Annotated in this window: 63 protein-coding genes (1 of these 63 running past the window's edge); 36 read left to right on the top strand and 27 right to left on the bottom strand. The window is 74.9% G+C overall.

What is annotated here, in order from left to right:
• The 10 genes from UXQ13_RS20050 to UXQ13_RS20005 form a co-directional block, all read left to right on the top strand.
• Positions 1-204, top strand: partial view of a glutathione S-transferase family protein gene (locus UXQ13_RS20050; protein ID WP_225235122.1) — the 3' portion only. 828 nt of this gene lie to the left of the window's left edge; the window shows 204 of its 1032 coding nt (coding positions 829-1032); its start codon lies off the left edge, out of view; the stop codon is at positions 202-204.
• 23 nt (positions 205-227) lie between these two features.
• Entirely contained in the window at positions 228-1334 is a 1107-nt protein-coding gene (locus UXQ13_RS20045) for a WD40 repeat domain-containing protein (protein WP_336392838.1), read from the top strand.
• Between the two features lie 13 nt (positions 1335-1347).
• Positions 1348-2130 carry an SDR family NAD(P)-dependent oxidoreductase gene (locus UXQ13_RS20040; protein ID WP_225235120.1) on the top strand — a complete coding sequence of 261 codons (783 nt, stop codon included), beginning with the start codon at positions 1348-1350 and terminating at the stop codon, positions 2128-2130.
• 61 nt (positions 2131-2191) lie between these two features.
• Positions 2192-2530 carry an EthD family reductase gene (locus tag UXQ13_RS20035; RefSeq protein ID WP_225235119.1) on the top strand — a complete coding sequence of 113 codons (339 nt, stop codon included), beginning with the start codon at positions 2192-2194 and terminating at the stop codon, positions 2528-2530.
• Positions 2527-3261, top strand: coding sequence for an SDR family oxidoreductase (locus UXQ13_RS20030; protein WP_225235118.1), 735 nt, complete (start codon positions 2527-2529; stop codon positions 3259-3261). The genes UXQ13_RS20035 and UXQ13_RS20030 overlap by 4 nt, the downstream gene beginning before the upstream one ends.
• Positions 3262-3328: 67 nt before the next feature.
• Positions 3329-3706, top strand: coding sequence for a Zn-ribbon domain-containing OB-fold protein (locus UXQ13_RS20025; RefSeq protein ID WP_225235117.1), 378 nt, complete (start codon positions 3329-3331; stop codon positions 3704-3706).
• A complete protein-coding gene (locus UXQ13_RS20020; RefSeq protein ID WP_225235116.1) occupies positions 3703-4824 on the top strand; it encodes a thiolase family protein in 1122 nt (373 codons plus the stop codon). Before UXQ13_RS20025 ends, UXQ13_RS20020 begins: the two co-directional genes overlap by 4 nt.
• The gene (locus UXQ13_RS20015; protein WP_225235115.1) at positions 4821-6044 is read left to right on the top strand and encodes a cytochrome P450; all 1224 of its coding nucleotides are present in this window, start codon (positions 4821-4823) and stop codon (positions 6042-6044) included. Before UXQ13_RS20020 ends, UXQ13_RS20015 begins: the two co-directional genes overlap by 4 nt.
• Positions 6041-6256 carry a ferredoxin gene (locus UXQ13_RS20010; RefSeq protein WP_225235114.1) on the top strand — a complete coding sequence of 72 codons (216 nt, stop codon included), beginning with the start codon at positions 6041-6043 and terminating at the stop codon, positions 6254-6256. The genes UXQ13_RS20015 and UXQ13_RS20010 overlap by 4 nt, the downstream gene beginning before the upstream one ends.
• Positions 6253-7659, top strand: a complete 1407-nt coding sequence (locus tag UXQ13_RS20005) for a phenylacetate--CoA ligase family protein (protein ID WP_225235113.1) — start codon at positions 6253-6255, stop codon at positions 7657-7659. The genes UXQ13_RS20010 and UXQ13_RS20005 overlap by 4 nt, the downstream gene beginning before the upstream one ends.
• 6 nt (positions 7660-7665) lie before the next feature.
• Here the strand turns inward: UXQ13_RS20005 and UXQ13_RS20000 are convergent, their stop codons facing one another.
• Complete coding sequence (locus UXQ13_RS20000) at positions 7666-8247, bottom strand: TetR/AcrR family transcriptional regulator (RefSeq protein ID WP_225235112.1); 582 nt, start codon at positions 8245-8247, stop codon at positions 7666-7668.
• An 82-nt stretch (positions 8248-8329) separates the two neighbouring features.
• The gene (locus tag UXQ13_RS19995; RefSeq protein ID WP_225235111.1) at positions 8330-9439 is read right to left on the bottom strand and encodes an LLM class flavin-dependent oxidoreductase; all 1110 of its coding nucleotides are present in this window, start codon (positions 9437-9439) and stop codon (positions 8330-8332) included.
• 279 nt (positions 9440-9718) lie between these two features.
• On the opposite strand from UXQ13_RS19995, the gene UXQ13_RS19990 reads away from it, so the two are divergent.
• Positions 9719-10015, top strand: coding sequence for a hypothetical protein (locus tag UXQ13_RS19990; RefSeq protein ID WP_225235110.1), 297 nt, complete (start codon positions 9719-9721; stop codon positions 10013-10015).
• A 5-nt stretch (positions 10016-10020) separates the two neighbouring features.
• Here the strand turns inward: UXQ13_RS19990 and UXQ13_RS19985 are convergent, their stop codons facing one another.
• Both UXQ13_RS19985 and UXQ13_RS19980 read right to left on the bottom strand, forming a co-directional pair.
• Complete coding sequence (locus UXQ13_RS19985; RefSeq protein WP_225235109.1) at positions 10021-10473, bottom strand: hypothetical protein; 453 nt, start codon at positions 10471-10473, stop codon at positions 10021-10023.
• A 310-nt stretch (positions 10474-10783) separates the two neighbouring features.
• On the bottom strand, positions 10784-11431 hold the full coding sequence (locus tag UXQ13_RS19980) for a hypothetical protein (protein WP_225235108.1): 648 nt from the start codon (positions 11429-11431) through the stop codon (positions 10784-10786).
• 94 nt (positions 11432-11525) lie between these two features.
• Here UXQ13_RS19980 and UXQ13_RS19975 point away from each other — a divergent pair, with 94 nt between their 5' ends.
• The 4 genes from UXQ13_RS19975 to UXQ13_RS19960 all read left to right on the top strand — a co-directional run bounded on the left by UXQ13_RS19975 (position 11526) and on the right by UXQ13_RS19960 (position 14871).
• Positions 11526-12353, top strand: coding sequence for a DUF1206 domain-containing protein (locus UXQ13_RS19975; RefSeq protein ID WP_225235107.1), 828 nt, complete (start codon positions 11526-11528; stop codon positions 12351-12353).
• A 38-nt stretch (positions 12354-12391) separates the two neighbouring features.
• Positions 12392-13279 (top strand): DUF1206 domain-containing protein, encoded by an 888-nt coding sequence (locus UXQ13_RS19970; protein ID WP_225235106.1) that lies wholly within the window; start codon positions 12392-12394, stop codon positions 13277-13279.
• Between the two features lie 39 nt (positions 13280-13318).
• Positions 13319-14362 (top strand): Y-family DNA polymerase, encoded by a 1044-nt coding sequence (locus UXQ13_RS19965; protein WP_225235105.1) that lies wholly within the window; start codon positions 13319-13321, stop codon positions 14360-14362.
• A gap of 185 nt (positions 14363-14547) precedes the next feature.
• Positions 14548-14871 carry a hypothetical protein gene (locus UXQ13_RS19960; protein ID WP_225235104.1) on the top strand — a complete coding sequence of 108 codons (324 nt, stop codon included), beginning with the start codon at positions 14548-14550 and terminating at the stop codon, positions 14869-14871.
• A gap of 64 nt (positions 14872-14935) precedes the next feature.
• On the opposite strand, the gene UXQ13_RS19955 is transcribed toward UXQ13_RS19960, so the two are convergent.
• The 9 genes from UXQ13_RS19955 to UXQ13_RS19915 all read right to left on the bottom strand — a co-directional run bounded on the left by UXQ13_RS19955 (position 14936) and on the right by UXQ13_RS19915 (position 24573).
• Positions 14936-16264 (bottom strand): ABC transporter substrate-binding protein, encoded by a 1329-nt coding sequence (locus UXQ13_RS19955; RefSeq protein ID WP_225235103.1) that lies wholly within the window; start codon positions 16262-16264, stop codon positions 14936-14938.
• Positions 16265-16360: 96 nt separating this feature from the next.
• On the bottom strand, positions 16361-17530 hold the full coding sequence (locus UXQ13_RS19950) for a branched-chain amino acid ABC transporter permease (RefSeq protein WP_225235102.1): 1170 nt from the start codon (positions 17528-17530) through the stop codon (positions 16361-16363).
• Positions 17527-18414 (bottom strand): branched-chain amino acid ABC transporter permease, encoded by an 888-nt coding sequence (locus UXQ13_RS19945; protein ID WP_225235101.1) that lies wholly within the window; start codon positions 18412-18414, stop codon positions 17527-17529. Before UXQ13_RS19945 ends, UXQ13_RS19950 begins: the two co-directional genes overlap by 4 nt.
• Positions 18411-20282, bottom strand: coding sequence for an AMP-dependent synthetase/ligase (locus tag UXQ13_RS19940; protein WP_225235100.1), 1872 nt, complete (start codon positions 20280-20282; stop codon positions 18411-18413). The genes UXQ13_RS19945 and UXQ13_RS19940 overlap by 4 nt, the downstream gene beginning before the upstream one ends.
• Entirely contained in the window at positions 20279-21112 is an 834-nt protein-coding gene (locus tag UXQ13_RS19935; protein ID WP_225235099.1) for an ABC transporter ATP-binding protein, read from the bottom strand. The genes UXQ13_RS19940 and UXQ13_RS19935 overlap by 4 nt, the downstream gene beginning before the upstream one ends.
• A complete protein-coding gene (locus UXQ13_RS19930) occupies positions 21109-21891 on the bottom strand; it encodes an ABC transporter ATP-binding protein (protein ID WP_225235098.1) in 783 nt (260 codons plus the stop codon). The genes UXQ13_RS19935 and UXQ13_RS19930 overlap by 4 nt, the downstream gene beginning before the upstream one ends.
• A 179-nt stretch (positions 21892-22070) precedes the next feature.
• Positions 22071-22988, bottom strand: coding sequence for an alpha/beta hydrolase (locus UXQ13_RS19925; protein WP_225235097.1), 918 nt, complete (start codon positions 22986-22988; stop codon positions 22071-22073).
• Positions 22989-22998: 10 nt separating this feature from the next.
• Positions 22999-23352, bottom strand: a complete 354-nt coding sequence (locus UXQ13_RS19920; RefSeq protein WP_225235096.1) for an STAS domain-containing protein — start codon at positions 23350-23352, stop codon at positions 22999-23001.
• Between the two features lie 108 nt (positions 23353-23460).
• Positions 23461-24573, bottom strand: a complete 1113-nt coding sequence (locus UXQ13_RS19915; RefSeq protein WP_225235095.1) for a 5-methyltetrahydropteroyltriglutamate--homocysteine S-methyltransferase — start codon at positions 24571-24573, stop codon at positions 23461-23463.
• A 60-nt stretch (positions 24574-24633) separates the two neighbouring features.
• Between UXQ13_RS19915 and UXQ13_RS19910 the strand changes: the two genes are divergently transcribed.
• The 4 genes from UXQ13_RS19910 to UXQ13_RS19895 all read left to right on the top strand — a co-directional run bounded on the left by UXQ13_RS19910 (position 24634) and on the right by UXQ13_RS19895 (position 28620).
• Positions 24634-24930, top strand: coding sequence for a hypothetical protein (locus tag UXQ13_RS19910; RefSeq protein ID WP_225235094.1), 297 nt, complete (start codon positions 24634-24636; stop codon positions 24928-24930).
• A gap of 145 nt (positions 24931-25075) precedes the next feature.
• Entirely contained in the window at positions 25076-25438 is a 363-nt protein-coding gene (locus tag UXQ13_RS19905; protein WP_225235093.1) for a hypothetical protein, read from the top strand.
• Between the two features lie 75 nt (positions 25439-25513).
• Positions 25514-27025, top strand: coding sequence for an aldehyde dehydrogenase family protein (locus tag UXQ13_RS19900; protein ID WP_225235092.1), 1512 nt, complete (start codon positions 25514-25516; stop codon positions 27023-27025).
• Positions 27022-28620, top strand: a complete 1599-nt coding sequence (locus UXQ13_RS19895; RefSeq protein WP_225235091.1) for a GMC family oxidoreductase — start codon at positions 27022-27024, stop codon at positions 28618-28620. Before UXQ13_RS19900 ends, UXQ13_RS19895 begins: the two co-directional genes overlap by 4 nt.
• A 108-nt stretch (positions 28621-28728) precedes the next feature.
• Here the strand turns inward: UXQ13_RS19895 and UXQ13_RS19890 are convergent, their stop codons facing one another.
• Positions 28729-29556 carry a LysR family transcriptional regulator gene (locus tag UXQ13_RS19890; protein ID WP_225235090.1) on the bottom strand — a complete coding sequence of 276 codons (828 nt, stop codon included), beginning with the start codon at positions 29554-29556 and terminating at the stop codon, positions 28729-28731.
• A gap of 95 nt (positions 29557-29651) precedes the next feature.
• Here UXQ13_RS19890 and UXQ13_RS19885 point away from each other — a divergent pair, with 95 nt between their 5' ends.
• The 3 genes from UXQ13_RS19885 to UXQ13_RS19875 all read left to right on the top strand — a co-directional run bounded on the left by UXQ13_RS19885 (position 29652) and on the right by UXQ13_RS19875 (position 31060).
• Complete coding sequence (locus UXQ13_RS19885) at positions 29652-30368, top strand: SDR family oxidoreductase (RefSeq protein ID WP_336392837.1); 717 nt, start codon at positions 29652-29654, stop codon at positions 30366-30368.
• Between the two features lie 30 nt (positions 30369-30398).
• Complete coding sequence (locus tag UXQ13_RS19880) at positions 30399-30788, top strand: nuclear transport factor 2 family protein (RefSeq protein WP_336392836.1); 390 nt, start codon at positions 30399-30401, stop codon at positions 30786-30788.
• 68 nt (positions 30789-30856) lie between these two features.
• Complete coding sequence (locus UXQ13_RS19875; protein WP_225235087.1) at positions 30857-31060, top strand: hypothetical protein; 204 nt, start codon at positions 30857-30859, stop codon at positions 31058-31060.
• A gap of 4 nt (positions 31061-31064) precedes the next feature.
• Here UXQ13_RS19875 and UXQ13_RS19870 read toward each other — a convergent pair whose 3' ends face one another.
• Positions 31065-31262: a hypothetical protein gene (locus tag UXQ13_RS19870; RefSeq protein WP_336392835.1), complete on the bottom strand. Its 198-nt coding sequence runs from the start codon at positions 31260-31262 to the stop codon at positions 31065-31067.
• A gap of 3 nt (positions 31263-31265) precedes the next feature.
• Here UXQ13_RS19870 and UXQ13_RS19865 point away from each other — a divergent pair, with 3 nt between their 5' ends.
• Positions 31266-32042, top strand: coding sequence for a GlxA family transcriptional regulator (locus UXQ13_RS19865; protein WP_336392834.1), 777 nt, complete (start codon positions 31266-31268; stop codon positions 32040-32042).
• 12 nt (positions 32043-32054) lie between these two features.
• Here UXQ13_RS19865 and UXQ13_RS19860 read toward each other — a convergent pair whose 3' ends face one another.
• Complete coding sequence (locus UXQ13_RS19860) at positions 32055-33548, bottom strand: MFS transporter (RefSeq protein WP_336392833.1); 1494 nt, start codon at positions 33546-33548, stop codon at positions 32055-32057.
• A gap of 307 nt (positions 33549-33855) precedes the next feature.
• On the opposite strand from UXQ13_RS19860, the gene UXQ13_RS19855 reads away from it, so the two are divergent.
• The 7 genes from UXQ13_RS19855 to UXQ13_RS19825 all read left to right on the top strand — a co-directional run bounded on the left by UXQ13_RS19855 (position 33856) and on the right by UXQ13_RS19825 (position 40873).
• Positions 33856-35643, top strand: coding sequence for a DEAD/DEAH box helicase (locus UXQ13_RS19855; protein ID WP_336392832.1), 1788 nt, complete (start codon positions 33856-33858; stop codon positions 35641-35643).
• Between the two features lie 61 nt (positions 35644-35704).
• A complete protein-coding gene (locus UXQ13_RS19850) occupies positions 35705-36139 on the top strand; it encodes a hypothetical protein (RefSeq protein ID WP_225235083.1) in 435 nt (144 codons plus the stop codon).
• 158 nt (positions 36140-36297) lie between these two features.
• The gene (locus tag UXQ13_RS19845; RefSeq protein WP_225235082.1) at positions 36298-37734 is read left to right on the top strand and encodes an NAD(P)/FAD-dependent oxidoreductase; all 1437 of its coding nucleotides are present in this window, start codon (positions 36298-36300) and stop codon (positions 37732-37734) included.
• Positions 37735-37765: 31 nt separating this feature from the next.
• Complete coding sequence (locus tag UXQ13_RS19840; protein WP_336392831.1) at positions 37766-38230, top strand: SRPBCC family protein; 465 nt, start codon at positions 37766-37768, stop codon at positions 38228-38230.
• Positions 38227-39216, top strand: coding sequence for a Gfo/Idh/MocA family protein (locus UXQ13_RS19835; protein WP_336392830.1), 990 nt, complete (start codon positions 38227-38229; stop codon positions 39214-39216). The genes UXQ13_RS19840 and UXQ13_RS19835 overlap by 4 nt, the downstream gene beginning before the upstream one ends.
• A 23-nt stretch (positions 39217-39239) precedes the next feature.
• The gene (locus UXQ13_RS19830; RefSeq protein ID WP_336392829.1) at positions 39240-39998 is read left to right on the top strand and encodes an SDR family NAD(P)-dependent oxidoreductase; all 759 of its coding nucleotides are present in this window, start codon (positions 39240-39242) and stop codon (positions 39996-39998) included.
• 86 nt (positions 39999-40084) lie between these two features.
• Positions 40085-40873 carry an SDR family NAD(P)-dependent oxidoreductase gene (locus UXQ13_RS19825; RefSeq protein WP_225235078.1) on the top strand — a complete coding sequence of 263 codons (789 nt, stop codon included), beginning with the start codon at positions 40085-40087 and terminating at the stop codon, positions 40871-40873.
• Positions 40874-40880: 7 nt separating this feature from the next.
• Here the strand turns inward: UXQ13_RS19825 and UXQ13_RS19820 are convergent, their stop codons facing one another.
• The 4 genes from UXQ13_RS19820 to UXQ13_RS19805 are packed head-to-tail and all read right to left on the bottom strand — an operon-like array spanning position 40881 to position 44959.
• Entirely contained in the window at positions 40881-41600 is a 720-nt protein-coding gene (locus UXQ13_RS19820) for a mycothiol-dependent nitroreductase Rv2466c family protein (RefSeq protein WP_336392828.1), read from the bottom strand.
• Positions 41601-41616: 16 nt separating this feature from the next.
• On the bottom strand, positions 41617-42318 hold the full coding sequence (locus UXQ13_RS19815) for a hypothetical protein (RefSeq protein WP_225235076.1): 702 nt from the start codon (positions 42316-42318) through the stop codon (positions 41617-41619).
• Between the two features lie 38 nt (positions 42319-42356).
• Positions 42357-43715 (bottom strand): NAD(P)/FAD-dependent oxidoreductase, encoded by a 1359-nt coding sequence (locus tag UXQ13_RS19810; RefSeq protein WP_225235075.1) that lies wholly within the window; start codon positions 43713-43715, stop codon positions 42357-42359.
• Positions 43716-43774: 59 nt separating this feature from the next.
• Positions 43775-44959 carry an MFS transporter gene (locus UXQ13_RS19805; RefSeq protein WP_263639392.1) on the bottom strand — a complete coding sequence of 395 codons (1185 nt, stop codon included), beginning with the start codon at positions 44957-44959 and terminating at the stop codon, positions 43775-43777.
• Positions 44960-45090: 131 nt separating this feature from the next.
• Between UXQ13_RS19805 and UXQ13_RS19800 the strand changes: the two genes are divergently transcribed.
• On the top strand, positions 45091-45804 hold the full coding sequence (locus UXQ13_RS19800; RefSeq protein ID WP_225235073.1) for an IclR family transcriptional regulator: 714 nt from the start codon (positions 45091-45093) through the stop codon (positions 45802-45804).
• A gap of 35 nt (positions 45805-45839) precedes the next feature.
• Here UXQ13_RS19800 and UXQ13_RS19795 read toward each other — a convergent pair whose 3' ends face one another.
• Positions 45840-47108 (bottom strand): MFS transporter, encoded by a 1269-nt coding sequence (locus UXQ13_RS19795; protein WP_225235072.1) that lies wholly within the window; start codon positions 47106-47108, stop codon positions 45840-45842.
• A 172-nt stretch (positions 47109-47280) separates the two neighbouring features.
• Here UXQ13_RS19795 and UXQ13_RS19790 point away from each other — a divergent pair, with 172 nt between their 5' ends.
• Positions 47281-47970: a DAPG hydrolase family protein gene (locus UXQ13_RS19790; RefSeq protein WP_336392827.1), complete on the top strand. Its 690-nt coding sequence runs from the start codon at positions 47281-47283 to the stop codon at positions 47968-47970.
• Positions 47967-49514, top strand: coding sequence for a bifunctional 3-(3-hydroxy-phenyl)propionate/3-hydroxycinnamic acid hydroxylase MhpA (gene mhpA / locus UXQ13_RS19785; RefSeq protein WP_336392826.1), 1548 nt, complete (start codon positions 47967-47969; stop codon positions 49512-49514). The genes UXQ13_RS19790 and mhpA overlap by 4 nt, the downstream gene beginning before the upstream one ends.
• 91 nt (positions 49515-49605) lie before the next feature.
• Here mhpA and UXQ13_RS19780 read toward each other — a convergent pair whose 3' ends face one another.
• Both UXQ13_RS19780 and UXQ13_RS19775 read right to left on the bottom strand, forming a co-directional pair.
• Positions 49606-50088, bottom strand: coding sequence for a GNAT family N-acetyltransferase (locus UXQ13_RS19780; protein ID WP_336392825.1), 483 nt, complete (start codon positions 50086-50088; stop codon positions 49606-49608).
• Entirely contained in the window at positions 50085-51302 is a 1218-nt protein-coding gene (locus UXQ13_RS19775) for a saccharopine dehydrogenase family protein (RefSeq protein WP_336392824.1), read from the bottom strand. The genes UXQ13_RS19780 and UXQ13_RS19775 overlap by 4 nt, the downstream gene beginning before the upstream one ends.
• A gap of 33 nt (positions 51303-51335) precedes the next feature.
• On the opposite strand from UXQ13_RS19775, the gene UXQ13_RS19770 reads away from it, so the two are divergent.
• Positions 51336-51896 carry an adenylyltransferase/cytidyltransferase family protein gene (locus UXQ13_RS19770; protein WP_336392823.1) on the top strand — a complete coding sequence of 187 codons (561 nt, stop codon included), beginning with the start codon at positions 51336-51338 and terminating at the stop codon, positions 51894-51896.
• A complete protein-coding gene (locus UXQ13_RS19765) occupies positions 51893-52735 on the top strand; it encodes a deoxycytidylate deaminase (protein ID WP_336392822.1) in 843 nt (280 codons plus the stop codon). Before UXQ13_RS19770 ends, UXQ13_RS19765 begins: the two co-directional genes overlap by 4 nt.
• On the opposite strand, the gene UXQ13_RS19760 is transcribed toward UXQ13_RS19765, so the two are convergent.
• From UXQ13_RS19760 to UXQ13_RS19745, 4 genes are read right to left on the bottom strand one after another with little or no spacing between them, the layout of a single operon-like run.
• Positions 52719-53150 (bottom strand): HIT family protein, encoded by a 432-nt coding sequence (locus tag UXQ13_RS19760; RefSeq protein WP_225235067.1) that lies wholly within the window; start codon positions 53148-53150, stop codon positions 52719-52721. The two genes, UXQ13_RS19765 and UXQ13_RS19760, sit on opposite strands and share 17 nt — an antisense overlap.
• Positions 53143-53676, bottom strand: coding sequence for a dihydrofolate reductase (locus UXQ13_RS19755; RefSeq protein WP_336392821.1), 534 nt, complete (start codon positions 53674-53676; stop codon positions 53143-53145). The genes UXQ13_RS19760 and UXQ13_RS19755 overlap by 8 nt, the downstream gene beginning before the upstream one ends.
• On the bottom strand, positions 53673-54581 hold the full coding sequence (gene thyA / locus UXQ13_RS19750) for a thymidylate synthase (RefSeq protein ID WP_225235065.1): 909 nt from the start codon (positions 54579-54581) through the stop codon (positions 53673-53675). Before thyA ends, UXQ13_RS19755 begins: the two co-directional genes overlap by 4 nt.
• 32 nt (positions 54582-54613) lie before the next feature.
• Positions 54614-54820, bottom strand: coding sequence for a helix-turn-helix domain-containing protein (locus tag UXQ13_RS19745; RefSeq protein WP_336392820.1), 207 nt, complete (start codon positions 54818-54820; stop codon positions 54614-54616).
• On the opposite strand from UXQ13_RS19745, the gene UXQ13_RS19740 reads away from it, so the two are divergent.
• On the top strand, positions 54810-54965 hold the full coding sequence (locus UXQ13_RS19740; protein ID WP_336392819.1) for a hypothetical protein: 156 nt from the start codon (positions 54810-54812) through the stop codon (positions 54963-54965). The two genes, UXQ13_RS19745 and UXQ13_RS19740, sit on opposite strands and share 11 nt — an antisense overlap.
• The last annotated feature ends 270 nt before the right edge of the window (positions 54966-55235 follow it).

Genomic DNA, 55235 nt, shown 5'->3' with positions numbered 1-55235 from the left:
AAGCGGCACTACTACATCGTCCACGCCGACATCAACCCGACGCAGATCGTGCCGGTCGGCCCGGACACCTCGGTCTGGCTGACCCCGCACCACCGCGAGGAGCTGGGCGGTTCGCCGTTCGGCGACGGCACCCCGCCCGGCCCGGTGGCCGCCGGCGAGGAGGTGCCGGAGTCCGAGGGCCCCGGCGGCTCCACGTCGTACTGAGGCCGGCCACGGTGGCCACCCGGGTGCGGCTCCTCCTGCCCGTCGCGGCGCTGACCCTGGTGGCCGGCTGCACCTCCTTCGCCGACGCACCCACCGGCACGAGCAGCTCGTCGGCCACGGCCACGACGACCCCCACGGCGACGAGCGCCGCCGCCGACGGCCCGCTCGCGGTCACCGACGAGGTCGACCTCGGGCGGTCGGCCGCCGACGTCACCGGTGCCCGGGTGGCCGCCGACCGGGACGGGTACGCCGTCCTGCTGCAGGGCGGGGCGGGCGGCACCGTCCTCACCCCGGACGGCGCCACGGGCGTCACCGGCACGGTGCTCACCGACGTGGCCCTGGTCGACGGCGACCCCGTGGCCGCCGCGCTGACCGCCGGCGCCGTCGACCCCGACCCGGCGGTCGGCGTGCTGCTGGCCGCGGGCTCCACGGCCCTGCCGACGGACCTGGCGCCCGCGGTCGCCGCACCCCGGGGTCTGCCGGTGCTCGCCGCGACCGGCGGCGACCAGCTGTTCCTGCTCGCCGAGACCCCGGACGGCGTGGGCGCGCAGGTGCTCGCGGTGGACCCGGCGACCGCCGAGGTGCTCGCCACGACCGACCTGGACCTGGAGGTCGACGGCGCCACCGCGGTCGAGCTGGTCGGCCTGGTCCCGGCCGGGGACGGCGGCGTGGTGGCCGGTCTGGGCGTCACGACCCCGGACGAGGAGGTCGTCGCCCGGCTGGTCGAGCTCGACGCCGACCTGGAGCCCGTCGGCCGGGCCACCGGACCGGAGGGACGGCTGGTCGGGCTGACCGGCGACGCCGGCACGGCCCGCGCGCTGGTCGAGGCACCCGACGGCACCCTGCGGCTGTTCGGGCCGCAGGGCGGGCGCGAGCAGGGCGACCTCGGTGCCGGCAGCCGGGTGGCCGGGGTCGCGGCGTACTCCTCGAGCGCGGGGACCGTCGTGGTCACCGCGTTCCTGGACCAGCCGCGGCCGACCGTCGTGGTCACCGCGCCCGACGGTGACCCGACCACGCTCGAGCTGTGCGACGGGGACGGCGACGCGCTGGCCGTCGCCGCGGCGGGCGACGGCACCTTCCTGGTGGCCGGCACCTGCGACGGGGAGAGCCGGCTCTGGACCCTGGGCTGACACCATCCCGGGCATGACCGCCTCCCTGCCTGCGCTGTTCGACCTGACCGGCCGGACGGCGGTCGTCACGGGGGCGTCCTCCGGGCTCGGCACGACGTTCGCGGCCGCCCTGGCCGGGGCCGGGGCATCGGTCGTGGTGACCGGACGGCGGGCCGACCTGCTCGCGGACGTGGCCGACGGGCTCCGCGCGGCCGGCGCCGTCTGCGTCCCGGTGGTGGCCGACGTGCGGCTGCCGGCCGACTGCGCCCGCGTGGTGCAGGCCGCGCTCGACGAGACCGGCCGGGTCGACGTGCTGGTCAACAACGCCGGCACCGGCCACGGCGCCCGGGCGCTCACCGAGGACCCCGCCGCCTTCGAGGCGGTCCTGGCCACCAACCTGGCCGGTGCGCACCACATGGCCCAGGCCGTGGCCCGCGCGATGGTCGCCGCCGGGCACGGCGGGTCGGTCGTCAACGTGTCCTCCGCGCTCGCGCTGGCCGTCGGCGACGTGCCGCAGGCCGCCTACACGGCGTCCAAGGCGGGCCTGCTGGGCCTGACCCGTGACCTCGCGATGCAGTGGACCGCCCGGTACGGGATCCGGGTCAACGCGCTGGCCCCGGGCTTCTTCCCGTCCGGGATGACCGCGCCGCTGCTCGGGTCGGAGAAGGGCGCGGCCGGGGTGCTGGCCCGCACCCCCGTCGGCCGGGTTGGCCGGCCCGAGGAGCTCGTCGGCCCGCTGCTGCTGCTCGCCTCGGACGCCGGGTCGTACATGACCGGCGCGACGGTGGCCGTCGACGGCGGCTGGTCCATGCACTGACCCTTGCCCGACCGTCCGTTTGTTCATAGCCTCCTGTGATCCACCTCACCCAGGAGTGCCCGTGTACAAGCTCATCGCGATCTGGTCCGCCCCCCGCCCCGAGGACGCCGAGGCGTTCGAGGAGCACTACCGCACGGTGCACCTGCCCGCGGCCGCCCGGACCCCCGGGATGACCCGGCTGGTCGCCGTCCGCACCGACAGCGGGCTGGAGGGCGGGGAGTCCGCGTTCTGGCGCGTGGCCGAGCTGCACTTCGACACCAAGGCCGAGCTCGAGGCCGCCGAGCACTCCGACGCCTGGGGGGCGATGCGGGCCGACGCCGGCGGGATGATCGAGCGCTTCGGAGTCACGCTCACCGTGGGCATGGGCCAGGAGCAGGACGCCGAGCTGACGCCGGCATGACCGTCCTGGTGACCGGCGGGTCCTCCGGCATCGGTCGCGCGGTCGCCGAGCACTGGGGCTCGCTCGGGCACGACGTCGTCGTCAACTTCCACTCCGACGACGCCGCGGCCGCCGAGACCGCCCGGCTGGTGACCGCCGCCGGCGGCACCCCGCACCTGGTCAAGGCCGACGTCGGCACCGCCGACGGGGTGGCCTCGATCGCCGACGCCGTCCGCGGCCTGACCGACTCCCTCGACCTCTACGTGCACTGCGCCGCCCTGGCGGTCACCGGCAGGGCGCTGGAGATCGACCCGGTCCAGCTCGCCCGGGCCATCGCGGTGAACGGCACGTCGCTGGTCCCGCTGACCCAGAGCCTGCTGCCGGTCCTGCAGCGCGGGTCGAGCCTGGTCTACGTCAGCAGCCGGGGAGCCCGGTCCTATGTGCCGAGCTACGTCGCCCTGGGCCCGACCAAGTCCCTCGGCGAGGCCCTCGTCCGCTACCTGGCCGTCGAGCTCGCCCCGCGCGGGGTCCGCGCCAACACCGTCGCCGCCGGCCCGCTGGACACCCCCGCGTTCCGCACGATGTTCGGCGACCTGGCGCAGACCCGGCTGGACGCGGCGGCCGCCGCCAACCCCAGCGGGCGGGGCCTGACGGTGGCCGACGTGGTCGGCGCGGTCGCGTGGGTGGCCTCGCCGGCGGCGTCGATGGTGCAGGGCCAGACCGTGATGGTGGACGGCGGCCTGTCGCTCTGATGCCGCCCTGGACAGCAAACGGCCGTTTGCCTACGGTGTGGGGCATGCCACACGGGACGCAGCCCTCGTGACCGCCCCGACCACCGGCCCCGGGACCGACCCGCGCCCGCAGGTCGTCGGCACCGACGACGGCCCCGCCGTGGCGGGCGTCCGCTGCACCGCCTGCGGGCACCCGTCGGCCTTCCCCCGGCCGCGCTGCCCGGCCTGCCGCGGCCCCGTCGTCCCCGCGCTGTTCGGGCCCACCGGGCGGGTCTGGAGCTCCACCGTCGTGCGCATCCCGGTGCCCGGCCGCACCCCGCCGTACGCCCTGGCCTACGTGGACCTGGACGACGGGCCGCGGGTGCTGGCCGGCGCCGAGGGCGACGCGGCGCTGGCGATGGACACCCCGGTGCGGCTGCTGCCCGCCGACCCGGCCGGCGACGTCCGCGTGGCGGTGGTCCGGTGACCGTCGCCGTCCACGGGGTGGGCACCTCGCACTTCGGCCGCCAGCCGGGCCGGACCCTCACCGACCTGGCCTGGGACGCCGTCCGGGAGGCCCTGGCCGACGCCGGGACCGAGGACGTCGACGCGGTCTGGGTGGGCACCGTGTTCGGCGCCCCCGGCGTCGCGCAGCGCGTGCTGCATGCCCTGGGCATCACCGACGTGCCCGTGGTGACGGTGGAGAACGCCTGCGCCAGCGGGACGACGGCGTTCCTCGAGGCGCACGAGTCGGTGCGCACCGGGCGGTACCGGCGGGTGCTGGCGCTGGGCCTGGAGCAGATGAGCACCGCCTTCGACGGCGCCATCACCCCGGAGCCCACCGACGCCGAGGGCCTGTCCGGCCTGGCCATGCCGGCGCTCTACGCGATGGCCGCCCACCGCTACCTGGAGACCGGTGCCGCCACGCTCGAGCAGCTCGCCGCGGTGTCGGTGAAGAACCACGCGGTCGCCGAGCACAACGACCGCGCCCAGTACGCCGGTCGGTACACCGTGGAGCAGGTGCTGGCCTCGCGGATGATCGCCGACCCGCTGACCCTGCTGCAGTGCTGCCCCACCTCCGACGGGGCCGCCGCGGCCGTGCTGGCACCGGCCGACGGCTCCCCCGACGAGGTCCTCGTCCGCGGGCTGGGGTTCCGGTCGGGGTCGCTGTGGGACCACCGCTCCGCGCACGTGTGGGGCTACGACCTGGTGGCCGCCACTGCGGCCGACGCCTTCGCGCAGGCCGGGACCGGGCCCGACGACGTCGACGTGTTCGAGGTGCACGACGCCTTCACCGTCGGCGAGGTCGCCACCACCGAGGCGCTGGGCATCGTCCCGCCCGGGGACGGCGGGGCGGCCGCGGCCGCGGGGGTGACCGCGGTCGGCGGCGCGCGGCCGGTGAACCCCTCGGGCGGGCTGCTCTCCCGCGGTCACCCGCTGGGCGCCACCGGCCTGGCCCAGGTGGCCGAGGTGGTGTGGCAGCTGCGCGGGCGGGCCGGCGGGCGCCAGGTCGAGGGGGCCCGGACCGGGCTGGTCGAGACGATGGGCGGCGGCGTCAGCGGCATCGACGGCAACGGCTGCGTCGTGGCGGTGCTGGCCCGGTGACCGCCGTCGAGCTCGACCTGTTCAGCCCGGCCGCCGTGGCCGACCCGTACGCGGTGTTCGACCACCTGCGCGACACCGACCCGGTGCACTGGAGCCCGCGGTACCGGTCCTGGATCGTCACCCGCCACGCCGACGTGTCCGCCGCGCTGCGCGACGCGCGGTTCTCCTCCGACCGGATCAGCCCCTTCGTCGACGCCAAGCTGTCCGGGCCCGACGCCGACCCGGCCCTGCGGCAGACCTTCGCCGTGCTGGCCGACTGGATGGTCTTCAAGGACCCGCCCGACCACACCCGGCTGCGCCGGCTGCTGCGCACCGCGTTCACCCCGCGCTCGGTGGCCGCGCTCGAGCCACGGGTCCGGGCGCTGTCCGACGAGCTGCTCGACGCCGTCGCCGGTGCGGGCCGGGCCGACCTCGTCGGCTCCTACGCCTACCCGCTCACCGCGGCGGTGATCGCCGAGATGCTCGGGGTGCCCGCCGCCGACCGCGACCTGTTCAAGGGCTGGTCGGACTCCATCTCCGCGTTGGTCTTCGCCGGCCTGGGCACCCCCGAGCGGTACGAGCGCGCCGCCGACGGGATGCTCGAGCTGCGCGACTACCTCGGCGACCTGGCCGAGCGGGCCACCCGCGACCCCGGCGACGACCTGGTGTCCGCCCTCGTGCAGGCCCGGGACGACGACGACAGCCTCAGCCACGACGAGGTCATCTCCACCGGCGTGCTGCTGCTGTTCGCCGGGCACGAGACGACCACCAACCTGATCGGCAACGGCCTGCTGGCCCTGCTGCAGCACCCCGACCAGCGGGCGCTGCTGGAGTCCGGCGAGGTCGGCATCGGTCCCGCGATCGAGGAGTTCCTCCGCTACGACGGCCCGGCCAAGACCGTCGTCCGGCAGATGGCCGTCGACGTGGAGCTGGGCGGGCAGGTGCTGCGGGCCGGGCAACGGGTCTTCCTCTGCCCGCCCAGCGCCAACCGCGACCCGGCGGTCTTCGCCCGTCCCGGCGAGCTGGACCTGACCCGCCGGGAGAACCCGCACGTGGGGTTCGGCTTCGGCCTGCACTACTGCCTCGGCGCCCCGCTGGCCCGGCTGGAGGCCGGGGTGGCCATCCCGGCCGTGCTGGACCGGCTGCCGGGCCTGGAGCTCGACCCCGCGGCCGAGCTGTCCTGGGCACCGGTGCTGCTCAGCCGCGGCCTGACCGGGCTGCCGGTCCGGTGGCGGTCGTGACCGCCCGGGTCGACCGGTCCCGCTGCGTCGGGTCGGGCACCTGCACCCAGATCGCCCCGGACCTCTTCGTGCTGGAGGACGGCACGGCGCGCGTGCTGGCCCCCGGCGAGCCCGGGTCCCGGGCGGTCCGGGACGACGACCGCACCGCCGCCGACGTCGAGGAAGCAGTCGAGTCCTGCCCGGTGCAGGCCATCGAGGGAGGACCCGCATGACGACGACAGCCCCCCGGGCACGCACCCGCCGGTCGACCGCCGAGCGGCTGGCCGGTCACCGGCCGTTCTGGGACGAGGAGCGGGAGACGATGCCGCCCCGGCAGCGCGACGCCGTCGTCCTCGCCCGGGTGCAGCACCAGCTGCAGCGGGTCTACGCCGAGCTGCCGTTCTACCGGCGGCACTACGACGCGCACGGCTTCCACCCCGACCAGGTCCGGTCGCTGGAGGACTTCACCACCCTCGTGCCGGTGATCACCAAGAAGGACCTCGTGGCCGACCAGGCCGCGCACCCGCCGTTCGGCAGCTACCTGGGGGTCGACCGCGACCAGGTGGCCCGGGTGCACGGCTCGTCGGGCACCAGCGGGGTGCCGACGATGTACGGCGTCTCGCACCGGGACTGGGCCCGCTGCGGCCAGGCCATGGCGATGGGCCTGTGGTGCGCGGGCTTCCGGCCCGGCGACATGGTGCAGGTGACCTTTCCGTTCACCATGTTCTTCGGCGGCTGGGGCAACGTGCAGGCCCTGGAGCTGCTGGGCGCCGGGTGCTTCCCCACCGGCTCGATGGTCGCCACGGAGCGGCAGATCGAGTTCCTGCACGCCCTCGACGTCGACGCGGTCATCGCGACGCCGTCCTACCTCGCGCACCTGGCGCACCGGGCGGAGGAGCTCGGCACGCCGGTGCGCGACACCCGGGTGGAGCTGGCGCTGGTCGGTGGCGAGCCCGGCGGCAGCATCCCCGCCGTCCGGTCCCGGCTGCGCGAGCAGTGGGGCGACCTGGCCGTCGTCGACGGGGCGGCCGGCTCGACGTCGGAGATGTACCCGTTCCTGACCAACATCGGCTGCCTGCAGGAGCCCGGCGGCGGGGTGCACCTGTTCCAGGACGAGAACTACACCGAGGTCGTGGACCGCGACGACCCCAACGTGCCGGTCACCGTGGGGCTCCCCGGCGCGGTCGTGGCCACCCACCTCTGGCGGGAGTCGCAGCCGATGATCCGGTTCTGGACCGGCGACGAGGGCCTGCTGGACGACGCCCCGTGCCGGTGCGGCCGCACGTACCCGCGGCTCCCCCGGGGCGTCTTCGGCCGGATCGACGACATGCTGGTGATCCGGGGGGCCAACGTCTACCCCTCCGCCGTCGAGGCGGCGGTCCGGGACACCCCGGGCGCCGGCGCCGAGTTCCGGATCGTGGTCGACCGGCCGCGGGACCTGGACGAGGTGCTGGTGCTCGTCGAGCGCGGCGCGGGCCGCAGCCCGGCCGACGACCCCGCCCTGCAGGAGGCCCTGGAGGCCCGGGTCAAGCGGGCGGTCAACGTCCGCATCCCGGTGCAGGTGGTCGCCGCCGGGTCGCAGGAGGCGCAGACGTTCAAGGCCCGCCGGGTGGTCGACAACCGCCCCCGCCCCTGAGGCGGGTCAGCGGGCCGGTCGGGACCGGGAGCCGTCCAGGAAGGTCGCGCTGACCCGGTCGGCCATCTCCTCGGCCGAGGCCGGGCCGTCGGGGTCCCACCAGCGGGTCAGCCAGTTCAGCGACCCGATCAGCACGTGGCCCGCCGTCCGGACGTCGAGGTCGTCGCGCAGCGACCCCTCGGCCACCCCGGCGGCCAGGACGGCGCGGACCAGCTCGACGTACTCGTGGTCCATCGCGGCCCACTCCGGGTACCGACCCATCCCGGCGATCTCGTGCACGTACACCGCGGCGTAGACGAAGTGCTCGGCCAGCACGCCGGCGTGCACCCGGGCGATCGCGACGACCTTGCCCGGCGCGGTCCCCTCCGCGGCGACCAGGGCGCGGGTCTGCTCGAGCAGCTGCTCGGCCGGCGGTCGGACGACGGCGAAGAGCAGCTCCTCCTTGCTGGTGATGTAGTTGTAGAGGCTGCCCTTGAGCATGCCGACCTCGTCGGCGACGTCCTCCAGGGTGGCGGCGTGGTAGCCCTTCGCGCGGAACACCTTGGCCGCGGCGGCCATCACCTCGGGCCAGCGACTGGGTCGGGGCACGCACCTGTCCTCTCCACGCGCCCCGGCCCGGGGACCCGGCGGGGACGGACCATCATCCCCGCCGGGCCTGCTCGGCCGACCCTCAGGCCCTGCCGAGGGCGACGTCGGCGAGCTTGAGCCGGCGGGCCATGTGCTGGTTGCGCTGGAACTGCGGCATCACGTACCGGGCGAAGAGCTCCAGCGACCGGTTCCACTTGTCCGTGCTCACCCAGTCGCGGCTGTTGATCAGGAAGGTGCCGAACCCGCCGACGGACTCCTCGATCTCGCGGATCTGCCGGACGCAGTCCTCCGGGCTGCCGATCACCCACGGCAGCTCCTCGGCCATCCACTCGAAGGTGAGCTCGGCGTCGGGCATCTCGATGTCCTTCTTCATCAGCGCGCCCAGCCCCAGCCCCAGCAGGTACTCGTAGGACCGGTGCACCCCCTCGCGGATGTCCTTCATGGCCTGGTTCTTGTCGTCGGAGACGTAGACCTCGCGGCTGATCCGCCAGTTCGCCCGGGCACCCGCCGGGTCGAGCCCGGCCGCGGAGGCCGCGGTCGTCATCGCGTGCGCCTGCTGCTGCAGGTCGGGGGTGAACTCGTTCTTCTCCGCGAGCAGCGGGGCGAAGTACACCGACAGCGGGTTCCAGCCCCGCTCGCCGCACTTGGCGTAGTTGTGCACCCCGGTCAGGCCGGCGATCGCGAACGGCGGCGGGTCCTGGTACGGCCCGACCTGGATCTGCCGGTTCTCGTACTTCCAGTAGACGCCCTCGTAGTCCACCGGGTCCTCGCTGGTCAGCAGCTTCCAGACGATCTCGATGGCCTCGTTCATCCGCGGCGTCGCCTCCTCCGCGGGCATCTGGAACAGCGCCTTGTCGGTGGGCAGACCGCCGCCGCCGAACCCGTACTCCAGGCGGCCGTGGGTGAGGTGGTCCAGGAAGGCCAACCGCTCCGCCACGAGGAACGGCTCGTGGTAGGGCAGGTTCACCACGCCGGTGCCCAGCCGGATCCTCGACGTCAGCCCCGAAGCCTTGGCGATCATGTACTCGGCCACCGGGACGTTCTCGAACCCGCCGGTGTGGTGCTCGCCGATCCAGTACTCGTGGAAGCCGAGCTTCTCGGCCAGCACCACGTCGTCGATGTCCCGGTCGTAGGACAACGTCCAGTTCTCCTGCGGCGGGTGCTCCGGCATGGTGAAGATCCCGAACCTCATGTGCGGCGCTCCTCTGCATCGACGACGCACCCCGGTGGACGCCGTTGGCAAACAGTGAGTCGGAAACGTCCGGCTGTGTCAAGGGTCACACCGACGTGCCGGCCCGCCCAGGGCTGGCACCATCACGGACCGTGCAGTTCCGAACCCCCTCCGTCGCCGTGCTGGCGCTCGCCCTGGCCACCGCCGCCTGCACCACCGGGGGGACCTCCGCGCCCACGGCGGCGCCGACGACGACCACGGCCGCACCGCTCGGGGCAGCTGGCCACCCGGGTGGTCACGGTGGCGCCGGGCAGCACCGAGGTCACCCCGGTGGCCAACCTGGACAGCATCGCCGTCGACGAGCTGCAGGCCGGCCCGGCCGGCTGGGTGCACCTGATCGCCACCGACTACGCCACGAGCTCACCCCCGGAGCTGCTCCCCCTCGACCTCGGCACCGGTCTGGCCGCCGACCCGGTGGAGCTGTGCGACGGGGCGCAGCCGTTCGGTCTCAGCCGGTCCGCCGACGGGGCGCGGCTGCTGGCGTGGGTGGCCTGCGGGCAGGCCGACACCCGGTTGTTCGTGCTGCAGGGCTCCTGACCGGGTCAGTCGCCCCCGCCGCCACCACCGCCGCCGTCCGAACCCCCGGAACCGCCGTCCGAGCCGCCGGACCCGCCGTCCGAACCGCCCCAGCCACCGCCGTCGTGGTGACCCGACCCGTGACCGTGCGAGGAGCCGTGGTGGCCGGGGCCGGGGTCGGCGCCGCCGTCACCGCCCCACCGCTGGTCGCCGGCCGCCCCGGTGTACCCGTAGGACGGCGTCGTGTCGCCGACGTAGAAGCCGCTGTCGGCACGCCGCGGCGAGCGGCCGCGCGAGACCGCCCGGCGGGGCTGCGAGCGGAACAGCAGCACCGCGCAGAGCAGGGTCACCAGCGCGACGAAGGTGGCGAAACCGCCGGCGCCGCCGTCACCGTCGACGAAGAGCGCGACGGCGGCCGCGGTGAACACGACCGCGGCCAGGGACAGCAGGACCCCGAGGGTCACGGCGAGGGCGCGCACGGCGGTCACTGTGCCGGGTCCGGTGCGGCCGGGCAACGGTGGACCCGTGCGGCCGGCGGGGGAGGTGCGCCCGCCGCGGTGCGGGCGGACCTCCGGCGGCGTCAGTGCCGGGTGGTGCCGCAGTCGGTGCAGCGCTTGCGGTGGGTCTCGTTGGTGGTGGGGCAGTTGGCGCAGGTCCAAGCGCCGCGTTCGAGGGTGCGCACGGGGTCCTCCGGGGGATAGGTGTGATCCAGCCCCCATGACGCTAGCCACACATCATGACGAATCCGTGAACTCCGGGTTGACTCCCGGCACACGGTCGCCCCAGCGGTCACCCGCGCTGCAGACCGCCGCACCCACCGGCGCCGCACGCGCAGCCACCGCAGCCGGCCGCGACCGGCGCGGGCTGCGCCGCCACCCTGCGCAGGGCGAGCGCACCGGTCACCGACATGACCCCGGCGGCGAGCACCGCGACCGACACGGCCAGCACCGAGGCTGCCGCCAGCCAGGTCGGTCCGGCCAGCACCGTGCCCGCGGCCAGCGCGACGACGGCGAGCCCGACCGCGAGCCCTGCGCGCACCCGCCGCGCCGGCTCGGCCCGGACGACCAGCGCGACCAGCACCCCGGCCAGCACCACGACGCAGGTCCACGCGGCCACCGCCGGCGGGAAGAACGCGAGCCCGACGGCCACCGCGCCGAACCAGGCGGCACCGGCACCGGCCACCGCGGCCGACCGCTCGACCAGCCCGGCCCGGGCCGACCGCAGCAGGGCCACCCCGCGCACCAGGCCGAGGACGCCGAGACCGGCCAGCAGCAGGCGGACGCCGGTGTCGGCGACCACCACGGCCACGACGGCCAGCACGACCAGCACGACCCCCTGCAGGGCCGACCACGGCCACGAGCGGCGGGCCTGGTCGGGGGTGGCCGAGACGGCGGCGGGGGCGGGACCAGCGGTCGAGGCAGCGGCGGGCGACGTCACCACCCCAGTGTCCCCCATCCGCCGGGCGGACCACCCGACCGTGTGCCACCCTCCGTGCACGGGGGTCCCACAGGTCCAGCACGGAGGTCCACCCATGAGCGCGCAGCAGACCGCCGACCGGGTCGGCCGGTCCGACGCCCTGCAGAACCTCGCCAGGGTCGGGCTGGTGGCCTACGGCGTCGTCCACCTGCTGATCGCCTGGCTCTCCCTGCAGCTGGCCTGGGGCGGTGGCGGCGAGGAGGCCTCCCAGTCCGGCGCCCTGCAGACCCTGTCCGAGGAGCCGTTCGGCAAGCCGCTGCTGTGGGTGCTCGGCCTCGGGCTGATCGCGCTGGCGCTGTGGCAGGCCGCGGAGATCGTCCGGCACGTCGGCGGGCTGTCCGGGTCCGGCGATGCGAAGAAGAAGGCCGTCGTCGCGGTCGTCAAGTGCCTGGCCAAGGTGGTGGTCTACGGCTTCCTGGCCTTCACCGCCCTGCGCTTCGCCACCGGCAGCGGCTCGTCGAGCTCGGACCAGCAGCAGCAGACCACCTCGGGGGTCTTCGGCCTGCCCGGCGGGCGGTTCCTGGTGGGCGTCGCGGCGCTGGTGGTCATCGGGGTCGGCGTCTACCAGATGGTCAAGGGCGCGAAGAAGAGCTTCATGGAGGAGATCGACACCTCCCCGGCCTCGGCCGGCCAGGTGCGCGTCATCGAGCGGCTCGGCCAGGTCGGCTACCTGGCCAAGGGTGCCGCCTTCGTCGTCGTCGGCGGCCTGCTGGCCTACGCCGCGATCACGTTCGACCCGGAGAAGTCCACCGGGCTGGACGGCGCGATGCGCACCATCCTGCAGGCCCCCTTCGGCCAGTGGCTTCTGTCGCTGGTCGCCGTGGGCATCGCCGCGTTCGGCGTCTTCTGCTTCTTCCGCGCGCGCTACCCGCAGCGCACCTGACCCGCGTGCCGTCTCTGCCCCCTGCCCTCACCCGCACCATGGACCGGCTCGTCGGCCGGGTGCCCGACCGGTGGCTGGACCGCGCGCACCGGGCCGTGGAGCACGCCCAGGAGGTCACCGACCACCCGTGGCTGGAGCGGCTGGCCCGGGTCGGCCTGGTCGCCTACGGCGCGGTGCACCTGCTGATCGCCTGGCTGGCGTTCACCGTCGCCTGGCGGATCTCCCCCGACGCCGCCGACGCCGACCAGGCCGGTGCGCTGCGGACGGTGTCGGAGTCCCCCGGCGGCCTGGTGCTGCTGTGGGTCATCGGGCTGGGCCTGCTCTCCCTCGCCGTCTGGCAGGCCGGGGAGGTGCTGCGCTGGTGGACCGGCCTGCTGCACCCCGACCGGCGGCTGCACGCGGCGTTCATCTGCGCGAAGTGCCTGGCCAAGGCGGTCGTCTACGGGGCGCTGGCCGTCGTCGCGCTGGTCTTCGCCGTCGGGTCCCGCTACGACGCCACCGAGAGCACCCAGGACCTGACCGACGACCTGCTGGAGATCCCGGGCGGGGCGACCCTGCTGGTGGCCGGCGGCCTGGTGGTGGTGGGCGTCGGTGCCTACCTGGCCTGGCGGGGCTGGACGGCGGGCTTCATGAAGGACGTCGACCTGGACGCCGCCCCGGACCGCTACGAGCCCACCATCGCCGCCCTGGGCCGGGTGGGCTACCTGGCCAAGGCCGTGGCCTTCGCGGTGGCCGGCGGCCTGGTCGTCTTCGCCGCCGTCACCTCCGACGTCTCCACGGCCACCGGGCTGGACGGCGCGCTCAACGCCATCGGCGCCGTGCCGCAGGGGCGCTGGCTGCTGACCGCGGTGGCCATCGGCTTCGCCGCGTTCGGCGTGTACGCGCTCGCCCGGGCCCGCTACCCCGACCGCGACCCGGCCACCTGACCTCCCCCGCCAGCCCTCGAACACCTGTACGATCGTCCGATGTCGCCCGGGCCGCTGCTGCACGCGGACGCGGACTCGTTCTTCGCCTCGGTGGCCCTGCGGTCCCGGCCCGAGCTGGCCGGCGCGCCCCTGGCCGCGGTCGCCCACGTGTTCGTCGCCAGCGCCACCTACCCGGCCCGGGCCCGCGGCGTGCGGGGCGGCATGTCGGTGCAAGAGGCGCTGGGGCGGTGCCCCGAGCTCGTGCTGGTCGAGGTCCCGCACGCCGAGGTCGAGGAGGTCGCCGACGCGCTGTTCGACCTCTTCGGCGAGTGCGCGACGGCGGTCGAGCCGGGGTCGGTCGAGGAGGCGTTCCTGGACGTCGGGGCCGCCGGCTGGGACGACGCGGTCGCCGCCGGGCACGACCTGCGGCGCCGGGCGGCGGCCGAGCTCGGCATCCCGGTGAGCGTCGGGGTGGGCCGGACGAAGCTGATGGCCAAGCTGGCCTCGCGGGCCGCCAAGCCCGACGGGCTGCACGTGCTGGGCGTCGACCGGGAGCACGAGCTGCGCTCCTCCTTGCCGGTCGAGGAGGTGTGGGGCGTCGGGCGGGCCACCCGGGAGCGGCTCGCCGTGCTGGGCGTGCACCGGTTGGCCGACGTCGACGGCGTCCAGGCCGACCGGCTGCAGGCGGTCTGCGGGACGGCGATGGCCCGCCGGCTGCGCAGCATCCGGACCGGGACCGACGACGCGCAGGTGCGACCGGTCAGCGCCCGCACCAAGCTGTCCGCCGAGGGCTCGACCACCGGGTGGGACCGGGCCGACCGCTCCCCGGCGGAGCTGGCCGGCACCTGCGTGGCCCGGCTGTGCCGGCGCGCCGAGCGGGCCGGGCTGACCGGCACGGAGCTGCGGATCAGCGCGGCGCCGCGCGACGGGGCGCCCGCGGTGACCCTGCGCCGGGCCGGGCTGCCGGCCACCGCCGACGTCACGGCGTGGCAGGCCGCGGCGGCGACCCTCCTCGCCACGGCGGACCTGCCGCCGCTGGCCGGCCTGCGGGTCACCGTGGCCGGCCTGTCCCCCGTCGGTGCGGCACCCCTCACCCTGTTCTGAGCAGGCTGCGCCGACCCGGGCGCAGGCCGTCCCGACCACTGACGACCCCCGGCCGGGGCACGACTCGTCGGCCGGAACCTGACAAGAACGGTACAGTTTCGTGTCGGTTTCGGTGACGGCCGGTGGTCGGTCGGTCGCAATAGGGTCGGGAACCACTGATCCCCCAGAAGCGCATGGAGCACACCGTGACCGCGTTCGGCCTGCACCCCCGCTCCTACCCCGTCCCGTCGGTGGACCACCGCCCCCGGGCCGACGTCATCCCGATCGGTGGTCGGACCACCACCACCGGACCGGTGCTGGTCTCGCTCGCCCAGGCCGCCACCGCGCTCCCGGTCAGCACCAAGGTGCTCTGGGTGGAGTACCTGACCCTGGGCGGCAGCCTCGACCTGGACTGGTTCTGCGCCCACCTCGACTCCCCCGGCGGCGCCCAGCCCGAGGAGCACGCGATCGTCGTGGAGACCGTCACCGAGTTCATCGCGGCCGAGGGCCTGCCGCTGCGGGTGGCCTGAGCACGACAGCGGCCGGCCACCCCGCGGGGGGATGGCCGGCCGTTGCCGGTGCGGGATCAGCCGATCAGAGGTCGATCGCCTCGTAGCAGGGCTCGGTGAACTCGTAGCCCTCGGCCGTGCTGCCGGCCAGGTCCTCCTCGGTGACCGAGATGCCGGTGGAGGCCTCCGGGTCGGGGCTGGACAGCTGGGTCACCCGGACGGCGGCGGAGTCCCCGCCGTCGGCGTAGTCACCCGAGCCCTCCGGCAGGATGCCCTCGTAGTCGACCGAGCTCAGGCCGGACGCCGCGGAGTACAGACCCTCGCGGGTCAGGTCACCGTTCTCGGCGGCCGCCTCGAGCGCTGCCTTCAGCGGGTAGGACCAGGCCCAGCCGGCCAGGAAGAACTCGTTCGGGGTCGAGCCCGACTCCTCGGCCGCCGCGCGCATGGCCTCGTGGCCGGGGGTGTCGGAGTCGAACGGGGCCCACGGCCCGAGCAGCTGGTAGGACGCCTGCAGCGCCGGCGCGGCCGGGCTCTGCAGCAGGGCGACGTTCCAGGTCGGCGAGGAGCCGAGGAACTTGCCGGTGTAGCCGGCGGCCACCGACTGGCCGACGATGGTGGCCATGTCGGCCGGGCCCGTGGACACCACGACGACGTCGGGCTGCTGCTCGACGATCGCCGCGACGGCCGAGGCCTGGTTGTCGGTGCCGGCGGTGGTCTCCACGTTGGCGAAGTCGATGCCGTTGGCCTCCGCGGCGATGCTGGCGCCGGCGGCGGCGTCGCCGCCGTAGTCACCGGCGTAGTGCACGGCCATGACCGACTCGGCGTTGTTGGTCTCCACCGCGTAGTCGACGCCGTTCATGGCCTCGGCGCAGTAGGTCGGACCGGACTCGACGATCGCGTCCTGGAACAGGTACAGCGAGGTCCAGCCGGCCGGGGCCGCGACGATGTTCTCGGCCTCGAGGTCCTCCACGATGGCCGCGGTGGGGGGCGAGCCGAGGGTCTGGGCCAGGGCCAGGATGTCGGGCTTGATCTCCTGGTAGACCTGGTTGGCGACCTGCGGGTTGTACTGGTTGTCCCGCACGTACTCGGTGACGTTGATGTCGTAGCCGCCGATGCCGCCGTCCTCGTTCACCCGGTTCCAGAACGCCTCCTGGCCGGCCACGATGACCGGACCGGCCGGGGCGAAGGGGCCCACGGTGAGGTCGGACAGCGTGCCGAGGTAGATGCACCCGTTGTCCGGGTTGACGGCCTCCGGGCAGGCGTCGCTGGTCACGCCGACGTCGGTGGCGATGTCGCCCTCGCCACCCCCGCCGTCGGCCGGGTCCTCGCCGCCGCCGCGGCAGCCCGCGGCGAAGACCGCGAGGCCGGCCAGGCCGGCCGCCGCGACCCGCCGTCGTGTCCGTGTGCTGCTCATCCGTGGTGCTCCCTTCGTGCCGGCACCGATGCCGGTCGGGCGACCTGCCCGGCGTCCTCGCCGGGCAGGAGATTGCGGAACCGCGCGGTGCGCGGCTCAGTAGGAGAAGGGCCAGGCCTTCCAGTAGTTGCGGATCCGGACCCACAGGCCGAACAGGCCCCGCGGTTCCAGCAGGAGGAAGGCGACGATCAGCAGCCCGTAGAGCAGCGTCTCCACCTGGAAGACGTTGGGCGTCTCGGTCGCCGACGAGGACAGGAACGGCAGGTACTCCGGCAGCTCGCGGGTCAGCCGCGGCAGCAGCGCGATGAAGAAGGCGCCCATGATCGAGCCGGAGATCGTGGAGACCCCGCCGATCAGCACCATCGCCACGAACTGCACCGACACCAGCAGCCCGAAGCTGGAGGGGTCCAGGTACCCGGTGATCGAGTACAGCAGCGCCCCGGCGCAGCCGGCGTAGAAGCCGCTGATCACGAACGCCCGCCGCTTGACCTTGCGGACGTCGACCCCGGTCACCTCCGCGGCGATGTCCCGGTCGCGGACGGCGGCGAAGCTGCGGCCGATGGCCGAGCGGGCGATGTTGCGGCCCAGCAGCGCGAAGACCACCAGCAGCGCGGTCATCAGCAGGTACAGCTGCTGGTCGGCGCTGAAGACCTCGGTGCGCCGGGACAGGTCGACCCCGAACAGCACCGGGTCCGCGGCCGGGCGGCCGACCCCGATGCCACCGGTGACGGCGTCCCACTCGTTCCAGACGTGGGTGCCCAGGAAGACCAGGCCCAGGGTGACGATGGCCAGGTACAGCCCGCGCAGCCGGCTGGCCAGCGGCGCGACGACGAAGCCGACGGCGGCCGCGGCCAGCCCACCGGCGATCAGCCACACCGGCAGGAACGTGATGCCCAGGCCGTAGAGCTGGTCGTCCTCGGGGTCACCGGACACCACCGCGGCGGTGTAGGCGCCGATCCCGAGGAAGAAGGCGTGCCCGAGGCTGACCTGCCCGGCGTACCCGGTGACCAGGTTGAGCCCGATGGCCCCGATCGCCAGCACCGCGCCGGTGGCCAGCAGCCGCAGCAGGTCGTCCTCCAGGACGAAGGGCAGCAGCAGGCCGACCACCAGCAGCACCGCGACGGCGACCTTCTTGGCCCCGGTGTTGAGCAGGGCCATGTCCTGGCCGTAGGCGGTGTAGAGCATCGGGCGGCCCAGGGGGCGGCGGCCCTTGGCCGGTGCGGGCTCCCCCCCGCCGGTCGACGGCTGGTTCTCCACGGCGGTCACACGCGTTCCACCTCTCGGGTGCCGAACAGCCCGTAGGGGCGCACGAGCAGGACGACCAGCAGCAGCACGTAGGGCGAGACCAGCGAGAAGTTCTGGCCCAGCCACGGCAGGTACTCGCCCTGGTAGGTGGCGAAGAAGCTCTCCACGAGCCCGACCAGCAGGCCGCCGACGACCGCGCCGCCGATGGAGTCCAGGCCGCCGATGATGATCGCCGGCAGGGCCTTGAGCGCGATCACCCACGTGGACTGGTCCACGCCGCCGCCGGCCCCGACGAAGGCGCCGGCGACCGCCGCGATGCCCGCGGCCATCGCCCAGGCCAGCGCGGTCATGGAGCCGACCGGCACGCCCTGCACCAGCGCGGTCTCCTGGTCCAGGGAGGACGCCCGCATCGCCAGGCCGTAGCGGCTGTAGCGGAAGAAGGCGAACAACCCGGCGCCCACGACCAGCAGCACGACCGCCATCGCGATGTAGCGCTCCTGCACCGGCAGCCCGAGCAGCTCGACGGTGGACAGCCCCCACGGGTCGCCGACGTTGCGCACGTCGGGCCCGATGAAGACGTTCACCACGACCCGGATCGCGATGTCCAGGCCCAGGGTGATGATCGCGACGACGAACACCGGTCGGCCGATCATCGGCCGGATCGTGGTGCGCTCCAGACCCCACCCGAGCATCGCGATGGCGATCGCGGCCAGCGGCACGGCCAGGTAGAAGCCCACCGGCCCGGCCAGGTAGCTGACCAGCACCGCCCCGGCCAGCATGAGCGCCGGCTGGGCGAAGCTGATCACCTTGGACGACTTGTAGATGATCACGAAGCTGACGGCCAGCAGCGCGTAGACCGAGCCGAAGCCCAGCCCGCGCACCACCGTCAGCAGGACGTCCCTCACGAGCGGGCCCCCTTGGAGTACATGGATTCGACGAGGGGCGAGTAGCGCTCGGCCAACGCGGACCGGCGGACCTTCTGGGTGGCCGTGAGCTCGCCGTCCTCGTGCTCGAGGAGCTTGGGCAGCAGCCGGAACGTCTTGATCTGCTCCACCGGGTTCAGCCCGGCGTTGACCTCGTCGACGATGCCCTGCACGAGTGCCTGCACCTCGGCGCGCTCGGTGAGGTCGCGGTAGGTGGTGAAGGCGATCCGCTCGCGCTGGGCCCAGTCGCCGACCGTGTCGGGCTCGATGCCGATCAGCGCGGTCAGGAAAGCCCGGCGGTCGCCGATGACCACGCACTCCTTGATCAGCGGGGACACCTTGACCGCGTTCTCGATCTCCGACGGCGCGACGTTCTTGCCGCCGGCGGTGATCATGATGTCCTTCATCCGGTCGGTGATCCGCAGCCGGCCGTCCTCCAGCACCCCGACGTCGCCGGTGTGCAGCCAGCCGTCGGCGTCGACGGCCTCGGCGGTGGCGTCGGGCCGCTGCCAGTAGCCGGCGAACGTGGCCGGCCCGCGGGTGAGCACCTCGCCGGTGGTCTCGTCGATGCGCAGCTCGACCGAGTCGTGCGGCTCCCCCACGGTGCCCAGCCGCAGCCGGCCGGGCCGGTTGGCCGTCGCCGAGGCGGTGTTCTCGGTCATGCCGTAGACCTCGTGGACGGGCACGCCCAGCCCGAGGAAGAACCGCAGCACGTCCACCGACACCGGCGCCGCGCCGCAGCCGGCCCAGCGCACCCGGCGCAGGCCCAGCCGCTCGCGCAGCGCGCGGACCACCAGCACCCAGGCGATGCCGTGCAGCACCCGGCTGCCGGCGGTGTGCCGGCCGCCGTTGGCCTCCATCGCGGTGGCGACCTTGGCCGACAGCTTCAGCCCCAGGTTGCCCGCGTTGCGCTTGAGCGGGCTGGCCGCCGACTGCTTGATCTGCACGTTCGCCAGCAGCTTCTCCCAGATCCGCGGGACGGCGAAGAAGAAGGTCGGCTGGATCTCCCGCAGGTTCTCCGGGACGGTGTCGATCGACTCGGCGAAGTTCACCTGGATGCCGGTGGCGGCGTTGTTCCAGGTGGTGAAGATCCGCTCGGCCACGTGGCACAGCGGCAGATAGGACAGCGACTGGTCCTTCGGCCCGGCCGGGGGGTCGAGCAACCCGGCGGGTCCGGTCAGCGCGGCGATGGTCGCCTCGACGTTGCCGACGGTGAGCATCGCGCCCTTGGGCGCCCCGGTGGTGCCCGAGGTGTAGATCAGGGTCATCAGGTCGCCGCTGCCGGTCTGCGCCATGGCCTGCTCGACGGCACCGGGGTGGGCGGCGCGGTGCGCCCGTCCGCGGGCCAGCAGGTCGGCCCAGAACAGCAGGCGCGGGTCGGTGTACCGGCCGCGGATGCCGCGGGGCTCGACGTAGAGCAGGTGCTCCAGCGCCGGCAGCTCGCCGGAGACCTCCAGCGCCTTGTCCAGCTGCTCCTGGTCCTCGGCCAGCAGCACCCGGGCGCCGGAGTCGCGCAGCACGTGCACGACCTCGGCGGGCGGGTTGGTCGGGTACAGCCCGACGGTCACCGCGCCGACGGCGACGGTGGCCAGGTCGGCGACCAGCCACTCCCGGCGGTTCTCCGACTGGATGGCCACCCGGTCCCCGCGCTGCACGCCCAGGTCCAGCAGGGCGTGGGCGACGTCCAGGACGTCGTCCCAGTACTGCGCCCAGCTGGTCTCCTGCCACAGGCCCTTCTGCTTGGACCGCATGGCGACCCCGCTGGGGGTCTCCTGCGCCCGGTCGCGGACCCGGGTGACGATCGTCGTCGTCCCGGTGCCCCGCGTGCTCGGCTCGAGCGTGGTGGTCACGACGTCGTCCCCTCGTCGGCGGTCTGCTTCTTGCGGCGTCCGCCGGTGTCGTGGTCCTCGCCCAGGTAGGCCTTGATCACGTTCGGGTCGCGCTGTACCTGGGCGGGGGTGCCGGTGGTGATGGGCACGCCGAAGTCGACGACCATGATCCGGTCGGCGAGGTCCATGACCAGGCCCATGTCGTGCTCGACCATGAGGATCGACAGGCCCAGCTCGTCGCGGATGTCGATGATGAAGCGGGCCATGTCCTCGGTCTCCTCGAGGTTCATGCCGGCCACCGGCTCGTCGAGCAGCAGCAGCTGGGGCTCCATGGCCAGCGCGCGGCCCAGCTCCACCCGCTTCTGCACGCCGTAGGGCAGCAGGCCGACCGGGAAGCGCCGGTAGGACTCCAGCTCCAGGAAGTCGACGATCTCCTCGACGGCGGCGCGGTCGGCCAGCTCGCTGCGGCGCGCGGGGCCGACCCAGCCCATCGCGGCCAACATGCCGTACTTGACCTGGTGGGCCCGGCCGAGCATGAGGTTGTCGACGACCGTGAGGTTCTCGAACAGCTCGATGTTCTGGAAGGTGCGGGCCATGCCCTTGGCCGCGATCTTGTTCGGGCGCTGGCCGAGGATGTCCTCGCCGCGGAAGCGCACCGAGCCCTCCTGCGGCCGGTACACCCCCGACAGCACGTTGAACACCGAGGTCTTGCCGGCGCCGTTGGGCCCGATGATCGCGAACAGCTCGCGCTCGCCGACGGTGAAGGTCGCCCCGTTGATCGCGGTGACGCCCTTGAACCGCAGCGTGACGCCCTCGACCTCCAGCACGGGTGCGGTCGCGGGTGCGGTCACGAGAGCCACCTCTTCCGGCGCTTGTAGTGCTTGACGTCGCGGAAGCTGCGCTCGCCCTCGGCGCCCAGGCCCAGGTAGAACTCCTGGATGTCGGAGTCGTCGAGGAGCTCGGCGGCGGGCTTGTCCATCACCACGCGGCCGGTCTCCAGCACGTAGCCGTGGTCGGAGATCGACAGCGCCATGGAGGCGTTCTGCTCGACCAGCAGGACCGTCGTCCCGCTGTCGTTGATCTGCACGATCAGGTCGCGGATGCTGCCGACCAGCTGCGGGGCGAGGCCCAGGCTGGGCTCGTCGAGCAGCAGGTAGCGCGGGGAGCTCATCATCGCCCGGCCCATGGCCAGCATCTGCTGCTCGCCGCCGGAGAGGTAGCCGGCGGCCTGGGTGCGGCGCTCGAGCAGCCGCGGGAACAGGTCGTAGACCCGCTCCAGGTTGGCCGCGCGCTCCTTGGGCCGGGTGTGCGCACCGACCCGCAGGTTCTCCTCGACCGAGAACTCGCCGAACACCCGCCGGCCCTCCAGTACCTGGCTGATGCCGCGGGCCACGACCTGCTGGGGGTCCAGGTGGTCGATCCGCTCGCCGTCCAGGGTGATCTGCCCGCGGGTGATCGCCCCGTGGTGGATGTCCAGCAGGCCGGACAGTGCTCGGAGCAGGGTCGTCTTGCCGGCGCCGTTGGCACCCAGGAGGCCCACGATCTTCCCGTCGGGGACCTCGAGGCTCACCCCCCGCAGCACCAGCACGACGTCGTCGTAGACGACCTCGAGATTGCTGACCGTGAGCACGTGCCGCCCTTCGTCGTCGGAGGTTGCGCGTCGCGACGACGGTGAAGCAGCTCACAGCCGGCGCGTGATCCGGGACACTAGGTGCCACCTGTGAGGTTCCGGAAGGTCCGCAGCCGGTTTCGACATCCGGTGAGGTGTTTCGTTATGCGCCCGTTATGCCGGGCGCCGTGCCGTTCGGCTCAGCTGAACACCGGCAGCCCGCGGACAGCGCTGAGCACCTCGTCCAGGGCCGCTGCGCACGTCGGGTCCAGGGCCACCAGGTGGGCGAAGCCGTGCGGGACGTCGGCCAGGTCCAGCGCGGTGACCGGCACCCCGGCGGCCGCCAGCCCGGCGGCGTAGGCCCGGCCGGAGTCGCGCAGCGCGTCCACCTCGGCGGTGACCACCAGCGCCGGGGGCAGCCCGGCCAGGTCCGCCGCCCCCAGCGGGCTGACCCGCGGATCGGTCAGCGCGACGCCCTCGGGCAGGTAGTTCCGGGTGTACCAGCCCATGTCGGCCAGGGCGAGGAACGGCGAGCGGCCGTGGTCGGCGACCGACGGCCAGTCGATCCCGGCGCCCACCGAGGGGTACAGCAGCAGCTGCGCCGCGGGCTGCGGCCCCCCGGCGTCGCGCAGCTGCTGGCAGGCCACCGCCGCGAGGTTGCCCCCGCCGCTGTCGCCGGCGACGACCACCCGGGCCGGGTCGTCGGCGTGCGCCAGCGCCCACCGGACGGCGGCGACGGCGTCGTCCACCGCGGCCGGGAACGGGTGCTCGGGCGCGCGGCGGAACTCGACGGCGAGGACGACGGCGTCCAGCCCGGCGCACAGCCGTGCGGCCAGGCCCGCGTACTCCTGCGCGGTGCCCACCGTCCACCCGCCGCCGTGCAGGAAGACCACCGTCGCCCCGCCCGGCCGGGCCGGGGCGTACCGGTCCGCGGTCAGCCCGGCGCCGAGCTCGACGGTGCCGACGGCGACCTCGGGGGGGCCGGCCAGCCCGGCGGCCAGCAGCTCGCCGAACCGGGCGCGCGCCGCGGCCAGGCCGACCTCGCGGGCGGGCGGGGCCAGCAGCGCGCCCAGGCGGTCGGCGAGCCGGGTCAGGTGCGGGGGCAGGTCGGCGGTCATGCCGCCATCCTCACCCGACCACCCGCCAGACCAGCACGTCCTCGAGGCCGGTGAGCTCCAGCAACCGGCCGACCGCACGGTCGGTCCCGCCGCGGACGGTGAGCGTGCGGCCCGACCGGCAGGCCGCGGCGCGGGCCCGGAGCACCGGGTGCAGCCCGGCGCAGTCCAGGAACGTCACGCCGGTCAGGTCCACCACGCACGCCCGGCCGCCGGGCCGGGCCAGCACGTCGTCGAGCGCGCCGCACAGCGCCGGCGCCGCGGCGGTGTCGAGCTCGCCGGCCACCCGGACGACGACCACCCCCTCACCGCCGTCGGCGACCTCGATGCGGAGTGCGGGGACGGCGGCAGCGACCTCGGTGGTCATCGTGGACTCGACCTCGCGCGGGACGGAGGGACCGGCGGCCGAGGACTGAACCGCTCACCGCGCAGATTACGGGCCGATCACGTTCCGCGTCCAGACCCGCGCGCTGGATCAGCCCCAGACCTCGGCCGCGGTCTCGACCACGAGCGCGAGCTTGGCGATCTGCTCGTCCCGGGTGAGCGCGTTGCCCTCGACCGTGGAGGAGAAGCCGCACTGCGGGGACAGCGCCAGCTGGTCCAGCGGCACGAACCGGGCGGCCTCGTCGATCCGCCGCTTGAGGTCGTCCTTGCTCTCCAGCTCCGGTCGCTTGGTGGTGACCAGCCCGAGGACCACCCGCTTGCCCGGCGGCACGAAGCGCAGCGGCTCGAACCCGCCGGAGCGGGCGTCGTCGAACTCCAGGAAGAACCCGTCGACCTCCAGCCCGCCGAACAGCGCCTCGGCGACGAAGTCGTATCCACCCTCGGCCGCCCACGAGGAGCGGAAGTTGCCCCGGCACATGTGGGTGGTCACGGCCATGCCCTCGGGCCGGCCGGCCAGCGCGGCGTTGATCTGCCGGATGTACCGCTCGTGCTGGTGCTCGGCGTCCCGGCCCTGGGCGGCCAGCTGGGCGCGCTGCGCCGGGTCGTTGAGGTAGGCCAGCGAGGTGTCGTCCAGCTGCAGGTACCGGCAGCCCTGGGCGGCGATGCCGGTGACCTGCTGCCGGTAGGCCGCGCTCAGCGCGTCCCAGAACGCGTCCTCGTCCGGGTAGACCGCCGGGTCGATCGCCGCGGCGCCGCCCCGGTAGTGGACCATCGAGGGCGAGGGGATCGTCAGCTTCGCCGTCTGGTCGGGCTGCACCGCACCCTGCAGGTGGGCGAAGTCGTCGGCGAAGACCGGCTCGTCGATCCGGAGCGGCCCGGTGACCCGCAGCCCGGCCGGCGTGTAGTCCAGCGTGCCGTCGGCGTTGCGGAAGTGGACGGTGATGTTCTCCTCCACCTTCTCGACCCCGCCGATCGAGTAGATGAAGTCCATGTGCCAGGAGGCCCGGCGGAACTCGCCGTCGGTGGCGGTGGCCAGCCCCAGGTCGGCCTGCATCCGGACGACCTCGTCGACCGCCTCGTCCTCGACGGCGCGCAGGCCGTCGGCGTCGAGCTCCCCGGCGGCGAAGCGGGCGCGGGCGGTGAGCAGGTACTCGGGGCGCAGCAGGCTGCCGACGTGGTCGGCGCGGAACGGCGGGCTGGTCATGCGTCGATCCTCACCGAGACTGCCAGCCCGCGCTCAGCAGGACGGCGGATACTCGGGGGCATGAGCAAGCGTGTGCTGGTCGGAGCCGTCGTCTGGGTGCTGGCCACGATCGGCGCCTTCCTCCTCGACCCGATCCTCGGCAGCGCCGTCCTGGTCTTCGGCGGGGCGCTGGTCGCGATGGGCCACCTGGCCAGCGGGTGGGGCGAGGGCAGCACGTTCGAGGAGCGCGAGATGGACCGGGCCCGGCGCCGCAAGGCCAAGTTCGAGGCCAACGCCGGCAAGCGGGCCAAGGACCGGGAGCGCTGGGAGGCCGGCAAGGCCCGCAAGGCCCGTCGGACGGACCGGAAAAGCGCGTGACAGCGCGCTCGGGGCGTCCCCAGCCTCTCGAGCCATGGGTTCCCTGCTGCTGCTCGGCTGAGTGACCGCTCACGTCTCCGCCGACGTCCCCGCCCGACCGACCGGGCAGCAGCCTGCCCGGACCACTCCTGCTCGGAGGTCCCCCATGACCCATCCCCCCGCTCCCGAGTCCGCCGCCGGCACCGCCCGGGCGACGCTCCCCGACGAGGAGCGCGAGGGCTTCGACCGCCTCGTGCACTCGATCACCGCCGCCTCCGGCAAGGCCCTGGGCGCCGTCCTCCGCGGCCGGCTGCCCGGCGTGGAGGGGGTGCGCTGGCTGCGGTCCGAGGGCCTGCCGCCCACCGCCCGCGCCGCCTCGCTCACCCCGGGCCAGTGGCTCTCGCTGCACGCCACGTGGCAGCGGCTGAGCGGGACCCCGCACGCCGGGGTGCCCCAGCGCGGCGGCGGGAAGGCCGACAGCAAGCACGGCCACGCCCCCGGCGCCCAGGCCGCTCCGCGCTGGTTCTGACCGCCCCGCCGCCGGTGGCGGTTGGGTGTTACCTCACGTAACACCCAACCGCTACCGGCGGGTAGCATCCGGGCCATGTCTCTCGTCGAGGACCGGGGCACCGCCGCCCCGGACGCAGCCGGCACGTTCCCCTCCACGGACCCGGCCACCGGCGCCCTGGTCGCCGAGTTCCCGGTGCACTCCCCCGAGGACGTCGCTGCCGCCGTGGCCCGGGCCCGGGTCGCCGCGCAGGCGTGGGGCGACCTCGGCTTCGCCGGCCGGCGCACCCGGCTGGCCGCCTACCGCGGCTACCTGGCCCGCCGGATGCACGAGCTGGCCGACCTGGTGCACCGGGAGAACGGCAAGCCGCACGCCGACGCCATCCTGGAGATCACGCTGGCCGTCGACCACCTGGCCTGGGCCGGCGCGCACGCCAGGAAGACCCTCGGCCCGCGCAACGTGAACCCCGGCCTGCTGGCCGCCAACCACCAGGCGGTGCTGGAGTACCAGCCCCTCGGCGTGGTCGGCGTGATCGGGCCGTGGAACTACCCGGTGTTCACCCCGATGGGCTCGATCGCCTACGCGCTGGCCGCGGGCAACGCCGTGGTGTTCAAGCCCAGCGAGTTCACCCCGGCCATCGGCACGTGGCTGGCCGAGGCGTGGGCCGCCGCCGTCCCCGACGTGCCGGACGCCCTGCAGGTCGTCACCGGCCTCGGCGAGACCGGTGCGGCGCTGTGCCGCGCCGGCGTCGGCAAGGTCGCGTTCACCGGGTCAGCCGCCACCGGCCGGAAGGTCATGGCCACCTGCGCCGAGACCCTCACCCCGGTGCTCATGGAGTGCGGCGGCAAGGACGCGATGATCGTGGACGACGACGCCGACGTGGCCGCCGCCGCCGACGCCGCGGTCTGGGGCGCGATGAGCAACGCCGGGCAGACCTGCATCGGCATCGAGCGGGTCTACGCCACGGCCCCGGTCTACGACGCCTTCGTCGCCGCGGTCACCGCGCAGGTGGCCGGCATCCGCCCGGGTTCCGACGACGGCGCCTCCTACGGCCCGATGACCATGCCCAGCCAGACCGACGTGGTGCAGCGACACCTGGACGACGCCGCGGCCACCGGCGGGCGCGCGGTCACCGGCGGCACCGTGCAGGGCGGGTTCGTCGCACCCACCGTGCTGCTGGACGTGCCCGAGACGTCCTCGGCGGTGCAGGAGGAGACCTTCGGCCCGACGATCACCATCACCCGGGTCGCCGACGCCGAGCAGGCCCTCGAGCTCGCCAACGGGACGTCGCTGGGCCTGGGCGGCTCGGTGTTCTCGGGCTCGGCCAAGCGCGGCATGGACCTGGCCCGCCGGATGCGCAGCGGGATGACCTCGGTGAACTCCGTGATCACCTTCGCCAGCGTGCCGTCGTTGCCCTTCGGCGGCGTGGGCGACAGCGGCTTCGGCCGGATCCACGGCGAGGACGGCCTGCGCGAGTTCACCCGGGCCAAGGCGATCACCCGGCAGCGGTTCGCCCTGCCGGTGCCGCTGATGAGCTTCGCCCGGCCGGCGAAGGCCGCCGACGGCCTCGCCCGGGTCATGGGCCTGGTGCACGGGCGGCACCGGTGACCTACGACGTCGTCGTCGTCGGTGCCGGCTCGGCCGGCTGCGCCCTGGCCGGCCGGTTGACCGAGGACCCGTCGCTGCGGGTGCTCGTGCTGGAGGCCGGCGGGTCGGACAGGGCGCTGGAGGTGCAGATCCCGGCGGCGCTCTACAAGACCTTCCGCACCCGCCGGGACTGGAACTACGCGACCGAGCCGCAGCCGGCGGCGTCCGACCGCCGGGTGTTCTGGCCGCGCGGGAAGATGCTCGGCGGCTGCAGCTCGAACAACGCGATGATCTACATCCGGGGTGCCGCGGCCGACTACGACGAGTGGGCGCAGCTGACCGGTGACCCCGGCTGGTCCTACGAGTCGGTGCTGCCGCTGTTCCGCCGGATGGAGGACAACGGCCGCGGTGCCGACGAGTTCCACGGCGTCGGCGGACCGCTGCGCGTGGAGGACCCGCGCTCGCCGCACCCGTGGAGCCGGGCGGTGGTGGAGTCCGCGGTCGCCGCCGGGTACCCGAGCAACCCGGACTTCAACGGTGCGCGGCAGGAGGGCGCCGGGCTCTACCAGCTCACCCAGAAGCGCGGCCGGCGCTGGTCGGCCGCCGACGCCTACCTGCACCCGGCGATGCACCGGCCGAACCTCGAGGTGCGCACCGGCGCCCGGGTCACCCGGGTGCTGCTGGACGGCGACCGGGCCACCGGCGTGGAGTACGTGGCCGACGGGGTGCTGCAGCAGGTGCACGCGCCGCAGGTGCTGCTGTCCGGCGGAGCGATCAACAGCCCGCAGCTGCTCATGCTCTCGGGCATCGGGCCGGCCGACCACCTGCGCTCGGTCGGGGTGGACGTCGTCCACGACCTGCCCGGGGTCGGCGGTGGGCTGCAGGACCACCCGCTGGTGCCCACGATCTGGCACGTGCGCAGCGGGAAGTCGCTGTTCCGCGGCGAGTCCCCGGCCGGGTACGCGCAGTGGTTCGGCGCCCGCCGCGGTCCGCTGACGTCCAACCTGGCCGAGGCCGGGCTGTACACCCGGTCCGACGACGCGCTGGCCGAGCCCGACCTGCAGTACCACTTCCTGCCGGTGAAGTACTGGCAGCAGGCCCGGGTGGACCCCGACGTGGACGCGTTCACCGCGTGCGCCGTCCTGGTCCGGGTGGAGTCGCGCGGATCGGTGCGGCTGCGCTCGGCCGACCCGACCTGGGCCCCGGCGATCGACGCCGGCTACCTGACCGAGCAGCGCGACCTCGAGGCCCTGGTCACCGGGGTGGAGAAGGCCCGCGACATCGCCGCGGTCGGGCCGCTGGCGAAGGTGCTCGCCGAGGAGTGGTCGCCGGGCGGTACCCGGTCCACCCGGGCGGAGCTGCGGCAGTCGGTGCGCGACACCCTGGAGTCGCTGTACCACCCGGTGGGCTCGTGCCGGATGGGCACCGACGCCGACGCGGTGGTCGACCCGCAGCTGCGGGTGCACGGCATCGAGGGGCTGCGGGTGGTCGACGCCTCGGTGATGCCGACGCTGGTCCGCGGCAACACCAACGCCCCGACGATCATGATCGCCGAGCGGGCCGCCGACCTGGTGCGCGCCGACCTGGGCGCCCGGAGCGCCCTCGCCCAAGCCTGACCTTGCACGGCGTGGATCAGGTGCGACGACCACCGTGCATCCTCAGCCGCCGACGTCGGTAACGCAGGATGCACATCCCTCGTCGCAGCTGATCCACGCCGAACGGAGCTAGAGCCGCAGGGCGGTCCGCACCAGGTCGGCGACGGCCCGGGACCGGCTCTGCGGCGGCCAGGCGACCACCGTCGTGACCGACGGCGCGTCGAGCACCGGCACCGCGGTCACGCCCTCGGGGAGCTGCGCCCGCACCGAGTCCGGCAGCACCGCGTAGGTCCGGCCCAGCGCGATGAGCTGCAGCAGCTGGGCGTGGTCGCGGATCTGCGGCCCGGGCCCGGCGGGGTGACCGGGCCACCGGGCGGCGGGCAGACCGGGCAGGTCCGCCAGGTCGGCCAGGACGACGTCGGTCCGGCCGGTGAGCGGGTGCCCGGCCGGCAGGACGGCGAGCTGGCCCTCGGTGCCCAGCTCCTCGACGTCCAGGCCGGCCAGGTCGTCGAAGGGCCGGTGCAGCAGGGCGACGTCGGCCCGACCGTCGCGCAGCACCGGACCCTGCTCGCCGATGCCGCACAGCAGCACCTCGACCGGCACAGCGCCCGGTTCGGCGGCGTAGGCGTCCAGCAGCTTGGCCAGCAGCTCCGCCGACGCCCCGGCCTTCACCGCCAGCACGACCCCGGCCCGGTCCGGCGCGGCCCGACGGGTGCGCCGCTCGGCGGCCTCGACCGCGGCCAGGGCAGCCCGGCCCTCGCGCAGCAGCACCTCGCCGGCCCCGGTCAGCGCGACCACCCGGCTGGTCCGGGTCAGCAGCGGGGTGCCCAGCCGGCGCTCCAGCTGGGCGACCGCCCGGGACAGCGGCGGCTGCGCCATGCCCAGCCGCTGGGCGGCCCGGCCGAAGTGCAGCTCCTCCGCGACGGCGACGAAGTAGCGCAGCTCCCGGGTCTCCACGTCGGGCGACGGTACGCCGATCCATACCCGGCGAGCATCGATGGCCACCCGATCGGTGTTGGCGCGACCACCCCGACCGGGACGACGCTGGGGGCATGACGACGACAGCGCTGGTCACCGGCGCGAACAAGGGCATCGGGTACGAGATCGCGGCCGGCCTCGGCCGGCTGGGCTGGGCGGTCGGGGTCGGCGCCCGGGACGACGAGCGCCGGGAGGCCGCCGTGGCCCGGCTGCGGGAGGCCGGGGTGGACGCGTTCGGCGTCCCGCTGGACGTCACCGACGACGCCAGCGTGGCCGCGGCGGCCGCGCTGCTCGAGGCCCGCGGCGGGCTCGACGTGCTGGTGAACAACGCCGGGGTCACCGGCGGCGGGGTGCAGACGCCCAGCGAGGTGGACATGGCGGCCGTCCGCGCGGCGGTCGAGGTCAACGTCTGGGGCGTGATCCGGCTGACCAACGCCGTGCTGCCGATGCTCCGCCGCTCGCCGTCCCCGCGGATCGTGAACGTGTCCAGCGGGGTGGGGTCGCTGACGCTGCAGAGCGCGGACGACGGCACCACCGGCCCGCTGTCGGCGGCCTACTCGCCGTCCAAGACCTACCTCAACGCGGTCACCGTGCAGTACGCCAAGGAGCTCAAGGACACCGGGATCCTGGTCAACATGGGCTGCCCCGGCTTCGTGTCCACCGACCTCAACGGGCACCGCGGCACCCGCACCCCCGAGGAGGGCGCCCGGACGCCGATCCGGCTGGCCACGCTCCCCGACGGCGGCCCGACCGGCACCTACTCCAACGACGACGGGCCGCTCCCCTGGTGAGCCGCCGTCGTCCCCGGTAGGCAGGGGCGCATGACCCACGACGACGTCCGCGCCTGGCTGGCCGGCTACGAGCGGGCCTGGCGCTCGCCGGGCACCGACGGGCTGGCCGGGCTGTTCACCGACGACGCCACGTACTCACCCTCCCCCTGGCGGGAGCCGGTCCGCGGGCTGGCCGCGCTCGCGTCCTGGTGGGAGGGCGAGCGGGACGGCCCGGACGAGGAGTTCACCGCCGGCTACCGGGTGCTGGCCGTCGACGGTGCGGTCGCCGTCGTCCGGGCCGAGGTCGACTACGCCTCGGCCGAGGGGAACCACGGCCGGTGGCGGGACCTGTGGGTGCTGGAGTTCGCCGACGACGGCCGGGTGCGGTCGTTCGAGGAGTGGCCGTTCGCCCCCGACCAGCGCGACGGCCACGAGGACTGAGCGGGCGGGATCGGCCCGGGGACGGCAGCATCGACCGGAACCCCTCGACCTCCTGGAGTGCTTCCCCCATGTGGCTGTTCCTGACCCGTCGTCTGCGCACCTGGCTGCTGCTGACCGTCGCCGCCCCGCTGGTGGCCAAGGTGCTGCAGCGCGCCGGCACCTCGCTCGAGCGGAAGAACGGCCCGACCTCGCTGTCCCGCGGCCTGCGCAAGGGCGGGGAGTTCCTGGACTCCCGCCGCCGCGGCGCGAAGCGGGACGCCCGGCGCCGCTGACCGGTCAGCCGCGGAGGACCGCGTCCTCCGCGGCTGCCTCCTCGGGGGCGGGTGCCGGCGCCGGTGCCCGCCCCGTGCGGATGGCGACGGACAGACCGGCCGCGACCAGGCTCAGCAGCGCCGCGCCGTACCAGGCCGCGTCGTAGGTGCCGGTCACGTCGCGGACGACGCCGGCGGAGTAGGCCGCGATCGCCGACCCCACCTGGTGGCTGGCGCGGACACCGTCGTCGTCCCCGGGGTGGCCGGGGGTGCGTTGCTGCGCACGGCCGAGCTGCCCGACGGCGTCGCGCAGGCGCTGCAGGGCCCGGCGCGCTTGGTGTCCATCTGCACCGGGGCGTTCGTGCTGGCCGCGGCCGGTCGCCTGGACGGCCGACCGGCCACCACGCACTGGCTGCACGCCGAGCGGTTCGCCCGGCTGCACCCGCAGGTCCGGCTGGACCCCGACGTCCTCTACGTCGACGACGGCGACGTGCTGACCAGCGCCGGCAACGCCGCCGGCATCGACCTGCTGCTGCACGTGGTGCGCCGCGACCACGGCAGCGCCACGGCCACCCGGATCGCCCGGCGCCGGGTGGTGGCGCCCTGGCGGGACGGCGGCCAGTCCCAGTTCGTCGACCGCCCGGTGCCCGACCCCGACGGCACCGGGACGGCGGCCACCCGGGCGTGGGTGCAGCAGCACCTGGACCGGCCGTGGACCCTCGAGCAGCTGGCCGCGCACGCCGGCACCAGCGTGCGCACCTTCACCCGGCGGTTCCGCGAGGAGACCGGCCTGAGCCCGCTGCGCTGGCTGACCCGGCAGCGGGTGGAGCTGGCCCGGCACCTGCTGGAGACCACCGACGCCGGGGTGGACCGGGTGGCCGAGGAGTCCGGGTTCGGCACGGCCACCTCGCTGCGCCAGCACCTGCACGCCGCGATCGGGGTCGCCCCGCAGGCCTACCGCCGCACGTTCCGCGGCGTCCCCCCGGCGGTCCTCCCCGGCTGAGCCGACGGGGGCTCAGTGCAGGTCGGCGTGCTCGTGCCGGGTCGCCGTCCGGGCGCCGTCGTCGGCCCTGCGGTCGCGCAGCCAGTCGGGCACGGCGATCACCAGCGCGCCCAGCGCGCCGAGCACGGCGACGCCCAGCGCGATGCCGGCCGCGGTCGGGTAGTCCCCGTCGGTGGACCCGAGGACGACGTAGAACAACCCGGGCAGGACGGCGGAGCCCAGCGCCGCGCCGAACCGCTGCGTGGTCTGCAGCCCGCCGCCGGCGGCTCCGGCCATCCGCACCGGCACGTCGCGCAGGGTCAGCGTGATGTTGGGGCTGATCACGAACCCACCGCCCAGGCCGGCGACGAACAGCGCGGGCAGCACGGCCCAGGTCAGCACGTCCGGCGGCACCAGCGCGACCAGCAGCGCCGTGGTGATGAGCCCGACCGACACCACGGTCAGGCCCAGGACGGTGAGCAGCCGGCCGTACCGGCTGACCAGCCGCCCGGCCAGCGCGGCGGAGCCCGCCGCCCCGATGGCGAAGGGCATGACCGAGAGGCCCGAGTGCAGCGCCGTCCAGCCCAGCCCGGTCTGGAAGTAGAGGGCGAAGACCAGCCAGATGCCGCTGAACCCGATGAAGTAGACGGTGCCCACGGCCACGCCGGCGGCGTAGCCCCGGGTCTGGGTGAGCAGCCGGACGTCGAACACCGGCTCCCGCCCGCGCGCCACCACGCGCCGCTCCCACCAGGTGAAGGCCGCCAGAGCCGCGGCCCCGAGCAGGAAGAGGAACCACAGCCGGCTCAGCCCGCCGGACTCGGCCTGCACCAGCGGCAGCAGCACGAGCACCGCGCCCAGGCCCAGCAGCACGGTGCCCACCACGTCGATGTCGGTGCTGGTGCCCGTCGGGCGCCCCTTGGGCAGCAGGCGGGCGGCCAGCACCAGCGCGACGACGCCGATCGGCACGTTGACGAAGAAGATCGCCCGCCAGCCCAGGTCCTCCCCGAACAGCCCGATCAGCAGCCCGCCGACGACCGGGCCGATCGCGGTGGACAACCCGACGGTGGCGCCGAAGAGCCCGAACGCCTTGCCGCGCTCCGGGCCGCGGAACAGCTGCTGGATCAGCGCGGAGTTCTGCGGGGCCAGGAAGCCGGCGGCCACGCCCTGCAGCAGCCGGGCCGCCACCAGCAGCTCGGCGTTCGGGGCCGCCCCGGCGGCCGCGCTGGCCAGCACGAACCCGGCCAGGGCGACCAGGAAGATCCGGCGCCGACCGAAGGCGTCACCCAGCCGGCCGGCCGGGACGAGCACCAGGCCGAAGGTCAGCGCGTAGCCCGACACCACCCACTGCACCCCGCTGGCCGAGGCGTCCAGCGCCTCGCGCATCGAGGGCAGCGCCACCGACACGATGCTGACGTCGAGCAGGGTCATGAACCCGGCGACGAGGGTCACCGACAGCGCCCGCCAGCGGCGGGGGTCGGGCTCGTAGGTCTCGTCGGCGGAGCCGGTCTGCTGCTCGGTGGCGGTCACGCTGCGGTCACGAGGGTCCGTGATACCCCACCACCGCCGTCCCACGCCCGCCGGGGCCACCACGTGTGACCACCGACTCCCCCGCGGTGGCCGTCCCGGCGCCCTCGACGTGGCACAGTGGTGATCACCGGCGCCGCCCCCTGCTCGTCCCTGAGCGGGTGGACCCGACGTCGGCGCAGAGGCAGCGCCACCGAGGCGCGCCGGCGACCCGACGTCCGACCGGACGGTGCGGCCACCAGGGTGCTTCCACCCCGGCGGCCCCGCCCTGGCGACGGACGGTGGCCACCGACATGGTGAGGACACCATCGTGACCCCCGAGAACTCCCCCGCCCGACCCCGCCGCCGCGCGACCAGCCCGGGCGGTGCCGGCGCCGCCCGCCAGTCCCCCGCGTTCCGGTCCCCCGGCTCGTCCGCCCCCCAGCCGCTGGTCACCCGGCACGAGCCCGCACGCCCGGAGACCCCGGGCGAGCCCGGCGCCGGCCGGCGCCGTCGCCGCGGTGGCCGCGGTCGCGGCAACGGTGCCGGCGCCGAGCAGGTCGTCGACCAGACGACGGACCAGACCACCGACCAGACCACCGAGCTGACCGAGGACGCCGCCCCGCAGGCCGCGGCCCCGGCCGAGCGCGCCCCCCGGCCCGCCACCCCGGCGCCGGCCCGCACGGTGCCCGCCCAGGCGCCGGCGTCCGTGCTGCCGACCGACACCACCTTCGCCGCCCTCGGCGTGCCGGCCCCGCTGGTCGAGACGCTGACCGCCAGCGGCATCACTGCGCCGTTCCCGATCCAGGTCGCGACGCTGCCGGACACCCTGGCCGGCAAGGACGTGCTCGGCCGCGGCCGCACCGGCTCGGGCAAGACGCTGGCCTTCTCGCTGCCGCTGGTCGCCCGGCTGGCCGCCTCGACCTCCAAGCGCCTGCCGCGCAAGCCGCGCAGCCTGATCCTGGTGCCGACCCGCGAGCTGGCCAACCAGGTCGCCGCCGTCGTCGCCCCGCTGGCCACCGCGGTCGGCATGAAGACCACCGTCGTGTTCGGCGGGGTCGGCCAGAACCCGCAGGTGCAGGCCCTCTCCGGCGGCATCGACGTGCTCATCGCCTGCCCCGGCCGGCTCGAGGACCTCATCGGCCAGGGTCACTGCGACCTGTCCGCCGTGGAGATCACCATCCTCGACGAGGCCGACCACATGGCCGACCTGGGCTTCCTGCCCGGCGTGAAGCGGCTCATGGACCGGACCCCCAAGGTCGGCCAGCGGCTGCTGTTCTCCGCCACCCTGGACAACGGCGTCGACGTCCTGGTCAAGCGCTACCTGGACAACCCGCGCACCCACTCGGTCGACCCGGCCGTGGCGCCGGTGTCGACCATGACCCACCACGTGTTCCGGGTCGACGCGCTGGACAAGAGCCAGGTCGTCAAGGAGCTCGCCTCCGGGCTGGACCGGGTCGTGCTGTTCACCCGGACCAAGCACCAGGCCAAGAAGCTGGCCAAGCAGCTCACCGCCGGTGGCGTCCCCGCCGTCGACCTGCACGGCAACCTGAGCCAGAACGCCCGCGAGCGCAACCTCGAAGCCTTCACCTCCGGGACGACGCGGGTGCTGTGCGCCACCGACATCGCCGCCCGCGGCATCCACGTCGACGACGTCGCGATCGTCGTCCACGTCGACCCGCCGGCCGAGCACAAGGCCTACCTGCACCGCTCGGGCCGTACGGCCCGCGCCGGTGCCGGCGGCACCGTGGTCACCATCGCCACCCCCGACCAGGCCGGTGAGGTGCGGCTGCTGGCCCGCCAGGCCGGGATCACCCCCGAGGTGTCGGCGATCAAGCCCGGTGCCCGGGAGATCGTCGCGCTGACCGGTCCGGCCGCGCCCTACGTGGAGCCGGCCCCGGTCGTCGAGCAGCCCCAGGGCGGCGGCGGTGGCGGCGGTCGCCGGCGCGGCGCCGGTGGCGGCGGCGCGTCCGGTGGCGGCGGCGGTGCCCGGTCGGGTGCGCCGGCCCGCTCCGGCGGTGGCGGTGGCCGGTCGGCCGGTCCGGCCCGGACCCGCGCCGAGCTGGCTGCCCGGGCCGGGCAGCAGCCCGCGGGCCGCTCCCGCCGCGCCGGGCGCTGAGCCCCGTCGTCGCCCGGGGTGAGGGAGGATCGAACCCCCGCCCCCTGCTGAACGAGGAACCATGCGCCTGCCCATCACCGCCGCCGAGATCGCCCCCCGCCTGGCCACCGGTGCCTTCATCCTGAACTCGGGCCTGGGCAAGCGGAACGCCGACGAGGGCACCGCCGCCGGCCTGCACGGCTTCGCCTCGGGCACCTACCCCTTCCTGTCGAAGGTCGCCCCGGCCACCTTCGCCAAGGGCCTGTCCACCGCGGAGATCGCGATCGGCGCGGCGCTGCTGACCCCGTTCGTGCCCACCGCCATCGCGGGTGCCGCGCTCACCGGGTTCGCCGGCGGCCTGCTGGGCCTGTACCTGCGCACCCCGGGCATGACCAAGCCCGGCAAGTCCGTGGCCCCCACCCAGGACGGCCTGCCGGTCTCCAAGGACGTCTGGATGCTCGGCATCGGCCTCGGCCTGCTGACCCAGGCCTGGGTGGCCCGCAAGAACCAGCGCTGACCTCCGGCGCGGCCGGGCACCCGAGCACGGATGCCCGGCCGCACCGTGGCGCCGGGGCCCGGCTGGGGGCAGGCTGTGTGCGACGTCGCCACACCGGGGGACACGGACGTCGGGTCCACGCCTCCGCGCGGGCCGCCGCGTGGGACGATGGAGACATCATGACGACATCCGGAGCTGCTGTGCCCACCAACGCGACCACTGCCCGCCGTCCCCGCGTGGTGATCATCGGCTCCGGCTTCGGTGGGCTCTTCGCCGCCCAGAAGCTCCGCAAGGCCGACGTCGACATCACGCTGGTGGCCAAGACCGGCCACCACCTCTTCCAGCCGCTGCTGTACCAGGTGGCCACCGGGATCATCTCCGAGGGCGAGATCGCCCCGCCGACCCGGGACATCCTGAAGAAGCAGAAGAACGCCTCGGTGGTCCTGGGCGAGGTCGTCGACATCGACCTGGCCGACCAGACCGTCACCTCCTGGCTGCTGGGTCGGGAGACCGTGCACTCCTACGACCACCTCATCGTGGCCGCCGGTGCCGGGCAGTCCTACTTCGGCAACAGCCAGTTCTCCCAGTTCGCCCCCGGCATGAAGAGCGTGGACGACGCCCTCGAGCTGCGCGGCCGCATCCTGGGCGCCTTCGAGATGGCCGAGGTCGCCACCGACCCCGCCGAGATCGACCGGCTGCTGACCTTCGTCGTCGTCGGCGCCGGCCCCACCGGGGTGGAGATGGCCGGCCAGATCGCCGAGCTGGCCCGCCGCACCCTGAAGGACAACTTCCGCAACATCGACCCGAAGACCGCCCGGGTCATCCTGATGGACGCCGCCCCCGTCGTCCTGCCGCCCTTCGCCGAGAAGCTGCAGCAGAACGCGGCCAAGCAGCTGCGCGACATCGGCGTGGAGATCCAGCTCGGCGCCATGGTCACCGGCCTGGACGCCAACGGCCTGGACGTCAAGGACACCAAGGACGGCACCACCCGCCGGGTCACCGCGGCCACCAAGATCTGGGCCGCCGGCGTGCAGGCCAGCCCGCTGGGCGCCCTGCTGGCCCAGCAGTGCGACGTGCAGATCGACCGGGCCGGCCGGGTCGAGGTGCAGCCCGACCTGACCCTGCCCGGGCACCCCGAGGTGTTCGTGGTCGGCGACATGATGAGCCTGGACAAGCTGCCCGGCGTCGCCCAGGTGGCCATCCAGGGTGGGCGCTTCGCCGCCGACCGGATCGCCGCGAACGTCACCGGCCGCACGCACAAGGAGAAGTTCGAGTACCACGACAAGGGCTCGATGGCGACCATCAGCCGCTACAAGGCCGTCGCCGACCTCGGCAAGTTCAAGGTGACCGGGTTCCTGGCCTGGATGATGTGGCTGCTGGTCCACCTGGTCTACATCGTCGGGTTCAAGAGCCGGCTGACCACCACGTTCAGCTGGATCGTGTCCTTCCTGGGCAAGGGCCGCGCCCAGCGGGTGGCGACCCAGCAGCAGGTCTACGGCCGGTTGGCGCTGGAGAAGCTCGGGCCCGACTTCGAGGTCGCGCAGACCGGTGGCCTGCACGGCACCGCCGCCGACCCGGTGCGCACCGACCAGGCCGCCGACCGCACCGTCGCCTGACCGCGGGGCCGGGGACGGCCACACTGACCGCATGAGCAGCCTGCACCTGTCGGACTCGATCGTCGTCGCCGCTCCCCCGGAGGTCGTCTACGACCTGGTCTCCGACGTGACCCGGACCGGCGAGTGGAGCCCGCAGTGCCGGGAGTGCTGGTGGCTCGACGGCGGGACCGGGGCGGTCGGCGACGTGTTCGGTGGCCGGCAGGAGACCCCGGGACGCACCTGGGAGACCCGGTCGACCGTCGAGCAGGCCGACCGGCCCCGGTCCTTCGCCTGGAGCGTCAACGACCGCAAGGTGTTCTGGCGCTACGACCTGGAGCCGGTCGAGGGCGGCACCCGGCTGACCGAGTCGTGGGAGTTCACCGACGCCGGCCAGCAGTTCATGGCCGAGAAGCACGGCGCGCGGGCGGCGCACGAGATCGCCACCCGTCAGGAGGCGGCGCGCAGCGGCATCCCGGCGACGCTGGCCGCCGTCAGGGCCATCGCCGAGGGCCGGTGACGGGGCCCGCCGCGCGGGTCGCCCTCGTCGGGGCCGGGCACCACGCCCGGGTCAACCTGGTCCCGGCGATGCGGGCGGCCGGCCTGGAGATCGCTGCACTGGCCACCCGGGACGTCGAGCGGTCCCGGGCGGCCCTGGCGGCCGTGGGCTCGACCGGGACGCCGTACGGCTCGGTGACCGATCTGCTGGCCGGCGAGCCCGACGTGCGCCACGTCGTGGTCTGCGCCCAGCCGGCCGACCAGCCGGACATCGTGGCCGCGGTCCTCGCCGCCGGCCGCAACGTGCTGTGCGAGAAGCCGCTGGGCACCGACGCGGTGCAGGCCCGCCACCTCGCCGACCTGGCCGCCGACGCCGGGGTGGTGCTCCGGGCCGGGTTCATGAAGCGGCACGCGCCGGCCCTGGTCGGGCTGCGCGACCTGGTCCGGTCGGGCCGGTTCGGGCCGCCGGTGGGCTTCGACGTCCGGTTCGCCGCCGATGCGCGGGCGTTCGCCCCCGACGTCGCGTCGTTCCTGACCCTGGCCGCCGTCCACCACGTCGACCTGGTGCCCTACCTGCTCGGCGCACCGCACTCCGTGCAGGTCGCCGTCTCCACCCACGCCTCGGGGTCGACGCTGAGCGCGCTGCTCACCGTGGTGCCGCAGGTGCACGGCACCCTGCGGCTGGCCTCGCTGCCCGCCCACTCCTCGGAGGTCGACGTCGTCGAGGTGGCCTTCGAGCAGGCGGTGGTGCAGGTGGTCGACTCCAGCGTCACCGAGATCCGGTCCGGCGGCAGCGGCGACTGGCACGCACCGCAGGAGCGGGTCGAGCGTCTCGTCCCCGCGGTCAGCACGATGTCCGGCGGTGAGCAGGACCTGCACCTGCGTGGCTTCGTCGGCGAGCTGGTCGACTTCGCCGCCACCCCCGTGGCCCCCGACGGCAGCGCCGAGGCCAACGTCGTGACGATGCAGCTGTGCGAGCAGCTGCTGGCCGGGGTGCCGCGGGACTGAGCCCGGTGGCTACCGTGCCGGGGGTGCGCACCCGCTCCCTGGTCACCGGATCCTCCCGCGGCATCGGCGCCGCGATCGCCCACGCCCTGGCCGCCCGCGGTGACGCGGTCGCCGTGCACGCCGGCACGAACGTCGACGCCGCCAGGGGCGTGCTCGATGCGCTGCCCGGCGACGGCCACGTCCTGGTCTCCGGGGACCTCGCCGACCCGGCCGCCGTCGCCGGGCTCGTCGCCGACGCCGTGACCGGGCTCGGCGGGGTCGACGTCCTCGTCAACAACGCCGCCGCCCACGACCCGCTGGTGATCGAGGACTCCGACTACGAGCAGTGGCAGGCGTCCTGGCAGAAGGTGCTGTCGGTCAACCTCGTCGGGACGGCGAACGTCAGCTGGCAGGTCGTCCGGCACCTGCTGGACCGGCCCGAGGGACCCGAGGGCGGCCGGATCGTCACCGTCGGCTCCCGCGGCGCCTACCGGGGCGAGCCGCAGGCCATGGCCTACGGGGCGTCCAAGGCCGCCGTGCACTCGCTGACCCAGTCCCTCGCCCTGGCCCTGGGCGGCCACGGCATCGCGGTCAGCGCGGTGGCCCCGGGCTTCGTGGCCACCGACATGGCGACGTCCCTGCTGGCCGGACCGGTCGGCGACGGCATCCGGGCGCAGAGCCCATTCGGCCGGGTCGGGGAGCCGCCGGAGGTGGCCGCCGCGGTCGCGTTCCTGACCGGCCCGGACGCCCTGTGGTGCAGCGGCGCCGTCCTCGACGTGAACGGCGCCTCCTACCTGCGCTGAGCCGACCGGGACGAGGGCTGGCCCGCCCGGGCCAACCTGGGCCGGACCCGCGTGGTGCGGACGGCGGCGCGGGTAGCGGGCCTGCCATGACGACAGCGCAGCGCCCCCTCGCCCTGGTCACCGGCGCCTCAAGCGGCATCGGCCGCGAGATCGCCGACCGGCTCGCCCGCGAGGGCCACGACCTGCTCATCGCCGCCGAGGACGCCGACGGCCTGGCCCTCACCACCCGGCGGGTGGGTGCCCGCGGCGGGTCGGTCACCGAGGTGGTCGGCGACCTGCGCAGCGCCGCGTCCGTCGCCGACCTGGCCGACGCCGCCGAGGCCGCCGGGCGCCCGCTGGACGTGCTGGTCCTGGACGCCGGCGTCGGCGCGGGCGGCGCGTTCGTGGAGCAGGAGCTCGAGGACATCCTGTCCGTGGTCGACCTGGACGTCCGCTCGACGGTGCACCTGGCCCGGCTGCTGCTGCCGGGGATGGTGGCCCGCGGCCGGGGCCGGGTGCTGGTGCTCTCCTCGATCGCGGCCACCATGCCGGGGCCGTACCAGGCGGTCTACAACGCGTCGAAGTCGTTCGTGCAGTCGTGGACCGAGGCCCTGCAGAGCGAGCTGGCGGGCACCGGCGTCACCCTGACCTCGCTGATGCCCGGACCCGTGGACACCGACTTCTTCGACCGGGCCGGGCTGCTGGGCAGCCTCATGGGGAAGGGCCCCAAGGACGACCCGGCCGACGTGGCCCGGCAGGGCGTCGAGGCCCTGCTGGCCGGCCGCCGCACCGTCTACGCCGCCTCGCCGCTGGTCCGGGTGTTCGGCGCGGTGAACGCGGTGCTGCCCGACCCGGTCAAGGCCGCCCTGCACAAGCAGCTGGCCCGGCCGCGCTAGCGGTCGGTCACCGCTTCTGCCGCCTGCTCCCGCCGTGCCAGTCCTCGGTCTGGCCGACCTCGCCGGGCTCCACGCCGAAGCTGCGCAGCTGGGGGCGCTCGCGCAGCGACCGCTTGAGCTCGGTGAAGCCCGGGAACGCGGCCAGCCCCACCACGTGGTCCCACAGCGCGACGGCGTCCTCGGGCGCGGGCAGGCGGCTGATCACCGGCCCGAAGAAGGCCAGCCCGTCCGGCGGGCCGAACTGCAGGATGGGGGTGCCGACGTCCTTGCCGGCCAGCGCCAGCGCCTCGTCGGTCTCGGCCTGGATGCGTGCGTCGAGGGCCTCGTCGTCCAGCGCATCGGCGAGCCCGGCCGGGAGACCGAGGTCGGCGAGCACCGGATCGAGGAATTCCCGGGTGCCGCGCCGGTCGTGGCCCGGGGTGCCGCCGGTGGGCTCGGCGTCGTGGATGCCGGTGCCGACCGCCGTGTAGAACGCGCCGACGCGGGCGTCCCCGTGCTCGTCGCGGACCCGCGCCGCGACGCGCAGCAGCCGCAGGCCGGCGGTGTGCCCGGCCTCGTACTCGGGCGGGAACTGGTTGGCGTAGTCGACGTGGGCGTTGAGCAGCCGCAGCGAGATGAACCGCCACTGCACGCTGTACTCCCGTTGCCGCGCGACCTCCTCGACCCAGCGGCTGGTGAGCCAGGCGAAGGGGCAGACCGGGTCGAACCAGAAGCGGAGGTCGGTCACCGGTCCAGTGTCGCGGTCAGGGCAGCGAGACGCAGACCGCGTCGGGGTCGTCGGCGCACAGGGCCCCGACGACCGGGGTCTGCGGGGTGAACGGCACGTCGCCGCCGGAGTGCGTGCGCAGGTGGTCGATGCGGATCTCCAGGGTGCTGAACACCTCGGGCCGCCCGGCCGGTGTCGCCGGGGTGACCGCGTCCTGCAGCACCACGTAGGCGGTGGCCCGGCCGGAGTTGCCGTGCGACCAGAACGTGTCGGTCAGCGCGAACGCCGGGTCGCCCTGGCAGTAGGGCTCGGCGGCGCCGTCGAAGAACACCCCGATCGGGCCGATGTCGGACGGGGTGGCCGCGGTCGTCTCCACGGTCAGGTGCCCGGCGAGGTCGTCGCCGTCCACCTGGACCTCCAGCGGCACGTACTGCAGCGCCGGGAAGTCGACCGGGCACTCCGCCGACCAGCCCGGCATCGGCGGCACCAGCCCGGTCTGGGTGCGCCCCCGCGTGACGGTCAGCTCGTCGGACCCGGCCGCCCCGCCCAGCGGCGCCCGGACGACCAGGACGGGGTCGGCCGGGGCCGAGGCCGTCGTGGTCGTCGGGGACGCGACGGGGTCGGGGGCGACGTCGACCGACGTCGTCGCCGGCTGCTGGCCGAGGGCCGCCCCGACGCCGCAGCCGCTGGTGGCGGCCAGCACGAGGCTGCACGCCACCAGTCGCCGGGCCGTCCGCACGCCAGCAGACTGCCACGCCGGCCGCAGCCGGCGGGGTGTCAGCGCCTGAGGTGCGCCTGCGACTGCTGGGCGGTGCTGACCAGGGCCTGGTCCGGACGGATCCGGGTGACCTCGACCGACTGGGCCGGCAGCAGCGCGGCGAGCAGCCAGTCGCTGCCCACCCGCACCCGGTTGGCCATCGAGGGCAGCGCGTAGAGGTGGTAGCCGCGGGCGACGGCCTTGGCCAGCGGGCCGTGCAGCTTGATGCCCAGCGGCTTGGCGATCGCGTCCCACCCACCGAGGTCGGCCACCAGGCCGAGGTCGCGGTGCCGGTAGGGCTTGGCCCGCCCGAAGCCCAGGCTGGCGGCGACGTTGCGGCCCAGCGCGGTGCCCTGCCGCTGCGCGTGCTGCGCGGTGGGCGGGGTGACCGGCGTGCCCTCGTCCCCGCGGCGCGCCAGGTCCGGGACGGCGGCGGCGTCGCCACCGGCGAACACGCCGTCGGCACCGGGCACGGACAGGTCGGCCTCGACCACCAGCCGGCCCTTCTGCAGCGGCCGGTCCAGCGTGGCGACCAGCGGGCTGGCGGCGACGCCGGCGCCCCAGATCAGCGTGCGGCTGGGGATCGTGGAGCCGTCGGTCAGCTCGGTCTCGCCCTCGCGGGCCTCCTTGACCGTCACGCCGAGGCGGACGTCGATGCCGCGCCGGCGCAGGGCACCCAGCGCCTTCTCCCCCAGCTCCGGGCCGAGCTCGGGCAGCACGCTCTCGGCCAGGTCGATCAGCACCCAGCGGACGTCAGCCGGGTCGACCCGGGACCAGCGGGCGGCGATGGTACCCAGCCAGTACTGCAGCTGGGCGACGATCTCGGTGCCGGTGTAGCCGGCGCCCACCGCGACGACGGTCAGCCGGGCGCGGCGCTCGGCATCGTGCTCGGGCCCGGCCGGCAGCGCGTCGGCCCGGTCGAGCTGGCGGAGCAGGTGGTCGCGGAGGAACTGGGCCTCGACCAGCGTCTTCACCCCGTGCGCGCGCTCGGCCACCCCGGGGATGTCGAACTGCCGGGTGATCGAGCCGGGCACCAGGACCAGCCGGTCGTAGTGCAGCTCGAGCTCGCCGTCGGTGGCGCCGCCGTCGTCGGTGGTCCGGACGCTGACCGTGCGGGTCGCGGTGTCCACGGCGGTGGCGCTGCCCAGCACCACCCGGGTGCGCCGCAGCTGCTGGCGCAGGGACACCGCGATGTGCCGCGGCTCCACCACGCCGGCGCTGACGTCGGGCAGCAGCGGGCTGTAGAGCAGGTAGTCGCTGGGGTTGACCAGCACGAGCTCCGCGGCGTCGGCGGGCAGGGTCTTCTCCAGCGTGCGCAGTGCGTGGTAGCCGGCGAACCCTCCCCCGACGACGACGACCACCGGGCGGGACTGGCTCATGGGGACTCCTCGACGTGCGTGGGCGGGGCACCCCGACTCCTGCCCGTCGGCCCCTGCCGTCAACCCGTCTGCTCGGTCACCCCGGCGGCCAGGCGGCGGTCGGTGAGCTGGGAGGCCGTCAGCGCGCCGGCCAGGGCGAGCACCGCGGCGGCGCCCCAGAACACCGCCGGCAGGCCGGCCGCCGCGGCGACGACCCCGCCCAGCGCCGCCCCGACCGGGTTGATCCCCCAGGTGGCGAACCGGTACGCGCTGCTGACCCGGCCCTGCAGCTCGTCGGGGACGACGGACTGCCGGTAGCTCACCGACACCACGTTGAACGCGAAGGCGGCCAGCCCGACGACCCCGAGCAGGACCCCGGCCACCACGGCGTCGCTGGTCAGCGCCAGCCCGACGTCGGCCAGCACGGTCGCCACCACGGTGGCCGCGATGACCGTCCCGGTGCCGACCCGGCGCTCCACCCGGGGCGCGCCCGCGGCGCCGACGACCCCGCCGACGGCGACCGAGGTCAGCAGCAGGCCGTAGGACGACGGCGCCAGGTCCAGCCGCTCCAGCGAGTACAGCACCAGGATGCTCACCGTGGCCGTCTCGGTCAGGTTCCAGGCGGTCAGCAGCAGGACCAGCGACCGCAGCTGCCGGTGCGACCGCAGCCAGCGGACGCCGTCCCCGATTTCGCGGCCCAGGCCGCGGCCGGTCGGCGCCGGGGCGCGGAAGCGGGTCCGCACGGCCAGCACCAGCGCCGCCGAGCCGAGGAAGGACAGCGCGTCCACGGCGAACGGCGACCAGGACGCCGAGGTGAACAGCCAGCTGCCCACCGGCGGCCCCACGAACAGCCCGGCCATGACCGTGCCGACGTACAGCCGGCTGTTGGCCGCCGACAGCAGCGGCCGCGGCACCAACGACGGCAGCGCGGCCTGGGCGGAGCTGTCGAACAGGGTGCCGACCGCGGCGGCGGCGAAGGCGACCGCGCACAGCAGCGCCAGCCCGGCCGCGCCGGCGAGCACCGCTCCGGCCAGCCCGGCGAACAGGACGGCGCAGGCCAGGTCGCACAGCCACATCGTCCGGCGGCGGTCCCACCGGTCGGCCAGCGCACCGGTGTGCAGCGACAGCAGCAGCCACGGCAACCCCGCGCAGACGGTCACCAGCGCGACCTGCCGGGGATCGCGGGTGATCGAGGCCGCCAGCAGCGGCGTCGCCGCGCCGGCCACCCCGCCGCCGAGCCGGGAGACCACCGAGGCCGACCACAACCGTCAGAAGTCCCCGCTCAACCGCTCGGTCCCCGCACCGTCGGGCATGGGCGCGTCCTCCCGTCGGGTTCCCGGCCGTGCCGACCGTAGTGGCCCGTCGGGTCGGCTTCCCCGTGGCAGGCTGCGCAGCCATGACCGACCTGGGCCGTGCGACGCGGGTGCTGGACGCGCTGGCCGAGAGCCGGGGGCCGCTGACCGTCACCGACCTGACCACCCGCACCGCGCTGCCCCGGTCGACCGTGCACCGGGTGCTGCAGGGGCTGGAGCGGGAGCTCTACGTCGTCCGGGTGCCCGACCGTCCCGGGTGGGTGCTCGGCCCGGGGCTGCTGAAGTTCGGCATGAACGCCCACCTGCGGCTGCTGTCGGCCAACCGGGCGGCGCTGGCGGGCCTGGCCCGGGAGGTCGCCGAGAACGTCGAGCTGGCCGTCTTCAGCGGCCGGGAGGTGGTGGTGGTCGACCAGATCGCCTCCCCCGAGCGGCTGCGCGGGGTGACCAAGGTGGGCCGCTCGTTCTCCCTGCACGCCAGCTGCATCGGCCTGGCGCTGCTGGCCCAGCTGCCCGACGAGCGGGTCACCGAGCTGCTGCCGCCGGTGCTGGAGCGGTTCACCGAGCACACCGTCACCGACCACGCCGCGGTGCTCGCCGAGCTGGCCGAGGTCCGCCGCACCGGGATCGCGGTCGACGAGGAGGAGCACGACCTGGGCATCTGCGCGGTGGCCACCGGGCTCACCGGTCCGACCGGGGCGCTGCAGGCCGTGGCCGTCGTCGTCCCCACCCAGCGGTTCCGGGCCAAGCTGCCGGCCGCCGTGGAGGGTCTGCGCCGGATCAACCCGCGCGTGCGCTGAGCCCGGGCCGCCGCGGCGGCCCGGGCTCAGCACGGTCAGGCCGGGACGAGCGGCGGCGCGTCGGCGACGGGCACCCGGAAGGTGGCCGCGGTGGACCGCCGGTCGGCCACCCACAGGGCGACGACCGCGGCCAGGCAGACCGCGGCGGCCACGGCGAAGGTGGAGAACACCCCGCGGGCCCCGCCGGCGGCGATGGCCGCCCCGCCCAGCGCCGGGCCGAGGAAGGCACCGATGAACGAGGTGCCGTTGGACCAGCCCAGCGCCGCGGCCCGGGCGGGCAGCGGGTAGATGTCCGATGTTGTGGTGTGCACCAGGTTCATCGTCGAGTGCCCGCCGATGCCCATCAGCGCCACCGCGACGACCACGCCGGGCAGGGACACCGGCAGCAGGAGCACCGCGACCAGGCCGACGAGGGTGCAGGCGCTGGTGACCACGGCGACGGCGGCCGAGCCGCGCCGGTCGGCCGCCGTCGCGGTGGCGAAGGACCCCAGCACGGCCGCCGCGGTGAGCACGAAGGCCAGCAGCAGGGCGGTGGTCAGCGAGAAGCCCAGGTCGACCATCGACTGGGCGGCCCAGACGTTGAGCCCCTGCCAGGCCACCATGTTGGCCACCGCGCAGGCGGCGATCACCACGGCGACGACCGCGCCGCGGCCGGCGAACAGGACCCGCAGCTTGTCCGCGCCCGACCACGACCGGTCGGCCAGGTCCTGCGGGGTGTCGGTGGGCAGGGTCATCGCCACGACGGCGACCAGGATGGCCAGGGCCAGCCCGGCACCGGCGACGAACATCGGCCGCCAGCCGAACGCCGGCAGCACCGGGATCGCCAGCAGCGCCGCGACCACCCCGCCCAGCGGGATGCCGGCCATCGTGATCGTGACGACCAGCGAGCCGCGCTGCGGCGGTGCGCTGTTGCGGGCCACCGTCATCGCGGTGGTCAGCGCGCCGCCGACGCCCAGGCCGGTGAGGAACCGGGCGGCGGCCAGCATCCCGCCGCTGGTCGACAGCCCGGTGAGCAGCGCGCCGAGGGCGAAGACCCCGATGGCCAGCAGCAGCACCCGCTTGCGCCCGGCCCGCTGGGCCAGCACCGGTGCGAGCAGCGCGCCGACGATCGCGCCGATGTAGACCAGCCCGCCGATCAGGCCGATCTGCTGGTCGGTGATGCCCAGTCCGGCGTCGGCGACCAGCAGCGGCACCACCGAGCCGAAGACGATGAGGTTGTAGCCCTCGATCACGGTGATGACCATGCACAGCGCGATGACCGCAGGCTGCGCCCGGTGGGCGGCCGCGGGACGGGGAGGGGACATGGGTGCTCCTGGCTGGTCGGCGCCGCATCGGTGCGGCAGGTGGCGGCCATCGTGGGGAGCGGCCGCGGACGACGGAACAGCACCGTCCCGGTTTCCGGGACGGAAGTCGTGACGCGAGCCACACGGTCGGGTGGACTGCGCCGGACACGCCGTCGACGAGGAGGAGCCCAGGGTGGAACTGCACGAGGTCGGGTCCCTGCTGGAACCCGCACCGCTGCCGCTGGAGACGGGGTGGGAGCGGCTGGCCTCCGGGGCGCTGCACGTCGCCGTCCGCACCGACCTGCACGGCTGCACCGGCGAGATGCTCGAGTGGTGGTTCCGCTGGCGCTGCACCACCCGGGAGTACGTGTGGTGGCACCCGGTGGACCACGTGTCCAGCACCTGGCAGGGCACGCTGGCACCGGACACCCACATCGGCAGCGAGCACGTCGTCCGCGAGTTCTTCTCCGGCCTGCCCGACCAGGACCTGGTCATCCAGTTCCGCGACCCGGCCGAGTTCTTCGAGCCCGACGCGTACGGGAAGGCGCGGGAGTCCGGTGCGGTCACCGGGGCGGTGGTGGGGCGGCTCGGGCTGACCCACGAGCCCCCGCGGCTGGCCGACGGCCGGGTGCTCGGCGGCCGGCTGCTGCACATCGCCCGGGACACCGGGTGGGGCGCCGCGCTGCGCAGCCACTTCTTCGTCGGCCTGGACCTCCCCGACCAGGGGCTGTCCCCCGAGGAGGTCGCCGCGCAGACGCCCGAGGAGTTCGGCCGGGCGCTGCTGCAGCACGCCTACGACGAGTTCACCTTCCTGTCCCGCTTCCTGCCCGCGCTCTTCGTCGCCGAGCACCGCGACACCCGCCCCCCGCGGAACCCGTGGTGAGCGCGCTGTCCGCCGAGGTGGCGGTGGTCGGCTTCGGGCCGGTGGGCAAGCTGCTGGCGATCCAGCTGGGCCGCCGCGGCCACGACGTCGTCGTCGTCGACCGGCAGGAGGCCGGCTACCCGCTCCCCCGGGCGGTGACCCACGACAGCGAGTTCGCCCGGGTGCTGCAGTCGGTCGGCCTGGCCCCGGACACGATCCCCGAGGTCACCGAGCCCTACGACGACCGCTACGTCTGGCGCAACGGCGAGGGGCGCACGCTGGTCGAGGTCGACTGGACCGGGCACGGTGAGTCGGGCTGGTTCAACACCTATTTCTTCCACCAGCCCTCGCTGGAGGACGCGCTGGACCGGGTGGTCGCCGGGCTGCCCACGGTCCGGGTGCTGCGCGGGCAGGAGGCCGTCGCCCTCGACCAGGACGACGACGGGGTCACCCTCACCCTGCGGGACACCGCCGGGGCCACCCGCCCGCTGCGGGCCGGCTGGGTCGTCGGTGCCGACGGCGCGAACAGCCGGGTGCGCCGCTGGGCGGGCCTGGACTGGCAGGACGAGGGCTACTTCCACGACTGGCTGGTCGTCGACGTCCGGCCGCAGCCGCACCTGCGGTTCCCGCACGTGGCCGAGCAGACCTGCGACGTCGCCCGGCCGGCCACGATGGTGCCCGGCGGACCGGGACGGCGGCGGTGGGAGTTCATGCGGCTGCCGCACGAGACCCGCGAGCAGCTCGACCGCACCGAGTCCGCCTGGGAGCTGCTCGCCTCGTTCGGGCTGGGCCCCGCCGACGCCGAGCTGGAGCGGCACTCGGTGTACACCTTCCAGGCCGGCTGGGCGACGCGGTGGCGGGCCGGGCGGGTGCTGCTGGCCGGGGACGCCGCGCACCTGATGCCGCCCTTCGCCGGTCAAGGCCTGGGCGCCGGGGTGCGCGATGCGGCCAACCTGGCCTGGAAGCTCTCCGCGGTGCTGCGCGGCGTGGCCGGCGACGAGCTGCTGGACGGCTACGGCACCGAGCGGCTGCCGCACGTGCAGACCTTCGTCCGGTTCTCGGTCGAGCTGGGTCAGGTCATCTGCATCTCCGACCCGGCCGAGGCCGCCGCGCGGGACGCCCGGATGACCGCGGCCTGGGACGCCGGCATGGCACCGCCGGCTCCCCCGCGGCCGGCGCTGGGTCCTGGCGCGCACACCGGTCCAGCCGGCGGCACGCTGTCGCGGCAGGGCCGGGTCCGGGTGGGCGGTGGACCGGCGACCCTGCTGGACGACGTCCTCGGCGGGCCCGGCGTGCTCCTGGCCCGCGACGCCGGCGCGCTCGGCTCCGTCGACGCCGCGCCGCTGGCCGACCTCGGCATCCGGCTCGCCGCCCTCGGCGGCGCCGCGCCCGGGGTGCTCACCGTGGACGACGTCGAGGGCAGCTACGCTGGCTGGTTCGACCAGCTCGGCGTCGACGTCGTGCTGGTGCGCCCCGACGGCTGGCTCTACGGGGCCGGCGACGACGCCGCGGCGCTGGCCGACGGGCTGCTGGCCGCGGTCCGCAGCCCGGCGCCGGTGGGCTGATCGCTGCACCATCGCGGCGGTTGATCATCGTCAGCTGCAGGTCGGACACGCCCACGCCCGGCGGGTCCCGGCTGCGGCTGACGATGATCATCTAGAGGCGGCGCCCCATCGCGGCGCGGCGGCCGTACCGGTCCAGGCCGAGGTCGACCTCGTGCGCGCGCAGGAGCGCCAGCCCCGGGGTGAGGTCGGTCAGCTCGACGAAGCCGTGCCGGGCGTAGAACGGCCCGTTCCACGGCACGTCGGCGTAGGTGCACAGCGTCACCCGGTCCGCGCCGTGCTCCCGGGCCTGCTCGACCGCGGCCTCGACCAGCGCGCCGCCGATGCCCTGCCGGCCGTGCGCGGGGTCCACCGACAGCTGCTCCAGGTGGACGGCGCCGTCCACGAGCTCCAGGACGGCGAACCCGCGCGGCGGACGGCCCTCCACCAACAGCCGCCAGGCCGCGGCGCGCTGCTCGGGCGGGGCCGGCGGCGGGAAGTCGGTCATGCCGAGCGGGACGAAGAGCTGGTCGGCCGCGGACTCCACGGCGGCCAGCAGCGGCAGGTCCTCGGGTTCGACCGGCCGGACGTCGGTCACAGCTCGGTGACCTCGTAGGTGTGCCCGGCTGCGCGCAGCCGGTCGACCAGCACGGTGCCCAGCGCCGTCGCCGGGGTCAGCGAGCCGGCCCGGTCGGGCAGGTCGTCCAGCGCGAGGGACAGCCCGGCCTCGCCGAGCATGACCGCGGTGGCGGCGTACCCGGGGTCGCCCGGACCCGCGGCGACCGAGCGGTAGCGCCGGCCGGACTCCGTCGTCCCGGTGGTGACCATCCGGAAGAACCCGCGGGCGCGGGTGGCGGCGTCCGGGCCCTCGCCCGGTGCCGGCAGCACCTTGTCCAGCAGCGCCGCGGTCGGCCCGAAGCTCATCCCGGCCAGGACGCCGGCCAGCCCGCCGGTGACGACGCCGGCGGCCACCGCGCCGCCGATCCCGCCGCCGGTGGCCATCACCTCGCCGTAGGAGAAGTCCCGGCCGTAGGCCCAGTCCTGCAGGGCGTTGCTGCGCCGCACCACCCGGGTGTTGAACGGGGCCATGACGAAGGGGGCGGCCCAGCGGCCGTCGGCGGTGCGGGTGGGCGGGGTGGCGTCCCGCGGCTGCCGGGTGGCCGGCTCCGCGGCCCGGTCAGGGCTCAGCGCGTAGGGGTGGCCGGCGATCCGGCGCAGCTCGGGGCGCTCCTTGATGGCTGCGACCTGGGCGCGCATCGAGTCGATGGTGCCGCCGCTGAACCCGCCCTTGGCGGTGGCGACGGTCTGCACGTCGGTCAGCCCGCCGGCGCCGTCCGCGGCGGCCCGGCGGGCCAGCTCGGCGACGGCGAGGTCCGAGGGGACGGAGTCGAAGCCGCAGGCGTGCACGATGCGGGCGCCGGTCTCCCGGGCGGTCGCGTCGGCGGCGTCGATCGCGTCCCGGACGAAGAGCACCTCGCCGGTCAGGTCGGCGTAGTGCGTGCCGGCCCGGGCGCAGGCCACGACCAGCGGCAGGCCGTAGCGGGCGTAGGGGCCGACGGTGGTGACGACGGCGCGGGCGCTGGCAGCGAGCTCGGCCAGCGCCGCGGGGTCGGCCGAGTCGGCGGTGAGCACCGGCCAGCTGCGGCCCCGCCCCGGCAGGTCGGCCCGGACCAGCTCGACCTTGGCCCGGGTGCGCCCGGCCAACGCGATCCGGGCACCCTCGGGTGCGTGCTCGGCCAGGTAGCCGGCGACCAGCTTCCCGACGAACCCGCTGGCCCCGAACAGGACGAGATCGTGCGCGCGCTCGCTCATGGGCCCATCCTCGCCGACGGGTAGCCTCCCCGCGTGACCGGGAACCCCGAACCGGGCCGCCTCTACAGCGACCTGTTCCAGGACGCGTCGCACTTCGAGGAACGGTTCGTCGACGACCTCGAGCGGCTGGCCGCCATGAGCTCGGCGCTGAAGACCCTCGGCCTACGGGTGGTGCTGACCAGCGGCTCCTTCGACATGATCCACGAGGGCCACAGCCGGTACCTGGAGCACGCCCGGTCCCTCGGCGGGTTCCTCATCGTCGGGGTGGACAGCGACGCCAAGGTCCGCCGGCGCAAGGGGCCCAGCCGGCCCGCCGTCCCGGAGATGGAGCGGCTGCGGATGGTGACCCACCAGCGCGGGGTCGGCATCGTCACCCTCAAGCACGTCGAGCACGAGCAGTGGGCGCTGATCAAGGCCGTGCGCCCCGGCGTGCTGGTGGCCACGGCGGACACCTACACCGCCGAGGAAGTCGCCCGGCTGGAGGCCGAGTACTGCGACCGGGTGGTGGTGCTGGACCGGATGTCGACAGTCAGCACGTCGGCCCGGCTGCGCCTGATCCACCTGGACAACGCGGCGAACTCCTCGGACGAATGAAGCAGGTCCTGCTGTACGCCCCGATCTACCACGCGGGGCACCGCCGGCTGTTCGCCGAGCACGCCGACGCCGCCGAGGTGCTGCTGCTCGGCGAGGGGTTCGCCGAGCAGTTCCCGGCCATGCGCAAGGAGATCCGCGGGCTGGACGCCGCGACGATCGCCCGGCTGGTCGGGCTGGAGCACGGGCTGACCACCCGGGTGGTGCAGCCGGCCGACCTGCCCGGTGCGCTCACCGGCGACGTCGTGGTGGTCCCGGACGAGGCGGTGACCCGGGCGCTGGCCGAGCAGCACCCCGCCGTCCCGTGGCGGTTCGAGCGGACCTTCCTGCGGTGGGACCGGCCCTGGGCCACCGAGGAGCGCCCGGTCGGCTCGACGGCCGCCGCCACCGCCGACCCGGTGCACGTCGCGCTGATGCAGCAGACCGTCGCGGCCGGGGACAGGTCGTCGGACTGGTGGCGGCAGGTCGGCGCGCTGGCTGCCCGGGACGGCAAGGTGCTGGCGACGGCGCACAACCGGCACCAGCCGACCGAGTACGCGCCCTACGTCTCCGGCGACCCGCGCAACGAGTTCTCCCGGGGGCTGCGGGCGGACCTGTCGACGGCGATCCACGCCGAGGCGTCGCTGGTCGGCCAGGCCGCGGCCGGCGCCTTCGACACCGCCGGCGCCGACCTCTACGTGTCGGCGTTCCCGTGCCCGGCGTGCGCGTACCTGGTCGCCGAGGCCCGGTTCGCCCGCTGCTTCTTCCGGGGGTCCTACGCCGTGCTGGACGCCGAGCAGATCCTGGCCGGCGCCGGGGTCGAGCTGGTCTGGGTGGACCTGGGCGTCACCGGGCCGAGCTGAACCGCATCCGCAGCGGGCGCTCGCCGTCGGGGACCAGCACGTGCAGGTGGGCGTGCGCGATGGTGCCGCCGGTGCCCTCGCACGGGCCGTTGCGCATGCCCAGCCCGTAGGGACCCCGGTCCTCGCCGCGGACGGTGCGCAGGACGGTCCAGAGGTCGGCGCGGGCGGCGTCGTCCAGGTCCAGGACGTCGGTGACGTGCCGGCGCGGCACCAGCAGCAGGTGCTGCGCGGCGCCGCTGTACGGGAAGTCGTTGTGCAGGGCCCGCCAGTGCGCGGTCTCGGTGACCACCTGGCCGCCACCGGCCTCGCTGCCGGCGTCCGCGCAGAACAGGCAGACGCCGCGGGCCTCCAGGTCGGCCATCCGGGCGACCTGCTCGGCGGTCCGGGCGTTGGCCGGGCAGTACAGGTCAGCCACGGGTCAGCGTCTGGAACGTGACGTCGGCGCCGGAGCTGGTGGCGAGGTCGCGGCTGTCGACGACGGTGAACCCGTCGAGCCAGCCCTCGGGCATCAAGGTGTCGCCGCCGGGGGTCAGGTGCACCCGGGTGAGGTGCACGGTGCCCACCTGCGGCAGCGCCTGGGCGTAGACCCGCGCACCCCCGATGACGACGACCCCGGGCTGCGGGGCGCCGGCCGACAGCTGCGCGGCGGTGGCCAGGGCGGTGCCCAGGTCGGCGACGGTGGTGGCCGCACCGGCGGTGAACGCCGTCGGGCCGCCGGGGGGCGTCGAGCCGCTGACCACGACGGTGTGCCGGCCGGGCAGTGGCTGGCCCAGGCGGGCGGTGATCGACTCGTGGGTGCGGCGACCGGCGACCAGGACGTGGCCGGTGGTCAGCTCGCGGAACCGGCGGAGGTCCTCGCTGATGTGCCAGGGCAGGGCGTCGGCGTCGCCGATCACCCCGTCGTCGGCGACCGCCACGACCAGCGACAGGCCACCGCTCACGACGCCACCGGGATGCCGCGGATCGAGGGGTGCGGCTCGTAGTCGGCCAGCGCGAAGTGGGTGGCCCGGAAGTCGTGGATGTCGGTGACCTGCCGGCCCTCCTCGGTGAGGGTCAGGGTCGGCAGCCGACGCGGCTCGCGGGCCAGCATCTCGTGGACGGCGTCGAGCTGGTCCACGTAGATGTGCGCGTCGCTCATCGTGTGGTGGAAGGTGCCGGGCCGGGTGCCGGTCAGCTGCGCGAGCATCAGGGTGAGCGCGGCGTACTGGATCATGTTCGCCGGCACCCCGACCGGGACGTCGGCCGACCGCTGGAACATGTGCAGGTGCAGGGTGCCGTTGAGCACCCGGACGTGCACCCAGCCGTGGCAGGGCGCGATCGTCGTCCCGGGGGTCTTGCCCTCGCCGCGCACCTGGTACTGCGGGATCCACGGCGAGACGAAGTGGGTGCGCAGCTCGGGCAGCTCGCGGACCTGCTCGACCAGGTGGGTGAACTGGTCCATCGGCTGGCGGCCGGGCGGGGCCGGGAAGTCGTGGAAGGCGCCGCCGTAGGAGCCGGGCCCGAGGTCGCCGTCGGGCAGGCCGCGCTTGCGGGTCTTCTCCGGGGTCGCCCAGGCGTCCCACCAGTCGCAGCCGAACGCGGCCAGCTCCTCGATGGTGGTGGCGCCGTTGATGAACGCGGCGAGCTCGCCGATCGCCTTGGGCCAGAAGCCCTTGATGCTGCGCTCGGTGATCACCGGGAAGCCGTTGCGCAGCGGGTACCGGGTGGTCTGCTGCATCAGGGTGAGGGCCTCGACGCCCTGCCGGGTCGCCGTCCGCTCCCCCTCGGCCACGATCGCGCGCAGCACGTCGGCGTACTGGGTGTCCGGGGTGCGCTCGGCGAACGGCAGGTACAGGTCGTCGATCACCCGCACAGCGTTCCACGTCCCCGGCGGCTCCCCTACGACCGGCTGCCGCCCGCCCGGGCCGCCCGGCGCAGGTGCAGGGCCAGCTGCAGCCGCAGCCGCCCGGCGGGGTCCCGCAGGTCCCAGCCCAGCAGCTGCTCGGCGTGCTGGAGACGGTCCTGCAGGGTCGCGCTCGCCGACGCCGAGGCCGCCGGGCAGGCTCCCCCGCTGGGCCCGTTCCGCACCTTCCAGGTGCCGATCACCGACCTGGCCGACCTGACCGGGCTGGACCTGGCACCGGCGACGGCCGCGGACCGGTTCCGCGCGCTCACCCCGGCCGCCGACGTGGAGCCGGGCCCGTCCGCGCGGTGGCGGCTGCTGACCCGGTACGCCGACATCGCGCTGTAGGACGACGACGGCGCCCCCGGTCCCGCACGGAGCGGGACCGGGGGCGCCGGTCGATCAGGTGGTGATCGTGTGAACCATCAGGTTTTAAAAGCGCAGCTCAGAAGGCACATTGCAGGCAGTTTCGACTCACCGATCACCCTGCAGTCGGCGTAGTTCTCACCGGCAGCAGCTGGTGAGAAGCCCCGTCGAACGTTAAACCTTGAGCCCCCGACGCCCTAGGGCGTGTCTCCAAAGACTCTGGTCCAGATGGTGATGGCTCGTAGGACGGCG

It is taken from the genome of Klenkia terrae, from assembly GCF_037083865.1.
Lineage (GTDB): Bacteria > Actinomycetota > Actinomycetes > Mycobacteriales > Geodermatophilaceae > Klenkia > Klenkia terrae.
This window is presented reverse-complemented; position numbering and strand designations above follow the sequence as displayed.

Coding starts and splice junctions, on each gene's coding strand:
- UXQ13_RS20040 (WP_225235120.1), top strand. CDS start 1,348: ATGACCGCCTCCCTGCCTGCGCTGTTCGACCTGACCGGCCGGACGGCG.
- UXQ13_RS20030 (WP_225235118.1), top strand. CDS start 2,527: ATGACCGTCCTGGTGACCGGCGGGTCCTCCGGCATCGGTCGCGCGGTC.
- UXQ13_RS20005 (WP_225235113.1), top strand. CDS start 6,253: ATGACGACGACAGCCCCCCGGGCACGCACCCGCCGGTCGACCGCCGAG.
- UXQ13_RS19995 (WP_225235111.1), bottom strand. CDS start 9,439: ATGAGGTTCGGGATCTTCACCATGCCGGAGCACCCGCCGCAGGAGAAC.
- UXQ13_RS19975 (WP_225235107.1), top strand. CDS start 11,526: ATGAGCGCGCAGCAGACCGCCGACCGGGTCGGCCGGTCCGACGCCCTG.
- UXQ13_RS19970 (WP_225235106.1), top strand. CDS start 12,392: ATGGACCGGCTCGTCGGCCGGGTGCCCGACCGGTGGCTGGACCGCGCG.
- UXQ13_RS19965 (WP_225235105.1), top strand. CDS start 13,319: ATGTCGCCCGGGCCGCTGCTGCACGCGGACGCGGACTCGTTCTTCGCC.
- UXQ13_RS19955 (WP_225235103.1), bottom strand. CDS start 16,264: ATGAGCAGCACACGGACACGACGGCGGGTCGCGGCGGCCGGCCTGGCC.
- UXQ13_RS19925 (WP_225235097.1), bottom strand. CDS start 22,988: ATGACCGCCGACCTGCCCCCGCACCTGACCCGGCTCGCCGACCGCCTG.
- UXQ13_RS19920 (WP_225235096.1), bottom strand. CDS start 23,352: ATGACCACCGAGGTCGCTGCCGCCGTCCCCGCACTCCGCATCGAGGTC.
- UXQ13_RS19915 (WP_225235095.1), bottom strand. CDS start 24,573: ATGACCAGCCCGCCGTTCCGCGCCGACCACGTCGGCAGCCTGCTGCGC.
- UXQ13_RS19910 (WP_225235094.1), top strand. CDS start 24,634: ATGAGCAAGCGTGTGCTGGTCGGAGCCGTCGTCTGGGTGCTGGCCACG.
- UXQ13_RS19905 (WP_225235093.1), top strand. CDS start 25,076: ATGACCCATCCCCCCGCTCCCGAGTCCGCCGCCGGCACCGCCCGGGCG.
- UXQ13_RS19900 (WP_225235092.1), top strand. CDS start 25,514: ATGTCTCTCGTCGAGGACCGGGGCACCGCCGCCCCGGACGCAGCCGGC.
- UXQ13_RS19885 (WP_336392837.1), top strand. CDS start 29,652: ATGACGACGACAGCGCTGGTCACCGGCGCGAACAAGGGCATCGGGTAC.
- UXQ13_RS19880 (WP_336392836.1), top strand. CDS start 30,399: ATGACCCACGACGACGTCCGCGCCTGGCTGGCCGGCTACGAGCGGGCC.
- UXQ13_RS19875 (WP_225235087.1), top strand. CDS start 30,857: ATGTGGCTGTTCCTGACCCGTCGTCTGCGCACCTGGCTGCTGCTGACC.
- UXQ13_RS19850 (WP_225235083.1), top strand. CDS start 35,705: ATGCGCCTGCCCATCACCGCCGCCGAGATCGCCCCCCGCCTGGCCACC.
- UXQ13_RS19845 (WP_225235082.1), top strand. CDS start 36,298: ATGACGACATCCGGAGCTGCTGTGCCCACCAACGCGACCACTGCCCGC.
- UXQ13_RS19840 (WP_336392831.1), top strand. CDS start 37,766: ATGAGCAGCCTGCACCTGTCGGACTCGATCGTCGTCGCCGCTCCCCCG.
- UXQ13_RS19825 (WP_225235078.1), top strand. CDS start 40,085: ATGACGACAGCGCAGCGCCCCCTCGCCCTGGTCACCGGCGCCTCAAGC.
- UXQ13_RS19810 (WP_225235075.1), bottom strand. CDS start 43,715: ATGAGCCAGTCCCGCCCGGTGGTCGTCGTCGTCGGGGGAGGGTTCGCC.
- UXQ13_RS19800 (WP_225235073.1), top strand. CDS start 45,091: ATGACCGACCTGGGCCGTGCGACGCGGGTGCTGGACGCGCTGGCCGAG.
- UXQ13_RS19795 (WP_225235072.1), bottom strand. CDS start 47,108: ATGTCCCCTCCCCGTCCCGCGGCCGCCCACCGGGCGCAGCCTGCGGTC.
- UXQ13_RS19775 (WP_336392824.1), bottom strand. CDS start 51,302: ATGAGCGAGCGCGCGCACGATCTCGTCCTGTTCGGGGCCAGCGGGTTC.
- UXQ13_RS19765 (WP_336392822.1), top strand. CDS start 51,893: ATGAAGCAGGTCCTGCTGTACGCCCCGATCTACCACGCGGGGCACCGC.